The organism is Clostridium hydrogenum (genome assembly GCF_021432385.1).
GTDB classification, from domain to species: Bacteria; Bacillota; Clostridia; order Clostridiales; family Clostridiaceae; genus Clostridium_S; species Clostridium_S hydrogenum.
The window spans coordinates 115344-173014 of sequence record NZ_JAEACT010000004.1 but is presented as its reverse complement, the minus strand read 5'-3'; the positions used below and the strand labels follow the sequence as shown (position 1 = coordinate 173014).

The 57671-nt window shown below is 30.6% G+C and carries 48 protein-coding genes (2 of these 48 cut by a window edge); 42 read left to right on the top strand and 6 right to left on the bottom strand.

From position 1 onward, the window contains the following. The 4 genes in view from ribD to ribH are tightly spaced (at most 35 nt apart) and all read left to right on the top strand, a layout consistent with a single transcriptional unit that may run on beyond the window. Positions 1–370: the end of a bifunctional diaminohydroxyphosphoribosylaminopyrimidine deaminase/5-amino-6-(5-phosphoribosylamino)uracil reductase RibD gene (gene ribD / locus CUEA01_RS19140; protein WP_234124749.1), read on the top strand. It extends 713 nt beyond the left edge of the window; the window shows 370 of its 1083 coding nt (coding positions 714–1083); its start codon lies beyond the left edge, outside the window; the stop codon is at positions 368–370. Between the two features lie 4 nt (positions 371–374). Next, positions 375–1016, top strand: a complete 642-nt coding sequence (locus tag CUEA01_RS19135; RefSeq protein ID WP_234123526.1) for a riboflavin synthase — start codon at positions 375–377, stop codon at positions 1014–1016. A 35-nt stretch (positions 1017–1051) separates the two neighbouring features. Then, positions 1052–2257 (top strand): bifunctional 3,4-dihydroxy-2-butanone-4-phosphate synthase/GTP cyclohydrolase II, encoded by a 1206-nt coding sequence (locus CUEA01_RS19130; RefSeq protein WP_329604010.1) that lies wholly within the window; start codon positions 1052–1054, stop codon positions 2255–2257. Positions 2258–2277: 20 nt separating this feature from the next. Continuing rightward, positions 2278–2748, top strand: a complete 471-nt coding sequence (gene ribH, locus CUEA01_RS19125) for a 6,7-dimethyl-8-ribityllumazine synthase (RefSeq protein WP_234123525.1) — start codon at positions 2278–2280, stop codon at positions 2746–2748. A gap of 287 nt (positions 2749–3035) precedes the next feature. Here the strand turns inward: ribH and CUEA01_RS19120 are convergent, their stop codons facing one another. Next, on the bottom strand, positions 3036–5069 hold the full coding sequence (locus CUEA01_RS19120; RefSeq protein ID WP_234123524.1) for a methyl-accepting chemotaxis protein: 2034 nt from the start codon (positions 5067–5069) through the stop codon (positions 3036–3038). A gap of 572 nt (positions 5070–5641) precedes the next feature. Here CUEA01_RS19120 and CUEA01_RS19115 point away from each other — a divergent pair. From CUEA01_RS19115 to CUEA01_RS19100, 4 genes are all read left to right on the top strand, one after another. After that, entirely contained in the window at positions 5642–6244 is a 603-nt protein-coding gene (locus tag CUEA01_RS19115; protein ID WP_234123523.1) for a hypothetical protein, read from the top strand. Positions 6245–6712: 468 nt separating this feature from the next. Continuing rightward, positions 6713–7087, top strand: coding sequence for a VOC family protein (locus CUEA01_RS19110; protein ID WP_234123522.1), 375 nt, complete (start codon positions 6713–6715; stop codon positions 7085–7087). A gap of 603 nt (positions 7088–7690) precedes the next feature. Beyond that, on the top strand, positions 7691–8068 hold the full coding sequence (locus tag CUEA01_RS19105; protein WP_234123521.1) for a GntR family transcriptional regulator: 378 nt from the start codon (positions 7691–7693) through the stop codon (positions 8066–8068). A 27-nt stretch (positions 8069–8095) separates the two neighbouring features. After that, the gene (locus CUEA01_RS19100; protein ID WP_234123520.1) at positions 8096–9220 is read left to right on the top strand and encodes a DUF1648 domain-containing protein; all 1125 of its coding nucleotides are present in this window, start codon (positions 8096–8098) and stop codon (positions 9218–9220) included. Positions 9221–10049: 829 nt separating this feature from the next. Here the strand turns inward: CUEA01_RS19100 and CUEA01_RS19095 are convergent. Both CUEA01_RS19095 and CUEA01_RS19090 read right to left on the bottom strand, forming a co-directional pair. Beyond that, positions 10050–11735: an acyl-CoA dehydratase activase gene (locus tag CUEA01_RS19095; RefSeq protein ID WP_234123519.1), complete on the bottom strand. Its 1686-nt coding sequence runs from the start codon at positions 11733–11735 to the stop codon at positions 10050–10052. Then, positions 11735–13006 carry a 2-hydroxyacyl-CoA dehydratase subunit D gene (locus CUEA01_RS19090; RefSeq protein WP_234123518.1) on the bottom strand — a complete coding sequence of 424 codons (1272 nt, stop codon included), beginning with the start codon at positions 13004–13006 and terminating at the stop codon, positions 11735–11737. The genes CUEA01_RS19095 and CUEA01_RS19090 overlap by 1 nt, the downstream gene beginning before the upstream one ends. 297 nt (positions 13007–13303) lie before the next feature. Here CUEA01_RS19090 and ftsH point away from each other — a divergent pair, with 297 nt between their 5' ends. From ftsH to CUEA01_RS19065, 5 genes are all read left to right on the top strand, one after another. Next, positions 13304–15157, top strand: coding sequence for an ATP-dependent zinc metalloprotease FtsH (gene ftsH, locus CUEA01_RS19085; protein ID WP_234123517.1), 1854 nt, complete (start codon positions 13304–13306; stop codon positions 15155–15157). Then, the gene (locus tag CUEA01_RS19080) at positions 15124–17283 is read left to right on the top strand and encodes a HelD family protein (RefSeq protein WP_234123516.1); all 2160 of its coding nucleotides are present in this window, start codon (positions 15124–15126) and stop codon (positions 17281–17283) included. The genes ftsH and CUEA01_RS19080 overlap by 34 nt, the downstream gene beginning before the upstream one ends. Before the next feature lie 20 nt (positions 17284–17303). After that, positions 17304–17963, top strand: coding sequence for a GTP pyrophosphokinase (locus CUEA01_RS19075; protein WP_407929272.1), 660 nt, complete (start codon positions 17304–17306; stop codon positions 17961–17963). Between the two features lie 467 nt (positions 17964–18430). Continuing rightward, positions 18431–19429 carry a GNAT family N-acetyltransferase gene (locus CUEA01_RS19070; RefSeq protein WP_234123515.1) on the top strand — a complete coding sequence of 333 codons (999 nt, stop codon included), beginning with the start codon at positions 18431–18433 and terminating at the stop codon, positions 19427–19429. Between the two features lie 245 nt (positions 19430–19674). Beyond that, the gene (locus CUEA01_RS19065; protein ID WP_234123514.1) at positions 19675–21366 is read left to right on the top strand and encodes a methyl-accepting chemotaxis protein; all 1692 of its coding nucleotides are present in this window, start codon (positions 19675–19677) and stop codon (positions 21364–21366) included. 347 nt (positions 21367–21713) lie between these two features. Here CUEA01_RS19065 and CUEA01_RS19060 read toward each other — a convergent pair whose 3' ends face one another. Both CUEA01_RS19060 and CUEA01_RS19055 read right to left on the bottom strand, forming a co-directional pair. Continuing rightward, positions 21714–22007, bottom strand: a complete 294-nt coding sequence (locus CUEA01_RS19060; protein WP_234123513.1) for a hypothetical protein — start codon at positions 22005–22007, stop codon at positions 21714–21716. Positions 22008–22088: 81 nt separating this feature from the next. Next, on the bottom strand, positions 22089–22577 hold the full coding sequence (locus tag CUEA01_RS19055; RefSeq protein ID WP_234123512.1) for a GNAT family N-acetyltransferase: 489 nt from the start codon (positions 22575–22577) through the stop codon (positions 22089–22091). Positions 22578–22845: 268 nt separating this feature from the next. Here CUEA01_RS19055 and CUEA01_RS19050 point away from each other — a divergent pair, with 268 nt between their 5' ends. The 13 genes from CUEA01_RS19050 to CUEA01_RS18990 all read left to right on the top strand — a co-directional run bounded on the left by CUEA01_RS19050 (position 22846) and on the right by CUEA01_RS18990 (position 38474). Next, on the top strand, positions 22846–23826 hold the full coding sequence (locus tag CUEA01_RS19050; protein ID WP_234123511.1) for a metallophosphoesterase: 981 nt from the start codon (positions 22846–22848) through the stop codon (positions 23824–23826). 521 nt (positions 23827–24347) lie between these two features. Next, entirely contained in the window at positions 24348–25325 is a 978-nt protein-coding gene (locus CUEA01_RS19045; RefSeq protein ID WP_234123510.1) for a metallophosphoesterase, read from the top strand. A gap of 471 nt (positions 25326–25796) precedes the next feature. Next, on the top strand, positions 25797–26678 hold the full coding sequence (locus CUEA01_RS19040; protein ID WP_234123509.1) for a GNAT family N-acetyltransferase: 882 nt from the start codon (positions 25797–25799) through the stop codon (positions 26676–26678). Positions 26679–26690: 12 nt separating this feature from the next. Further along, positions 26691–27410, top strand: a complete 720-nt coding sequence (locus CUEA01_RS19035) for a peptidase MA family metallohydrolase (RefSeq protein ID WP_234123508.1) — start codon at positions 26691–26693, stop codon at positions 27408–27410. Between the two features lie 529 nt (positions 27411–27939). After that, a complete protein-coding gene (locus CUEA01_RS19030) occupies positions 27940–28812 on the top strand; it encodes a PhzF family phenazine biosynthesis protein (RefSeq protein ID WP_234124743.1) in 873 nt (290 codons plus the stop codon). A gap of 440 nt (positions 28813–29252) precedes the next feature. After that, entirely contained in the window at positions 29253–29459 is a 207-nt protein-coding gene (locus CUEA01_RS19025) for a hypothetical protein (protein ID WP_234123507.1), read from the top strand. 35 nt (positions 29460–29494) lie between these two features. Continuing rightward, positions 29495–29974 carry an SMI1/KNR4 family protein gene (locus CUEA01_RS19020; RefSeq protein ID WP_234123506.1) on the top strand — a complete coding sequence of 160 codons (480 nt, stop codon included), beginning with the start codon at positions 29495–29497 and terminating at the stop codon, positions 29972–29974. Positions 29975–30581: 607 nt separating this feature from the next. Further along, positions 30582–33164, top strand: a complete 2583-nt coding sequence (locus CUEA01_RS19015) for a beta-galactosidase (RefSeq protein ID WP_234123505.1) — start codon at positions 30582–30584, stop codon at positions 33162–33164. Between the two features lie 121 nt (positions 33165–33285). After that, positions 33286–34587 carry an ABC transporter substrate-binding protein gene (locus CUEA01_RS19010; RefSeq protein WP_234123504.1) on the top strand — a complete coding sequence of 434 codons (1302 nt, stop codon included), beginning with the start codon at positions 33286–33288 and terminating at the stop codon, positions 34585–34587. A 91-nt stretch (positions 34588–34678) separates the two neighbouring features. Further along, positions 34679–35608: a carbohydrate ABC transporter permease gene (locus CUEA01_RS19005; RefSeq protein ID WP_234123503.1), complete on the top strand. Its 930-nt coding sequence runs from the start codon at positions 34679–34681 to the stop codon at positions 35606–35608. After that, positions 35608–36471, top strand: a complete 864-nt coding sequence (locus tag CUEA01_RS19000; RefSeq protein WP_234123502.1) for a carbohydrate ABC transporter permease — start codon at positions 35608–35610, stop codon at positions 36469–36471. The genes CUEA01_RS19005 and CUEA01_RS19000 overlap by 1 nt, the downstream gene beginning before the upstream one ends. Positions 36472–36498: 27 nt before the next feature. Beyond that, entirely contained in the window at positions 36499–37164 is a 666-nt protein-coding gene (locus CUEA01_RS18995; protein WP_234123501.1) for a hypothetical protein, read from the top strand. A gap of 5 nt (positions 37165–37169) precedes the next feature. Then, on the top strand, positions 37170–38474 hold the full coding sequence (locus CUEA01_RS18990) for a glycoside hydrolase family 27 protein (RefSeq protein ID WP_234123500.1): 1305 nt from the start codon (positions 37170–37172) through the stop codon (positions 38472–38474). A gap of 5 nt (positions 38475–38479) precedes the next feature. Here the strand turns inward: CUEA01_RS18990 and CUEA01_RS18985 are convergent, their stop codons facing one another. Further along, entirely contained in the window at positions 38480–39382 is a 903-nt protein-coding gene (locus CUEA01_RS18985) for an ArsR/SmtB family transcription factor (protein ID WP_234123499.1), read from the bottom strand. Between the two features lie 535 nt (positions 39383–39917). On the opposite strand from CUEA01_RS18985, the gene CUEA01_RS18980 reads away from it, so the two are divergent. From CUEA01_RS18980 to CUEA01_RS18905, 16 genes are all read left to right on the top strand, one after another. Continuing rightward, positions 39918–41396: an alpha-N-arabinofuranosidase gene (locus CUEA01_RS18980; RefSeq protein WP_234123498.1), complete on the top strand. Its 1479-nt coding sequence runs from the start codon at positions 39918–39920 to the stop codon at positions 41394–41396. A gap of 19 nt (positions 41397–41415) precedes the next feature. Continuing rightward, positions 41416–41679: a DUF6171 family protein gene (locus tag CUEA01_RS18975; RefSeq protein ID WP_234123497.1), complete on the top strand. Its 264-nt coding sequence runs from the start codon at positions 41416–41418 to the stop codon at positions 41677–41679. A gap of 21 nt (positions 41680–41700) precedes the next feature. Then, positions 41701–43398, top strand: coding sequence for a heparinase II/III domain-containing protein (locus CUEA01_RS18970; protein WP_234123496.1), 1698 nt, complete (start codon positions 41701–41703; stop codon positions 43396–43398). A 31-nt stretch (positions 43399–43429) separates the two neighbouring features. Further along, positions 43430–45286, top strand: coding sequence for a DUF2264 domain-containing protein (locus CUEA01_RS18965; protein WP_234123495.1), 1857 nt, complete (start codon positions 43430–43432; stop codon positions 45284–45286). A gap of 297 nt (positions 45287–45583) precedes the next feature. Beyond that, the gene (locus tag CUEA01_RS18960; protein ID WP_234123494.1) at positions 45584–45871 is read left to right on the top strand and encodes a hypothetical protein; all 288 of its coding nucleotides are present in this window, start codon (positions 45584–45586) and stop codon (positions 45869–45871) included. 555 nt (positions 45872–46426) lie between these two features. Continuing rightward, positions 46427–46987, top strand: coding sequence for a GNAT family N-acetyltransferase (locus CUEA01_RS18955; RefSeq protein WP_234123493.1), 561 nt, complete (start codon positions 46427–46429; stop codon positions 46985–46987). 1 nt (position 46988) lies between these two features. Then, on the top strand, positions 46989–47606 hold the full coding sequence (locus CUEA01_RS18950; protein WP_234123492.1) for an HD domain-containing protein: 618 nt from the start codon (positions 46989–46991) through the stop codon (positions 47604–47606). Between the two features lie 18 nt (positions 47607–47624). Further along, a complete protein-coding gene (locus tag CUEA01_RS18945) occupies positions 47625–48371 on the top strand; it encodes a nucleotidyltransferase domain-containing protein (protein WP_234124742.1) in 747 nt (248 codons plus the stop codon). 229 nt (positions 48372–48600) lie between these two features. After that, positions 48601–49392, top strand: a complete 792-nt coding sequence (locus CUEA01_RS18940; RefSeq protein ID WP_234123491.1) for a multinuclear nonheme iron-dependent oxidase — start codon at positions 48601–48603, stop codon at positions 49390–49392. Positions 49393–49968: 576 nt separating this feature from the next. After that, complete coding sequence (locus tag CUEA01_RS18935; RefSeq protein WP_234123490.1) at positions 49969–50889, top strand: ABC transporter permease; 921 nt, start codon at positions 49969–49971, stop codon at positions 50887–50889. A 12-nt stretch (positions 50890–50901) separates the two neighbouring features. Next, on the top strand, positions 50902–51816 hold the full coding sequence (locus CUEA01_RS18930) for an ABC transporter permease (protein ID WP_234123489.1): 915 nt from the start codon (positions 50902–50904) through the stop codon (positions 51814–51816). Between the two features lie 10 nt (positions 51817–51826). Further along, a complete protein-coding gene (locus CUEA01_RS18925; RefSeq protein WP_234123488.1) occupies positions 51827–52837 on the top strand; it encodes an ABC transporter ATP-binding protein in 1011 nt (336 codons plus the stop codon). Next, complete coding sequence (locus CUEA01_RS18920; protein ID WP_234123487.1) at positions 52837–53814, top strand: ABC transporter ATP-binding protein; 978 nt, start codon at positions 52837–52839, stop codon at positions 53812–53814. The genes CUEA01_RS18925 and CUEA01_RS18920 overlap by 1 nt, the downstream gene beginning before the upstream one ends. A 34-nt stretch (positions 53815–53848) precedes the next feature. Next, positions 53849–55528 (top strand): peptide ABC transporter substrate-binding protein, encoded by a 1680-nt coding sequence (locus CUEA01_RS18915; RefSeq protein WP_234123486.1) that lies wholly within the window; start codon positions 53849–53851, stop codon positions 55526–55528. A 463-nt stretch (positions 55529–55991) separates the two neighbouring features. Continuing rightward, positions 55992–56912 (top strand): ABC transporter permease, encoded by a 921-nt coding sequence (locus tag CUEA01_RS18910; RefSeq protein ID WP_234123485.1) that lies wholly within the window; start codon positions 55992–55994, stop codon positions 56910–56912. Positions 56913–56923: 11 nt separating this feature from the next. Then, positions 56924–57671, top strand: the 5' portion of a protein-coding gene (locus CUEA01_RS18905; RefSeq protein WP_234123484.1) for an ABC transporter permease. 167 nt of this gene lie beyond the right edge of the window; the window shows 748 of its 915 coding nt (coding positions 1–748); the start codon lies at positions 56924–56926; its stop codon lies off the right edge, out of view.

Here is a 57671-nt window from a genome sequence, read left to right as displayed (position 1 = left end):
CGCTGTAACAGAGGAAGCTGATAAAAATAAAATTAAGCAATTAGAGGATATTGGAGTTTTAATAATTAAAACACCTTTAAAAGAGGAAAAGGTAGATCTTAAATATTTAATGACTAAGCTTGGTGAGCTTGGCATAGACAGTATTTTACTTGAAGGTGGAAGCACTTTAAATTTTTCATTTTTAAAAGAAAAGCTTGTGGATAAAGTTATATGTTTTATAGCACCTATTATGCTTGGTGGTGAAAAAGCGAAAACTCCTGTTGGAGGCATTGGAATAGAGAAATTAAGTGAAGCTGTTAGGCTTTCAAATATGAAATTAAGAACTATAGGACAGGATATTTTAGTAGAAGGCTATATAGAGAGGGAGTGAGAAGTTGTTCACCGGTTTAATAGAAGAAGTTGGAGAAATTAAAACAATTAAAGAATCATCTCGCTCAATAAAGTTAGGAATTAAGGCTGAAAAAGTAATGGAAAAAATAATGCTTGGAGATAGTGTTGCTATAAATGGAGTATGCCTTACTATAACGTCTATAGAAAATGGAGAATTTGATGTTATGCCTGAAACAAAAAAAGCAACTAACTTAAAAAATTTAAAAGTTGGAAGTAAGGTTAATCTTGAGAGGGCATTGGCAATGGGAGAGAGATTTGGTGGTCATATAGTGAGCGGGCATGTAGATGGGATAGGTATTGTAGAAAAAATTAGAAAAGATGATATAGCAATAGAATTTGTAATAAAAGTAGAAAACAAAATTGCAAATAATCTAATTTACAAGGGGTCGGTAGCTGTAGATGGAGTCAGCTTAACTTGTGGAGAAGTGGGAGCGGATTATTTTAAATTTTATTTAATACCGCATACTCAAGAGAAAACAACATTAACGGAGAAAAGAAAAGGTGATTTTGTAAATATTGAAGGTGATATTATAGGAAAGTATGTTCAAAAATTTATAGCTGCAAAAATGGCTCCAATAAATAGAGGCATTACAGAAGAGTTTTTAAGGCAAAATGGATTTATTTGAAAGCTAGAATAGAGGATAATGGAGGTAAATGAAAAGTGGATTTTAAATTTAATGACATAGAAGCTGCAATAGAAGATATAAAGCAAGGTAAAATGATTATAGTCGTTGATGACGAAGATAGAGAAAATGAAGGTGACCTTGTAATGGCAGGGGAAAAGGTTACTGGAGAGACTATGAATTTTATTGCTAGGTATGCTAGAGGTTTAATATGTACTCCGATGGATGGAGAAACAATGGATAGACTAGCTATTGGCCAGATGGTTGATAAAAATACAGAGTACTATGGCACAGCTTTTGGTGTAACAGTGGATGCAGTAGGGACAACAACAGGAATATCTGCCTTTGAAAGAGCTTTTACGGTTAATAAACTTGCAGATCCAAATTCAAGGCCAGAAGATTTTTTAAGACCTGGGCACATGTTTCCGCTTCGCGCCAAGAAAAATGGTGTACTAGACAGAACAGGGCATACGGAAGCTACAGTAGATTTAGTAAAGCTTGCTGGTTTTAAAACAGGTGTAGGCATATGCTGTGAAATTATGAAGGAAGATGGGCATATGGCAAGACTCCCAGAGTTGATTGAGTTTGCAAAAGAACACAACCTTAAAATTGTATCTGTAGAGAAGCTTATTGAATACAGAAAGAAAACGGAAAGTTTTGTTATGAGAGAAGCAGAGACTAAACTTCCAACTAAATATGGCGAATTTAAGATTGTTGGCTATAGAAATATTGTTAATGGAAAAGAAAATTTAGCAATAATTAAGGGGGATATTGCTGATGGCAAAGAGGTACTTGTTAGAATTCATTCAAAATGTTTAACAGGTGATGTATTTGGCTCTTTAAAATGTGATTGTGGAAATCAACTTGCGATGGCACTTAAGACTATACAAAAAGAAGGCAGGGGTATAGTCCTTTACATGGATCAAGAAGGAAGGGATATAGGACTTTTAAATAAACTTAAAGCTTATGCTCTTCAGGAAAAAGGAATGGATACCGTAGAAGCAAATATAGCACTTGGTTTTGCGCCAGATTTAAGAGATTACGGAAGTGCAGCCGAAATGCTAAAAGATCTTGGTGTAAAAAAAGTTAGGTTAATAACAAATAATCCTGAAAAAATAGAAGGATTAAAAAAATATGGAGTTAGTGTAGTGGAGAGAGTTCCAATTAATACAGAACATTTTAAGGAAAATAAATTTTATCTTAGAACTAAAAAGGAAAAGATGGGACACTTGTTAGAAATTTAATATGTAGAGGAGATAAAAAAATGAAAATATATGAAGGAAAACTTGTAAGTGAAAATTTAAAATTTGGTATAGTGGCAGGTAGATTTAATGAATTTATAGTATCAAAGCTTGTTGGAGGTGCAATTGATGCACTAAAAAGACATGGATGTCAGGAGGATAATATAGAAATGGCATGGGTTCCTGGAGCCTTTGAAATTCCATTAGTGGCGCAGAAAATGGCAGCAACGGGTGATTATGACGGAATAATATGTTTAGGCGCAGTCATAAGGGGATCAACTCCGCATTTTGAATATGTATCTTCTGAAGTATCAAAGGGAGTTGCACAAGCGTCTCTTAAAACGGAATGCCCAGTTATATTTGGAGTACTTACAACAGACAGTATAGAACAAGCAATAGAAAGAGCTGGTACAAAAGCAGGCAATAAAGGTTTTGATGCAGCTGTTACTGCAATAGAAATGGCGAATCTACTAAAAAATTTCAATGCTAAGTAACATACAGCTTCATTACATTAAAAAACTTATAAGTTGCAGTATCACAAAATTCCGTAGGCACGTAGGAATTTTTTCCTTAAACCCACGGTTTAGGTGAAGTAATAATGTTGTAGGGCAATTTAAATAAAAGTCAATAAACCTTGGAAGCTAATTGTTAAAAGCCTTAGAAGTTTCAATTTGTTTGAGCGTCGAGCGAGTTATTGAAACTTCTTAGGCTTTTAACAATTAGCTTCTTAGATTTATTAATTTTATTTAATATCCTGCAATACACTTACTTCGCATTAATTTTACAGTTTGAATTTTTCAACTATACTATTTAATTTGTTTGCATTTTTTTTATTTTGGTCAGCACATTCTGAAACTTCTTTTAGGTTTTCCATTATGGTTTGATTTTTTTCTGCTATAGATGATAAGCCGTAAGCTCCATCACTAGCAGTTTTAGCTACATTATTAATTGCAACTGAAATTCCAGAAATTGATGCATTTAACTCTTCAGAGATTGCACTAAAATCCATCATAAAGCTATTTACAGTATCAGCATCTTTATCATATTGGTTTGCTGTTTCAATAAAAGCTTCATAATTTTTAAGGACATCTTTATCAATGAAAGCAAGTATATTTTTAGAATGCTTACTTAAATTGTCAACAGAATTAATAACTACATTTATGACATTTTCAATTTGTTTTGTTGTTTCTGAAGATTGATTAGCTAAATTTTTCACTTCATTTGCTACAACTGCAAAGCCTTTTCCAGCTTCACCAGCACGAGCAGCCTCTATAGAAGCGTTTAATGCAAGCAAATTTGTTTGCTCAGTAATTTCAAGTATGGATTTGGTTAAGTCAGTAATTTCATATACTGAGGCGGAGTCTTTTATAGCTTTTTCTAGGTTTTCTTTTACATTTTTATAAAGTTCCTTTGTATCAGTGTTTGATTTAATTGATACATTCATTAGATTATTTGCTCTATGTGAAATATCATCTGCCTCAGCAGAACCATCTTGAGCTCTAGTAGATATAGAATTTACTGCTTTTTCAATTTCAGTAGCAGATGCGGAAACTTCTTGTGTAGCAGCCGCAGTTTCCTCCATTCCAGCAGAAAGAGTTTCCGTCTCAGAACTTGTTTCCTCAGAAAAACTTTTTAATTGAACAGCTAATTTTTCAACAAGGTCTGCATTGGCATTTAAATCTATAGATGATTGTTTTAAGGTTTCTATTACATCTCTTAAAGTTTGCCTCATGTTGAAGGTGGAAATAGCTATATCACCAACTTCGTCATTAAGTTTAGAAAGATAACTGTAGCTATTATCTTTGTCTAGTTCTAACCTAGAAGTTTTGTTTATTAAGTCTTTTAGTTTCAATATAGGATTAGTTATACTTTTTGATAAAATATAACCTATGATAATTGCAATTAGTGCAACAACTAATGAAATTAATAATATAATTACAATTAATTTATTTATAGAAGAAGTAACATCGCTTTTATTTACAGATAGAATTACTAGCCAATGAGTATTTGGAACTTCTTCATAGTAAGCCATTTTTAAACTTCCATTAAATTCGTAAGTTGCTGAAGCTGGCTTTATACTTTCACCTTGTTTAATTTTTGCTATTAGACCTTTTGCAATACTATTATCAACGGGTTTACCTATCTTTGATTTTGTTGGATGGTAAATTATATTACCCTTTTCATCAACTAAATAAGCATAACTTGAATTTAAATTTGGTAAAGTTACATTTTTTAAGTATTTTGAAAAATTGCTAGCTTTTAAAGCAGAACCTACAAAACCAATTGTGGTTCCATTATATTTAATAGGACTTGCAAATACTAGAATTTGAGTGCCTGTATCTTTTGAAATTAATGTTTCACTTATAGTATCATTTCCACTAAGTGCTTCTTTACAATAGGTTCTATCAGCTATACTTTTGCCAATTAACTTATTTGAACTATCAGAATAAATTACAGAATTTGAATCTACTATAAAAGTATGCTCAATATATCCTGCATTCTGAACATATTTAACCAAAGTTTTGTTGTTTTGAGTTACTAGATTATTAAATTCTTCAGATTTATCATTAGCTTGCCTTTTTATAGCTAAATCAACTATTGATTTACTTTGGGCAAGGCGTTGAACTTCTGTTTTTTCCTTGTCAATCATCATATTAATTGTAGTGTTGAGTCCATCATCTGCTAAGTCCATTTGTGATATTACTTGCTTAGTTAGCATGGAATCAGTTTCGTAATAAGTAAATGCTGCAGTGATACTTGATGATAAAAATATAAGTGATATTATGACTAAAGGAATTTTTTTCGTTAATTTCATATGACCATATCCCTCCCTTTGATTTAACGGGGCTGTCGCACTAAGATTATTTAATACGTAACTTAAAATTGTTGTAAACCATTATTCAGAGTACAGAGTACAGATGACAGAGTACAGATGACAGAGTACAGTTAAGGATACACATACTAGGGGTTTGGGTGTAAAGCCCATGTAGGTTCTTTAACTTAGTATAAGTACTTTCAATAGTAGTACAATAAAACTTTGTATATTAATAAACTTACGTTAGGTAAATCTTAAACTTATATGTTGTTCAGTTCCGCTGAACAACATTGATAATATAGCGATTGCGTAAGCAATCAAAAATAAGTTATAAGATTTTCTGTAGCAAAGCGGAAGAAAATCATCCTTCACTGTACTCTGTACTCTGAATAATGGTTCATAAAATTTGTGTATAAAATAACTTTATGTCACAGCCGCTATATCTCATATATCGTATTAAATTGAAAAAAATTAATATAATTGACACACTATTTTTAACATTCAATTAATACTGGTTTAATATTAGAGGAATAAAATAAAATTATAAAATTATAGCATAAGGAGAGGTGTACATGAAAAAATTAAATATTTGTATTGATATTGATGGTACTATAACAAATCCTTTTTTCTGGCTAGATAAAGCTGCTGAATATTTTAATAAAAGTATTAAGTATGAGGAGTTTAAGGAATATGAGTTTTATAAAGTACTTAATATAGATAAAAATGAATATGAAGAATTTTACGATAAATACAAGTTTAAATACCATTCAGAGGAAATTTTGAGGGAATGGGCAAAGAATATAATAAATGATCTTTACTTAACTAATAACGTTTATTTTGTAACAGCAAGGGAAAAATCTTTAGAAATGACTACTTTACTATATTTAAATAAACACAATATTCGTTTTGATACCTTGTTTGTTTTAGGAACTCATAATAAATTAAAAAAAGCAAAAGAATTAAATTGTGATGTTTTTTTAGAGGACAATCTTGAAAATGCAAATAATCTCGCAAAAGCTGGTTACAAAGTACTTTTAATGGATACACCGTATAATAGAAAAGCTACAAATAGTAATATAACAAGGATTTATGATTGGCTTGATGCTAATTACGAGATAAATAAAATGATAGCTAAAGCAGAAAAGGTAAACTTTGTGAATGAAAATGCTGTATGATATTAAAAGCAAAGTTAATTTTAATATAGATAAAGAAGCTGAAAAATTTAAATTACTAACACCAAATTTATCCATACAAACTGGAATTTCACCCAAAGTACAGAGTACAGTGAAGGTGGATTTACCTTTCGTTATCTTAGAACTTAATTGGTTCAGCTGCGCTGAACACTATATATTAAGCGCTTTATGCGCATTAAGTTTAAGATTTTTTGTAGTGATAGCGGAGAAAAATCATCCTTCACTGTACTCTGTACTCTGTTAACTGTACTCTTTTTCAAATTCCCATTTGTGAGGATAAACTTGGTATTTGCAATTTCAATATTCCAAGTGGTTTATCTTTAGCAAGTTTATATATGGAAATGGAGCTTTCACGCTAAGATTATTTTGTGCGAAAGCTCCATTTTATTTATTGGCTATGTTTTAAATAAGTTTTATAATCTAAGAAAGAGGTATAGGAGGGTGAGAATTATGAAGCTAAATTTTCAAATAAATTCATTATACATATGTGTGAAAGATATGGAAAGAGCAATTAAATTTTATGAAAGTTTGCTGGGGCAAGAAGTTACTGAAAGAGATGAAGTATACAGTGTTTTTAGCATTAATGGTTTTCGATATGGATTATTTGCAAACGAAAAGGTTAAACAAGCAAAAATATGTGGAAACACTTGCTTGCCAAGTTTTACGGTAAATGATATTGAATTAATACAAGAAAAACTCCAACAGTTAAATTGTCCAATTGTTTTTCCACTAACGGTTATAGGGAAAAACAAAGTACTAGAATTTACAGATAGTGAAGGTAATGATATAGAAGTTACTTGTCCAGTAGATTTGTCAAAAGAATAATTACTAAATTATGTGTACAAGATAATTGAAAAAAATATTCATTTTGCATGTTTAGCCATTTATTTAATCTTCTGAAAAACTGTTAATTCACCTTTTTTTTTAGTATGATATAATTAAGGATATACCATTGTGAAACTTAAAAATTATTTGTACCAAAATGCCGTCTTCTAGGCATTATGGTGCACATAAATTTTAATAGTTGAGCCGGTATAGCTATAGAGATAAAATGATAGAAACATTGAAATTACAAATACCAAGTTTATCCTTACAAATTACAATTTAACACAGAGTACGGAGTACAGAGTACAGAGTACAAAGAAGGATGATTTTTCTCCGTTAGCACTGCGAAAAATCTGAAAACTTATTTTTTTATTGCTGCGCAATCGCGCCATACATGGTTCTCAGCGAAGCTGACAACATTAAGTTTAAGATTTACCTAAGCAAAGCAAAAGGTAAATCATCATTCACTGTACTCTGTACTCTGTCATCTGTACTCTGCTCTACAAGTTGTAATTTAACAGTATATATTTTGTATTTATAATTTGTATTTTTCAAATTAGATATCTATAGTAATGAAATTATATTTCTAAAGAAGGTGATTTTTTGCTTATAAGTATAGATTTTGAATCAGACACGCCGATATATGAACAGCTAAAAATGCAAATAGTAAAGGGAATCGCCAAAGGTGAACTTCAAAAAGGAGAAAGTCTTCCATCAGTAAGACAAATGGCAGTTGATGTTGGTATAAATCTTCACACAGTAAATAAAGCATACAACATTTTGAAACAAGAAGGTTATTTAAATATAGATAGAAGAATAGGTGCAGTTGTAAGTGAAAGCATGCCAAATAATACTGATGAATTTAAAGAAGAATTGAATGAAGAACTTGAATACATAATAGCTGATAGCAGTTGTAGAGGTATGAATAAAGATGAATTTTTAAATTTATGCAGTAGAATTTTTGATAAATACAACATATAAATTTATTTTTTATTTTGAGGTGATATTATGAATGAGAATTTATATAATAGCTGCTTATCTGCTTTTATAATGTTAATTTTAATTATAAGCCAGATTATTTACTTGAATGTATCTAGGAGTGACATATTTTTAGGTGTGCGAATACCAGAAAGTGAAAGAAGAAGTTATGAAATTAGAGATATAGGGAAAAAGTACATATGCGCAAATTTATTTATTGGCATACCAGTTATGATTGTATTTTCCATAATTATATATAATTCTAAAAATCCATATATAATTGATTATGTATTATTTCCTTTTATGGCAATGGATTTCTTGATTTTTTATGTGCATAAAAGAATGGTTTCAAGACTAAAAAAGGAAAAGGGCTGGTTAAAAACTAAAAAACAAATAGTTGTTGTTGATACCAACTTTAGTAAGGAAAAGGCTAAAAAATATATGCCTTCTTCAATGTGGTTTATACCATCTATTTTACTTATTGTAATTTGCATAATAATGAATTTTTATGCATTAGACAAGCTTCCAAACAGATATCCCTCCCATTGGAATGCGGCTGGAAGAGTTGATGGTTATTCAAATAAATCCTATTTGTCTGTTCTTATGATGCCTATATTTCAGCTTATTATGTTAATAGCAATGTTTTTTTCATTTAAAATTATAGGTTGGAGTAGACAAGAGATAAGCGCAAGTGATCCAGAAGGTTCAAAAAAACGAAATATTAAGTTTAGAAAAATATGGGCAACATATATTATAATATCTAATTACATTACTCAATTTATATTTATAACATTAGATTTAACAATTATGAAAATAATAAAATTTAATAATAATGATTTTCTTGCTTTTTACTTAGTAATATATTTTATAATAACAATTGTATCAATAACTTTATCTATAAAAGTTGGACAAGGCGGAAGCAGACTTAAAATAGAAGGTTGTAAAGCGGAACATGAGATACCTGTTCGAGATGATGATAAGTTTTGGAAGTTGGGCATGATATATTATAATAAAAACGATCCTGCTATTTTTGTTGAAAAGAGAGTTGGCATTGGTTGGACTATTAATGCAGGGTCAAAGGTAGGAATTTCAATATATATATTTATTATTATTGTTGTAATTTGCAGTCTCATACCAGCAATATTGAAATTATAATTTAGGCTATGTTTTAAAAATAGCCAAACTTACTAAAGGAAGCTATGTTTTAAATAAGTGTAAAAATCAACACCTATTTAAAACATAGCCATAATTTAAAATGCGTAGAAATCATATGATTTCTACGCATTATTGTCTAGAACTTAAAGTCATCTTATTACGACTTGTAAACATAGTTACACACCTAGATAAACCTTTTATTTTTTATTTAAGCATCTCATTACATTTATAAATCTTCATTCGACTTATTAACGTACCTTAAAAACTATATAAATATTTCAATTAATATAACCTTTAGTATTAACGGGATTAAGCCGTATAATACCTTCGGCACGTTAATAAATCTTCGCTTGACTATTATAAATATCTTAGAACCATATACAGTTTAATCTATATAAAGCTTTATGGACACTTGTAATAATCGTCCATTAACATGCATAAAACCTCACATAAGCTAATTATTACTAAAAAGTAGTAATTGAATTTGATTTTAATCTTATACATATCGCAGGTCGAATAATTTCGAGCTTAAATAAATTAAACCCTAATTACTCTTCGCTCAACAACTTTAAATCCTTTGACACTATATATGATAACCATATTATTTTTTTATATGCACAAAATAAAAAAAAATTCACAATTCACGATGCACAATTCACAATGAATGTAGATTTTCTGTAGCAAAGCTACAGAAAATCTTAAAACTTATTTTTTTATTGCTTACGCAATAGCACCATTTATGGTGCTAAGCGAAGCTTATAATTTAAGATTTACCTGACGGAAGGAAGGCAAATCTTCCTTCATTGTGAACTGTGAATTGTGCATTGTTTTACAGTGTTTCTAAGGCGATAAGTGCAGCTCCGATTGCTCCAACTATTTGAGGTTCTTCAGGTATAAATATTTTATTTTCAAGCTTTTCTTCAAGGCATTTTACAACTCCAACATTTTTAGCAACTCCACCTGTCATCATAAAATCGCCATTTTTACCAACTCTATTTACAAGAGCGGCAGTTTTACCTGCAACAGCTTTGTTTAAACCGTGAATTATATCTGGAATTTCTTTGTTTTGAGCAATTAGTGAAACTACTTCTGACTCCGCAAAAACAGAACACATACTTGTTATACTTATATCCTCATGCCAATTTAAAGATTTTTCACCCATCTCGGAAAGAGGAACTTCAAGAGAGCGGCTCATGAGTTCAAGAAATCTTCCTGTTCCAGCAGCGCACTTATCATTCATAGCAAAGTCAATTACATTTCCCTTGTCATCAAGTTTTATAGCTTTACTATCTTGTCCGCCTATATCTATTATTGTTCTAACTGAGTGATTTAGAAAATAAGCAGCTTTTCCGTGACAAGTGATTTCAGTAACTTCTTCATCTGCAAAAGGTATACTTACACGACCATAACCAGTTGAAATTATTTTGGTAAGCTCTTCTCTAGTTATGTTTAGTTTATCTAAAGCTTCCTTCATTGCATTTTCTGCACCATTTTGGCTCTTGGCACCAGTTCTTACTACAGAAGAAGCGAGTATTTCCTTAGCTTTATTCATGATTACAACATTTGTAGATGTAGAACCACTGTCTATACCAGCAACTAAAATATCTTTATCTGAAGAAGAAATTTTTTCATTAGTTTTAACTTCAGTATCGTTAGTATTTTCTTTTTTTGTTTTAATTGTTTCAATAAAGGCTTCTATTCTAGTTTTCATTTGACCATTACCTTCCTCTGCATAATCAGTTTCTACCTTTAATATAGGTAGAGAAATTGAATCTTTTAGCTTTGCATATTCATAGGAATATGAATCACAAAATTTAGTTGTATGATATATTATTCCATCCAAATTACCTAGGTTTTCATTTAAAATTTTAATTCTATCATGATTATCAACCATTCTCATGCATGGAAAAGCATTTAGCAAAAATGAAGAATAGGCTAAAAGAAAATCTTCATTTTTATTAAGCGTTGTTGATTTTGAAGTATCTCCAGTACAAGTGTAATTGTAATTTAGAGCAACTCCCTCATTTTCAAGCTGAGTTATAAAGGTATCTTTTACCCTTGAACCCATAAGTGCTATATTTATTTTTGATGATGTACTTGTTTCTGGTTTAGCACTTGAATTAACTAAGTTTATAAATTTATCTTCGTCAAATTTTTTACCTGTATAAGCTTCCATAGCATTTATGAATTTTAATATTTCACTTTTCATCATAAGGTCAGAAGCTTTATTTCTTTTTCTTGGAACATCTATCAAATAAACAAATTTAAAATGTTCATCACTTTTTAATACATCATATAATCTTTTTATACTGTCACAGCAGTTTACAAGTACTATGTTGTAAATATTTGAATTAATACATTCCTCAAGAACTGCTTTTGCATAGGTGCATATATTAGGATGCATAAGAGTTTCAGCTTTATCAAAACCTCTAACTGAAGGGTTTATTCTTACTGCCTCTTCATTAAAACTTTTTATAATGTGAGAAGGGGTATATTTACAAACGTATCCTATCATTATAATGTTTCCTCCTTGCTGTCTATGATTTCCATAAATGCTTCTAATCTCGTTTTGATTTGACCTTCATGGGCATTTCTTCTATCTACACCATCGCCATCAATAGATAAATAAGGAATATTTTTTGATTTTAGAGCATCTTTTAAAAGCATAGTACCTCCACTGCATTGTTTGCAGCCAAAGGAACATAAATTTACAACTCCATCTGCATTAAAATCTTTAGTCATTTTTAAAATGTTTCCTATTTTATTGCTAAAAGGACCATTCATTTTATTTTGAATGAGTTTTTTTGCAATAGCAGCATAAGGATTGTTATAATCCATTTCAGCTGTGTTATCGAAATTATAATCACAAGCTAAAAGTTGATAGTCTTGATTTAGGTTAAAATATGTTCTTAAGGTTTCACTATAAAAAGGGATAAGGTGGCTCCAAAGTATCCTTTTTCCTGTTGGTTCACCGTAAGCTTCTATATCTTTTGCTTGCATTTCATAAAACTTTAAAGTTTCTTTTTTGCCCATGCCCATGTGGGAAGTAAATAACTTATACATTTCAAAAGTAAGTGTATTAGGAAAATACTTGGTTTTTAAGCTTTCATAAAATTTTCGCATATACAATTTTGAATCATTTTCTGTTTTTACTACTTCTCTAAGCTTTTCATCATCAAAATTAAGGTGCATTGTGTCCTCTAAAAATTCTACAATTTCGTGAAGTTGATCTACAACGTATTTTTCAGTATCGTCACTATATTCATAAGGAATATCTAAAAAGTAGTAGGGGATATTGTGCTTTTCAGAAATATGCCTAAATGTATTTAGATTGCCATCACAAATCATGGAAGAAGTTAAAGCAAATTTTGCCTTTGGAACAACGTTAGAATCCATAGCACCTACGAAAGCTTTATGATAACTGCAAAGTGTATCAGAAATTCCAAGTTTTTCTGCATAATCTATAAATACGTCTTCACATTGAATACCTGAAAGAAATGAAGAAAAACCTTCTATTAAAAATGGATGTATATTCATTGCATGTAAAAGTTCAGTTGGGGCAAATATGGTTACAAAGCCTGAATTTGATGGGTTTTTAAGGGGGTTAAGTATGAATTTAAGACATAACTTATTTAGATAATTAAGTGAATCTGGTAAGTCTTTGTCTTTAAAAGCTGAAACTCTAAATTTTTCAAATGAAAATCCGGTTTTTAAAAGATTTAAAACTTTATTTGGGTTATTGATGTTTTTCTTTATGTAATCACTGTAGGATTTTATTAAGTCCATTTTTTTATACCTCGCAAACTAATTATTAAACTAACATGTAATAATTATACACCTAAAAATAGTGATATTGTCAAATTTGTGCCAATAAATGGAAAGGATATTAGAACGTTTAGACATAGCAATGTGAGTAAAAATATTCTATAATATAAATTGTAAAGGCTATGTTTAAAATTTATTAATAATTTTAAATATGAAACTATGGTATTATAAATGTACTACTTAGATACTAAAAGTTATTTTTTGGACATAATTACATATAAGGTAGTTATGTTAATATACAACAAAGGAGTGAGAGCAATGTTTGATAATAAAGATTTTAAAGATAAAAAGTTTAAATATGCAGCGGTTTATTCTATAGGTGTCATAATATTTGTATTATTACTTAATTATGCATCTTCTGCTATAAGAACGCAGCAAATATCATATAATAAGTTTCTAGATTTGTTAGATCAAAAAAAGGTCACACAGGTTCAGGTTTCTAGTGATAAGATAGTAATTATACCAAAAGAATCAGCAGGATTTGATAAGAAGATATTATATACAGGAAGAATATATGATCCTGATTTAAAAAATGAACTTAGAAAATCAGGGACGGAAATAATACCACAGATTGCAAATGATGATCCTATTAAGAGCTTTTTGGTTACTTGGGTATTGCCTATGGCATTCTTACTTATAATAGGTAAGTTTATTTTTGGAATGGTAGATAAAAGACTTGGAAATGGTGTAATGTCTTTTGGAAAAAATAATGCTAAATTGTATGCTGAAAATGAAACAGGAAAGACCTTTGACGATGTAGCAGGACAGGAAGAGGCAAAAGAATCACTTGTTGAAATAGTTGATTTTTTGCACAACCCAGATAAATATACGGAAATAGGTGCAAAACTTCCTAAGGGTGCACTTTTAGTTGGACCTCCAGGAACGGGAAAAACTCTTCTTGCAAAAGCAGTTGCAGGAGAGGCTAAGGTACCATTTTTCTCTATGTCCGGTTCAGATTTTGTAGAGATGTTTGTTGGTATGGGAGCTTCTAGGGTTAGAGATTTATTCCAGCAGGCACAAGAGAAAGCACCTTGCATAGTATTTATAGATGAAATAGATGCAATAGGAAAAAGCAGGGAAAATGGTATGGGCGGCTCTAATGATGAGAGAGAACAAACGCTTAATCAGCTTTTATCTGAAATGGATGGTTTTGATTCATCAAAGGGAGTTGTTATTTTAGCTGCAACCAATAGACCAGAGGTACTTGATAAGGCCCTTTTAAGACCTGGAAGATTTGATAGAAGAGTTATTGTAGATAGACCGGATTTAAAAGGCAGAGAGGCAATTTTAAAGGTTCATGCAAAAGAGGTTAAAATGTCAGAAAGTATATCTCTTGAGGATATAGCAAAAGCGACTCCAGGTGCGGTGGGGGCAGATCTTGCAAATATGGTAAATGAAGCAGCACTCAATGCTGTAAAGCAAGGAAGAAAAGAAGTTGAACAAAATGATTTAGAAGAGGCAGTTGAGGTTATAATCGCTGGTAAAGAGAAAAAAGATAGAATTTTATCAGGGCAGGAAAAGAAAACTGTATCTTACCATGAGGTTGGCCATGCACTTGTGGCAGCACTTTTAAAGCACACAGACCCTGTGCATAAAATTACAATTGTGCCAAGAACTATGGGGGCACTAGGATATACAATGCAGCTTCCAGAAGAAGAAAAATATCTTGTTACTAAGGAAGAGATGCTTGATCAAATAGCAGTAATGTTTGGTGGAAGAGCAGCAGAGGAAGAGGTATTTGGAACAATATCAACAGGTGCATCTAATGATATAGAAAGAGCAACACAAACGGCAAGAAATATGGTTACCGTATATGGTATGACAGATAAATTTGATATGATGGCACTTGAATCTGTTAACAGTAGGTATCTTGATGGAAGACCTGTTCAAAATTGCAGTGATACAACTGCAGCTGAAGCTGATAATGAAGTGCTAAAAATTATTAAAGAAGCACATAATAAAGCTAAGAATATTTTAAAGGAGAATAGAGAACTATTAAATAAAATTGCAGATATTCTTCTTGAAAAGGAAACAATTACTGGAGAAGAATTTATGAGTGTTGTAAAGGAGAGCTTGGGATGGAACGACAATCAGGAGAAATTGGGAAATTAATTGAAGACAAGGCTAAAGAACAAGAATTTAGTGAAGAAGCAGATAAACTCAAAGGTGTTATTGAAATCATAAATAGAGAAATTTTAAATTATATAGAAAAAAGAAAAGCAATAACTAAATATATAGTTGATTCTAGAAAGAAAAACATAAGTGATTTTGAAGATGATGAAGATAGAATAATAGAGTATTTTGATCATGAAAGGTATGTAAAAGAAGAAAGCTATAGGGTAATAGATAAGAGATTGAAAGAACTTACTACGCTTTCGTCTTCACCTTATTTTGGAAGAGTAGATTTTAATGACAGTGAATATGGTGAGGATAGCATTTATGTTGGAAGGTTTGGTGTAACACTTGAAGGGAGTTATGAGCCTTTAGTAGTTGATTGGAGAGCTCCTATTGCTTCATTATTTTATACAGCATCTCTTGGTGAAACAAAATATAAGTCACCAGATGGAGATATTGATATAGAGATTTTAAAAAAGAGGCAATACATAATTAAAAAGGCTGTGCTAAAAGGACTTTTTGATTCAGAAGTGGATGTCAAAGATGATATACTTCAGATGGTTTTAAGTGAGAATTCTGGAAGTAAGCTTCGTGATATTGTAATGACAATACAAGCAGAGCAGGATAATATAATAAGACAGCCTAGAAATAAAGCGGTAATAGTTAATGGTACAGCCGGAAGTGGTAAAACAACCATAGCACTTCATAGGGTAGCCTATCTCTTATATAATTATAGAAATGTACTTCAAGACAAAGTGTTAATTTTGGGACCTAATCAGATTTTTATTGAATATATAAGAGAGGTTTTGCCAACACTTGGTGAGGAAGGCGTAAACCAAGAAACCTTTAAAGATTTTGCACTAAATATGGTTGAACTTGATACCCATGATATTATGAGCACTAAGAATTACATGGAGCATATATTAAGTGGAGATGAAAAGTTTATAGAAGAAATTAAATATAAGCTATCGGACGATTATATAAATGAACTTGATAAGCTTGTAAAAATTGAAAATTCTTCTTATGAAAATAATTTAAAACCAGTAATTTATTATGAAAAAGAAGTTGTATCCAAAAAGGAATTAACAGAGCTTTTTGATAAGTACTATATAGATATGCCTCTCTTTAGAAGAAACAAAAAAATAAAGAGAATAATATTTGGAAAAATTAAAGACGCTAGAGATGCAAAGGTAAGGCAAATTGAAAAAGAATACAAGGAAGCAGTTAAAAATGCTTCAGAAGATGAGCTTAAATTAAACGGAAATGAAATGGCATATAAGAGGAAGCTTAGAATAAGAGAAGCCGTTGAAATGGTTATAAAGGCTAAAAAGGAGCTTACTTGGCTTTTGCCAAAGAATGTGCTTGATATTTACAAAACTATTAATGGAGAAAAAATGTACACTATTGATGATTTAGCTCCACTAATATATCTTAGAATTAAACTTGAAGGAATTAAACTTAATAAAGAAATAAAACATGTTGTAATTGATGAGGCGCAGGATTACAGTAAACTTCAATTTATTGTAATAAAAGAACTTACAAATTGCCTGGGAATGACAATTGTTGGTGATTCTAATCAAAGACTTATACCAGTAGCAGCTTCTAATAATATTCCTATGGAAAGTCTTTCTGAAGTTCTTGTAGATATGGATAATGAAACGTTTAAACTTAACAAAAGCTATAGGTCTACAGCTGAAATAATGCAGTATGCAAATAAATTCTTAAAGAATAATAACATAGTTCCGCTTGTTAGAAATGGAGAAAAGGTAGAGGAAATCCATGTAAAGTGCGATGAAGAATTTATTGAAAAAGCAGATGCTGCTTTAGTAGAGATGAAAGCCAAGGGATTTGAAACTGTAGGTATTATATGCAGAAACATGGAGGAAACAAAATATTTTGGAAAATTATTAAAGAATAATGATTACATAAAAATAGTAGATAGAGAAAATATAATTTATTCCGGTGGTCAAGTAGTAATTCCTTCATATCTTGCAAAAGGTCTTGAATTTGATGGCGTAATCATGGTTGATACAGATAAGAGTGATAACAAGAACAAAGTATCTTATGTTATGGCAACTAGAGCACTTCATAAATTATATGATATTCATGTGGATTATAGATAAACTGTAAGTGGGGGATAATTGTGAAGAAATCAAAGGAAGAAGAAAAGCTATTTTTTAGTGGGGAGTACATAGAGGAGCATAGGGAAGAAATGCAGGAATTTTTGATGCAATATAGAGCGGCAATAAAAGAAGTAAGTACAAAACTTGATATTTTGGATTATGAATTTAAGGTTAAGAGAAAGAGAAACCCAATAGAGTATATGAAATCAAGGGTTAAATTGCCAGACAGCATAATTGGTAAGCTTAGACGCAAAGGGTTAGAAGAAAGTATAGATTCAGCTAGAAAAAATTTAAATGATATAGCGGGAATAAGGGTGGTCTGTTCCTTTGTTGGTGATATATATGAAATTGCCGATATGCTAAAGAACCAAGATGATATTACTTTAATTCAGGAAAAAGATTATATTAAAAATCCAAAACCAAATGGATACAGGAGTCTTCATATGGTTTTGGAGGTTCCAATATTTTTTTCAGATCACGTGGAGCCTGTGAGAATTGAAGTTCAAATAAGAACAATTGCTATGGATTTTTGGGCAAGCCTAGAACATAAATTATATTATAAAACAGGTGAAGGAAAGTCTATGCATATAAAAGATGAATTAAAGGAATGCGCGAGCATTATAACAGAAACCGATATGAGAATGCAGAATATTCAAAGGGAAGTAGAAAGATTAAATTAATAAAATAACTAAAAAATCATTCTAGCCAATTTGGCATAGGGTGATTTTTTTTGTTGAAGGAGATAAAGATAAACCACTTGGAACTTGAAAATTGCAGATGCCAAATTTACCCTTGCAGCAATGTTTTTTCAATTCACAGTTCACGATGCACAATTCACAATGAATGATGATTAACCTTTCGATTCTCTTAGGTAAATCTTAAATTTAAATGTTGTTAGCTTCGCTAAGCACCATATATGGCGCAATTGCGTAAGCAATAAAAAAGTTTCTAGATTTTTCTACGCTCGCGTAGAAAAATCATCCTTCATTGTACTTTATACTCTGTACTTTGTACTTTGGTTTTTTCTCAACAAATAGTAGTAAAAATATTCCTATATTGTATATATTAATATAAGGGATATAGTATAATGGAAAATATCTTGGCAAAGTATTGTTAAGATAAAATTATATTAATGGAGGATTAAATAATGATAATACGTGAATTAAAAAACGAAGAATTAAGAATGGCAGTAGAATTAAATGCTGAATGCTGGAATGATGATTTTGCTGGAATTGTTCCGCATGATTCAATAAATGTGGATGAATACACCACTTTTATTTCAAATTGGGTAAATGACAAGAAATGTGATGATGTTAGGCGTATGTGTGGAGCTTTTGCGGGAAATAATTTTTTAGGATTTGTAGGTGCAAGTTTTACTGAAAAGGAAGACGCAGAACATGGTGTGGAGTTAAATTACCTATTTGTGAAAAGGCAGTATCGTGGAAAATCAGTGGGCTTAAAGCTTATAAGAACTATTTTAGTTGAATTTGTTGAGTATGGAGTGGATAAGCTAATTGTTTATAATTGGCATGATAGTGAGTCAAATAAGTTTTATAGGCACATTAATGGTAAAGTGATTAAACAGGTTATTCAAACGCAAGATGGTAAAGATGCTTTAGTTGATGTATTTGGTTGGGACATTAATTCAATTATAAAACTGCTTACTTCTAAACTTCATGTGCGGAGTACAGAAGAGGGTGGCTTTGCATGCACAAAATGCTTAGCTAAAAATATTGTAATGACTACTGAGTATAATGAAGAAGATAATAATATAGTTTGTAATGGACTTTTTCAACACAATGTGAAAAATACAAGAGGCGTAATAACAAGGCTTGGATTGCATATAAACCTATATTTAAAGGATAATGGCAAAACCATTGGTGCGATATTATGTGATGCTTTTAATTTATGTATTTATGTCGATGTAATGTGGATAGACGAAGCATATCGAGGAATGGGACTAGGCAAATCGCTTATTTTACAAGCGGAGAAAATGGCTAAGGAAAATGGCTGTATATTTTCTCATACTTGCACATTCAGTTATCAATCACCAGAGTTTTATAAAGCCTGTGGATATGCAGTTTTTGCAGAACTTGATGATTATCCAAATGGCATAGTACAGTACTTTTTAAAGAAGAAATTATAGAGTATATATAAAAATGCCCCATAAATTTACTTTTAGTATTTGAATAAGGCATCTTAAAAAATATCAATTCTAACTCCCGTCTATTTTTAGGCTATGTTTTAAATAAGTGTTGATTTTCACACTTATTTAAAACATAGCCTTTTTTTAAGATGCCTAAAACTACCAGAATAAAAGTTGTTATAATTAGTAAATATTTAAAATAAAATGACGAAAAATATTATAACGCTAATTTTGGAGGAAGAATTATGAGTAGATTTGGGGCTAAAATATTAAAAATGATGATGACGATTTTGGGGATTGTAGCAATAATTCTCATTTTGGTAAACGTTGTCATGTTTAGAAATTTTACGAATGAACTTAAAGCTACAACAAATAAGTGTGTTTTAGAGCTTATGAAATCGATTGATGTTGATAAACTTGATAAGCTTGTAGAAGAAAAATCAAAGGATAGTAAGGAATATAAGGAAATAACAAATTCAATGAGCTTGGCAAAATCAAAATCTGTTGCAAGGAATTTTTATGTCTTTATAAAAGCAGATGAAACTAATGCTGAGTTTTTGTTGGATGTTTCGGTAGAACCGTCAGAGTTTTTAGAAAAGTATAAGCTTGACAGTGATATAAAGAAAGCATTTAATGGAGAAATTGCAGTAACAAGTGGGTCAGAAGTAGATGAGTATGGAACTTTTATATCAGCTTTTGCACCAATTAAAAATCATGAAGGAAAAGTTATAGCTGTTGCAGGAGTAGATGTAGATTCTAGTATGCTTGAGAGTATTAAAAGTACTTTGTTTAAAACAACCATTTGCACAGTTATTATTTTAGGAATCTTAGCGTTTATCATGATTTATTTATATTCTAAAAGGTTAGGAAAAAACATTAAAAAAATACAATGTGCTTTAAATGAAATTGGTGCTGGAAATTTAACTGAAAACATAAGCATAAAAACAAAAGATGAGATTGAAGATATAGCTTTAGCTATTAATAATGTTCAGAGCTCGTTAAAGGAATTAATAGGTGATGTAGCAACGGTATCACATGATATGGATGATGTTATCGAAAAAGTAAATGATAAAGTTAAATGTTTAAATGATAATACAAATAAGGTTTCCTCAGTAACGGAAGAAATTTCGTCAACAATAGAAGAAACATCGGTATCGGCAGAAGAAATGGCAGCAATTTCAAAAGATATAGAAGCGACATTTAATTCTATAACGAGAAAATCTCAAGATTTAGAAGAAAAATCAATATTAATAAGTACAAAGGCAAAAGATGTAATGATTCTTTCAGAAAAAAGCCAAGTGGAAGCTAATAGTATATTTAGGGAAACGGCTGGTAAATTAAAAGTTTCTATTGAAAAATCAAGGGCTGTGGAACAAATAAATGTTTTAGCTGATTCTATTCTTGAAATAACCTCTCAAACCAATTTACTTGCACTTAATGCATCTATAGAAGCTGCAAGGGCTGGCGAAGCAGGTAAAGGATTTAGTGTAGTAGCAGAAGAAATAAGAAAATTAGCGGAACAATCCAATGATGCCATAAACAAGATTCGAAATACAACTGGAATTATATTGGATTCAGTTGAAGAATTAAAGGATAATTCAAATTGCATGATTAGTTTTATAGAAAATAAAGTATTAAAGGATTATGAAATTCTACTTAAGACAGGTAAACAGTACAATGATGATGCTGTATATTATAAAAAATTTTCTTCAGATTTAAGAGCAAATTCAGATGAAATTTTATTATCGATGAACAATATGTTAAAAACTATAGAGGAAGTAGCAGTTGCATCAACAGAAGGTGCAGAAGGGGTTTTAGATATAGCAAATGATATTGTAAAAGTAAATAATGAATCAAATAATGTATTGAAAGAAACATTTAAAGCCAAGGAGAGTTCAGAAAAGTTAAAATCACAAATTATAAAATTCAAAATTTAGAAGATACGTATTATAGATAAGCAATTTGAAAAATTAAAATTGCGTATACTAAATTCATCCTGTTAAATTACAATTTATCGAGCAGAGTACAGATGACAGAGTACGGAGTACAGTGAATGATGATTTACCTTTCGCTTTGCTTAGGCAAATCTTAAACTTAAATGGTGTCAGCTTCGCTGAGCGCCATATATGGCACAATTGCGCAGCAATAAAGAAAATAAGTTTTCAGATTTTTCATAGTGTTAACGGAGAAAAATCGTCCTTCGTTGTACTCTGTACTTTGTACTCTGAGTTAAATTGTAATTTGTCAGCTTAAATATAATTTTTAGATGCTTTTTATAATAAATTTATTTTAAAAGGTTAGATATAAATACAATTAAAATGCCTAGAATAATACCAATATCTAAAGAGATACTTTTGTCTCCTTTATTTTTTTTTAATAATGCGAGGAGTTTTCCAGATATAACAAAGCCCAATGCTGTGCTTATAGACGTTTTACTAAAGGATGAACTAAAGGGAACATCTGTAACAAGGATTATGGATATTGGAATTAAGACGATTAATAAAGCAATTACGTATAATATTAAATTTAAATTGCCAGTTTTTAGATATAATAACAAATCAAGTTTATTAAAATTCATTTCTACCTACTCCTTTTAAGAAAAATTCTTTTGTAAAAAATTTTTCTAACGATGGCATGCTTTCAAGTTAATTTAAGCTTGCTACTCTACTTCAAGCTTAAACTCCAATCTTCTGTTTCTGGTTTTCATTCCCATTGATTCATAAAATTTAATTGCATCTTTATTAAATTCCCATACGGTTAACTGAAGTGATGCTGCAGATATTGATTTTGAATATTCTACAATATGATTAAATAGTAATTTTCCAATTCCATTTTTTCTATATTTTGAGTTAACGGAAAAATCATCTATGTAAACAAACTTTTGGGGAACTAGAATTGGGATGCTTTGAGTACTCATAGCTTTTAATATGCTGTAGGCTGCCAATTCTTTATTGACAGTATTTTCAGCTACAAATATTTTTGTATTAATATCACTAAGTAAATTATCAAAATATTCTTTCGCCAGTGGATTGCTAACATCTAAATAAACATCGAGCCTATTTTTTAGATGCAAACTGTGTACTTCAAGCGTAAGTTTAGAGATATTTAGATAATCATCGCTTACAGCCTCTCTTATAGATAACTTCATTAAAATTCACTCCCAATTATTTTGTATTTTATTAATTATTATAATGTAAAAAAGATATTATTAAAATATAAGTGTGAAAATAATTTCGTAGATTTGTAACAAAAACACCAATATTTCATATATCAATATAAGGCGTGATTAGAATAATAAATGCAGAAAAGGATGGTGCACTAATAACTATTTAATATGTAGATATTAAAGATTACGATTGAATATTCTTTAGTGTGATAACTCCATTCTTTAGAATTGGTGTATGAGGGTGGTTTAAATGGCCAAATTAAATTCGGAAAGTAAAAATGAGTTAAAGACAAGAAGGGCAACCGCAGCACTTAGAAAACCATCAGTGTTTAGTATTATATTTCTTGGAGATGCACATGTAGGGATGGACCAAAGGCTAAATCCTACGTGTAAATATAGAATTAAAAACTATAAAGCTATTTTAAAATCAATAAACAGTAATGATAATACCCTTATATCTGTTTTTCATGGAGGCGATGAAGGCGATAAGGGGGTATATGTACAGAACTTTGTATCAATTACTAAAAAGTTAATGAATAGAAAGCATTATAGAATACCATATTTTGCAGGAGTAGGTAATCACGAATATCAAGGAGACCCATCACTTAGTGAATACAAAAAATATATATCCTCAAGTGATAATGATGTTATAAGATTGTATGGCAGTAATTATGGACCTAAGGTCGCAGTTATTATGCTAAATACAGGAGGTCCATCTGATAGTGGATGTAAAAATGGAAGTGGAACCATTATAGCAAGCTCTATATCAGAAATTAAAAATAGTGCAGCTTATAAGGCCGTTATAAAGGATAAAACTGTTAAGATAATAATAGATATGCATATTCCTCCACGTATGCCTGTATTTAGAGGAAATCCACCGACCCACCATCGTTTATGTTCTAATGCTGAGACACATTTTAAGAATTTTGTTAATGGCATTGGAACAAATAGAATCCTATTTATTGTAACTCATCATAAGCATGGGTATATTCAGCCTAAAATTAATAGTAGATATTTATATCTTGATAAAATTCCAGTATTTTTAACTGCTCAAGGTGGAAATTGTGACAAAGTGTTGTCGTCAGATAAACGTTCAAAGTATAGTTATTATAAAATTGAGATGTCGACTAATACAGCAAGTTCTAGGGATAACTACAAGTTAAAAAATGCCTATAGATTAGATGTTGATGTGAATACTTCAAAGGTAGTAAAGGCAATTACGATTTATTAAATATATGATTTTGCAAAAATATGCAAAGTTTTAAAGTTGTCGCACTAAGCTTATTTGATACGTAATTTAAAATTATTGCGAAGTAAGAGCATTCTGGAACATTAAATTGCATCAATAAATCTAAGAGGAATATTTTTAAAAGCCTAAGAACTTTCAATAACTCACTACCGTTCAGACAATTGAAAGTTATAAGTCTTTTGAAAATATTCCTCTTAGATTTATAAGATGCCATTTAAATCGTTCCAAAACGCTCTTACTTCGCAATTACAGTGGTTTAAGGAAAAAATTCCTCCGTGCCTACGGAATTTTTGAATAAAAGCAAAACTATTGCAATTGTATAAACAATAAAAATAAGTTTTAAGATTTTCTGTAGCAAAGCGGAAGAAAATCATCCTTCATTGTGAATTGTGCATCGTGAATTGTGAATTGATTTAATTCGCAATATTTTAAATTTGTGTATAGAATAATTTTGTACGACAACCCAAAGTTTTATTGTGAATTGGTGTATAAGGGTGATTTACATGGCGAAATTAAATGATGCAAGTAAACAGCAATTAAAGCATAGAATATCAGATATATATCTTAGAAAACCAACAGAGTTTAGTATTATATTTCTTGCTGATGAACATGTGGGAATGAATGAAAGACCAGATGTTATATGTAAATATGAGATTAAAAGTTATAAGGCTATTTTAAAATCAATAAATAGTAGAGATAATACACTTATGGCTATTTTTAGTGGTGGTGATGAAGGAGATAGAGGCAGACATCTAGAGCAGTTTGTAGCAATAACCAATAATTTTATGAATAATAAATCTTATAGAATACCGTATTTTGCGGGTATAGGAAATCATGAATATAAGGAAGATACTTCTCTTAGTCAGTATAAAAAATATGTATCTTTAAAGTTAAATGAGGTTATAAAGCTTTATGACAGTAGTTTTGGACCTAAGGTTGCAGTTATCATGCTTAATACAGGTGGACCAGCTAATGATGGTTGCTTAAATGGAAAAGGTGCTATTCTGAAAAATTCTATATTGGAAATTAAAAATAGTGCAGCGTATAAGGCAGTTGTAAAGGATGAAGCCGTTAAAATAATAATAGATATGCATATGCCTCCACGTATGAATAAATTTAAAGGAAATCCGCCGTCACATGTTTTATGTCCTAATGCTGAGGCACTTTTTAAAAATTTTGTTAATGATATAGGAAAAAATAGAATTTTATTTATTGTTACTCATCATAATCATATATTTATTCAAACTAAAATTGATAACAAATGTTTTTATCTTAATAAGATTCCTGTATTTTTAACTGCTCAAGGTGGAAATTGTGACAAAGTATATTCATCAGATAAACGTTCAAAGTATAGTTATTATAAAATTGAGATGTCGACTAATACAGCAAGTTCTAGGGATAACTACAAGTTAAAAAATGCCTATAGATTAGATGTTGATGTAAATACTTCAAAGGTAGTAAAGAGAATTACAATATACTAATTTTAGTACAATAGTCAATTGACAATATAAGCATAATATAGTAAGATGCAGTTAATAAGTTTTTAGGAGGACAAATAAATGGGTGAACCAATTCCGAACGTTGAAAGGTAATATAATTTAATACCAATCTTTAAGAGGGTTTTCTGCTCGTTTGCGTGCAGGTTTATTGAGGTTACATTCTTTTAGATAAACAATGTTAAGGAATAGTTTTGCATTTATACCTTTTGTAAATTTATGATATTAAAAGAATTGAGAGGTTCTTTTAATGTGAATGATTTTATATTTGTTATGCTATTAAATGCCATACTTAACGTATGGTTTTTTTATGCAGTAAATTAGTCTTGCTGTGTATATGGTATATCTTTAGTAAGGTTGCAAGTGAAATATATTTCGCTGCAACCTATTTTTATTTTTTTGAAAGGGAAAGATTATCAATTAGAATTTTTGATTGAATAGAGGAGATAGTTAAATATGAGTAATTATAAAATTATAAGTAATTATATGGAAAATGAAAAATATAGAAGTAGCTTTAATGAATTGGCTAAGAATACATTTGACATTGATTTTGAGAGATGGTATAAAAATAAATTGTTTTTTAATAGATATGTAAATTATTCTGAGGTTTATGGAGATAAGGTTATTGCAAATGTATCAATAAATAAGATGGAACTCATAATAGATGGCCAAAAGAAAAAAGCACTACAGCTTGGCACTGTAATGACACAGCCAGAATATAGAAAAAAGGGATTATCAAGAGAGCTTATTAGCCATATTATAGAAGAATACAAAGATGAGTATGATTTGATTTATCTTTTGGCTAACGATAGCGTTTTAAATTTCTATCCTAAGTTTGGTTTTAAAAAGGTTGATGAAACTTCTTATAAATTAGTTGCAAAAGATGTAGAGAAAAAGGAAAGCGCAATAAGAAAGCTAAATACGGAGGATGAAGAAGATAAAAAAATTATTAAGAGACTTGTAAATTTAAGACAACCTATAAGTAAAGCTTTTGGAGTGTGTAACGACATTTGGCCTTTATTAGTTTATTGCTTTTATGAATTTAAGGATGACTTATATTACTTGGAGGATGAAGATACTATAGTAATATTACAAAGAGAAAATGAAATTGTAAATATATATGATATAGTAAGCTTAAAAGCTATTGATTTAGAGAGCATTATTGAAAAAGTTGTAATGCTGGAGGATAAAACGATAGAACTTAATTTTGTACCAGAACTATGTAAATACAAGGCAGCTAAAGGAACAAAGAAAAGAGAAGATACGACACTGTTTGTAATAGATAAAGATGATTTACTAAAAGAAGAAATACAATTTCCAATAACTTCACATACGTAGAGGAGGAGAAATATGAATTTTACAAAAATATTAGAAGAAAATACTAATCCAATTTATAAAAAAGAAACTGAGCATTTTATAATCAGTTACAGCGAAATGGATAAGTCTTGCATAGAAAAAGTTTCAGATGTTCTTGAGGATAATTATAATAAGGTTACTAATAATTTAAACCAACAGCTTAAAGAAAAGCTAAATATTGAAATTCATTCAGACCGTAAAAAAATGCATAGAGCGTTAGGAATTGAAAATGCAGGAGATTGGATAAGGGGAGGACTAGGCAAGGGAAAAGTTATTATTGCATCTCCCTTAAATCCTCCTCCAGGATCTGATTTTAATAATGTTGTAAATACGGCAGTTCATGAATTTGTACACATTGTAGTAAAGAAAATAAATGATAGTATTCCGAGATGGTTAGACGAAGGAATTGCTTCTTATGAGGCAAAAGACAATAACATGAGTTGGATAAGGAATACGGTTAGGGAAGGAATTAAAAACAATATAGTACCTTCCTTTAGGGATTTGGACACTGGAGCAGATTTTCAAAAATTCTTTGAAAAGGGTGGATATCAGTATTCATATACTATAGTTGAAGCAATAGTTAATATATTTGGATATGAGAAGTTGTATGATTTTATAAAGTCGCCTAGAAACTTTGAAGAAATATTTGGTATGACGGAAATAGAATTGCAAAATAAATGGAATGAGTATATTAGAAAATATTATTATATATAGTTTGTCAATAGCTTTGTAATAGATTAAAAGTGGGGGCACTAATATTATTTGATACGTAAAATATAATTATTGCGAACTAAAAATCAGAGTACAGAGTACAGTTAAGGTTGATTTACCCTTCTTACGTCAGGTAAATCTTAAACTTAAATGTTGTTCAGCTTCGCTGAACAACATTGATAATATACCGATTGCGTAAGCAATCAAAAATAAGTTGTAAGATTTTCTGTAGCAAAGCGGAAGAAAATCATCCTTCACTGTACTCTGTACTCTGTCATCTGTACTCTGAATAAAAGGTTCGTATTTTTTAAGATTTGTGTAAAAACTAATTTTTTGCAACAGCCTTTATTACGCACTTTAATTTGAGTATTTACATGTAGTTGACTTCATCAATTGCTGAATTTTTCATTGAAAGATTATTACATATAGATAATATTAGTAAACTCGACAGTTAATAATAAATGGTGTAATATAACATTATAAGTAAAAAATTAACAAATTAAAGGCGGTTGAAATGAATAATGAGGAGGCTGTGAATATGCAAATTTATACATTAAATGCATTTGCAAAAACAGAATATGGTGGGAATCCAGCGGGAGTTGTTTTAGAGGCAGACTTTTTAACAGCAACTGATATGCAAAAAATTGCAAATCATATTGGTTTTTCAGAAACAGCTTTTGTAAAAAAGTCAAACAAAGCTGATTTTAAAGTTGAATTTTATACACCTAATGCAGAAGTTGACTTATGTGGACATGCAACTATAGCAACATTTACGTTATTAGCGTATAAAGGCATTATAAAAGAAGGTTTGTATAGTCAAGAAACGAAGTCTGGAATTTTAGGTATAGAATGCGGTGATGAAAATGTAATTTATATGGAACAGAAAAATCCAGAATTTTATGAAACACTTGATAAAAAAGAAATAGCAGGATCGTTAAATATTAAAGAAGATGAGATTAACGATGGGCTACCTATTCAAATCGTATCTACAGGATTAAAGGACATTTTAATTCCAATCAAATCGCTTAGCAATTTGCATGACATAAAACCTGATTTTTATAAAATTTCAACTGTCACTAAAAAATATGGGGTTGTTGGTTACCATCTGTTCTCTTTGGAAACAAAAAATAATTCAACTGCACATTGCAGAAATTTTGCGCCTTTATATGATATTCCGGAAGAAGCTGCAACAGGTACGTCAAATGGAGCGTTGAGTTGTTACTTATACAAACATGGAATAATTCATGAAAAGAAAGCAAAAAATTTAGTTTTTGAACAGGGATACTCCATGGGAAAACCCTCAGAAATTTTATCCAGCTTAGAAATTATAAACAATGAAATTAAAAGGGTAAAGGTTGGAGGAACTGCATTAAATATTGAGGAAAAAGAAATGGCTATTTTTTAAAAGAATGTTGATATGAGCTTATGACATTAATGGACTCTAGGGATTGCTCGTTTATAATTTGCTACCCATTTAGATGCATCGTCCTGATGCCTAAATGGCTTTGACCGTCCTAGTCAAAATTACGCAAATTATAAACGAGCAATCCTAAGAGTTCATAAAAGTCAACGCATCACATCAACATTCTTTTAAAAATATCCTAAAATACTAAAGGAAGCTATGTTTTAAATAAGTGTGAAAATCAACACTTATTTAAAACATAGCCAAAAAAAACAAATTCTAATATTGTTTGGAATATAGTAAAGACAGCAATAAAGAATGAACCTATAAGATTTCCAGCAAATGAATACAGAGGAATCACATATGTACATGAATTAGTAAAAAACTTTGATAAAATTTTAAATCTGACAAGTGGGATATATAATACTGGAAGTGAAAATAATTTGAGTACCTATGAAGTTGCAGAAGAGGTAATTAAAGCATTGCGATTAGAAAATAGAAGTGAAGAAATTTTAATAAAAGATACGGAAAGGTACAAAGAAAAAAATAGGGACTTAAGAATATCAAATAATAAGCTTAAAAATTGTGGAGTGCTTTTTAGCAGCACCGAGGAAGCAGTTAGAACTTGTATAAACGATTTTTTATTTTGAGATGCTAAAATTAAAATATAAAAGAGGGTTTAATGATGGATGTTAATGATTTTGTAAAAGAATTAGAAAAAATTTTATTGCCTAATAGGATTAAGCTTTTTCCTGGGGCTACAAGTAAGGAAATTGAAAAAGCTCAAAGTAAACTGAATATAAAATTTCCGAAAGAATTAGTGGATGTATTAATGTTTTCAAATGGAGTAGATGAATTGATGTATATACCTAATGAAGATAAAACTATAGTTATTGACGATGTTTATTGGTCAGTTAAATCAATTCTAAATGGCACTTTTGAACATGATAAATATCTTGAAATGATTGAGTCAAAACATAAAATAAAGTATTTATGCTTTGCTGATAATGGATGTGGTGAACATTTTGGATATAAAATTATAGATGGAAAATGTGATGATACAACAATTTATGTTTATTATCCTATAGAAGATAAATATAATAAAGTTGCTACAAACTTTGAAGAGTGGGCAATAGGATGGTATTTAGGTAAGATAGTTACTTAAGTGGTAGGAGGAAGGTAAATGGATATTGGTAGATATAATGAAAATTATAGGTATTGTTAAATGATGGAATATTTTCATATGGATTTAGATATAAATAAACTAATAAAGGTTTTTTTAAAATTTACAGGTATAAGCTAAAAATTCTTATATAAAATTTAAACTTTATTTGGAAAATTTCCAATTGACAAATATTGAACTTATTTTGAAAAACTTTATAAAAGCAGGCTTGTGCTGATTTTGTTAAGTAAAATAATTTCCTGTTAAATTCAAAGGTTTTTGTTTTTATTTTAAATTTATCAAAAACTATTGAAAACATGTTAAAATTTTGATATTATAACATTAAAGAATAGAAAAGGATTTCTAATCAAATAATACATTATTTATATATATAAAGAAATATATAATAAAAATACTAATTTGAGTAGAATTTAAAAGAAAAAAATTCTGTTTCTTTAGAAAAATTAAGTAAAAACTAAAAAAGTGTTACCCCAATATTAGAAATGTAATAACTTCTAATATTATACTATGCAATCGACAGAAAAGGATTTCACAAATGAAAAATTTTGCTTTGATTACTTATTAAATTAATAATGTAGGGAGGAGTAAAATGGAAAAAGTAATAATACAAAATAATAAATTAATAATTGATGGAAAACCGCGGTCTTTACTCTGCTCTTCACTTTTTTATTTTAGGATACCAAGGGAATTGTGGGAAGATCGTATGTTAAAGATAAAGGAAATGGGATATAACACTTTAGATGTCTATTTTCCATGGAATTATCATGAACGTGAAGAAAACAAATGGGAATTTACTGAGAATAGGGATGTGTATTCTTTTTTAGAGTTGGCTAGAAAACATAATATGTATGTTATAGCCAGACCTGGACCATATATTTGCTCTGAATGGGATATGGGAGGATTACCAGCTTACTTGTTATCAAAGAATCTTCCTCTTAGACAAAATGATTTGTCCTATTTAAAGTATGTTAGCAAATGGTATAACAAGATTTTACCCATTTTGTTTAAGTATCAACTTTCTAAGGAAGGAACAATTATAGCAATACAAATCGAAAATGAATTGGACTTTTACAATTGCAATGATGTAAGTGGATATATGAAAAAGTTAAGTGAAATGGTGAAAAGTTTTAATTTTGATATCCCAGTTATCGCTTGTGCAGGACAAGGAGATATATGTGGAGCAACAGGATATATAGAAGACGTTATTCCAGCATTAAATGTATATTATGGACGTTATAATCGTAATTTTGCATATGGCATAGAACATGTAAAAAAATTATGTGATAAGTTAAATGCACCACTTCTTGTAACGGAAACAGAGCGTAATATAACAATGATTAGGATGCTTTTTGGAATAGGGGCTAGTTTAATTGCACCATATAATCAAGTTGGTGGCAGTGACTATTACTACTACAATGGATTATCTAATTGGGGAAAGCCAAATGCATTTATGACATCTGATTATGATTTTGCGTCATTAGTTACTCCTGATGGTGAATATGGGGAACAGGAAAAAGAGGCAATAGTATTTAAAGGAATTTATAAATTGTTTGAGCCAATTGTTTCTGAGGGAAATGTAGTTGTTGATAAAAATAATATAAATAACGAAGTACACTATATTGCAAATAAAGATAATACTAAATTGCACACATTTTTAAATCCGGAAGAAGATAATATTACAGTTAATATAAGTGGCATAGAATTACAATTATTGCCACAGCATGTTCATTACGTAATTGAAAACCTTTTACTAGCACCATATATGGATGCTGAAATATTATTATCAACGGCAGAAATAACTAATATTGATAAGGTAAATGAAAAGGTTATTATAGATGTTTTTACGCGCACTAATAGTTTTATTTCTTTACAATTTAATTCTAAAAATAAAATCGTAGTAAATGGAGACAATATAGCATTTGGCAGGGTAGATTTATCATTTAGTGATGCAAAAGAAAGCATTTCAATAATTTGCGATGAAAAAGAAATTTTAATAAAAAATTACGGCTTAGCAGATATTGAAAAAAAGGCAAAAAAATCTTTTGAGTCAATTAGAACGGTTGAAATTGGGGAGATAACTAAGATAAATAGGACAACGGTTGAAAGGCAAAATGCTAATGGTGAGGATAGCTTCCTTGAGGATTACGGTATTTTTTACGGAGTTGGAGAATATCAATTTAGCTTACCAAATAATACAATGAACTCTTATAATATGTTACTTTTGGAGAATCCGGGTGATATTGTAAACGTATATCAAGATGGGGAGTATGTTGAAACAATAGCTAATGGAGGCTTCAACAAATTTGTTCAAATAAGGGATGGAAAAAGAAAGCAATTTAGAATAAGAGCTGAAATATGGGGACATAGCAATTTTGATGATAATGTAACTCCTAATACACTTTTAGCTTCAAAAAGGGGTATCAGAAAAATTATAGCTGTCACTAGTTATGACAATATAAGCGAGTTGTGGTTTCTTACTGATTTAGATGGAAGAAAAAAATATGATTGGTTGCAAAAGTTAGGCAGCGGGTTATATGTTTCAGATTCGTTTAAAGCAATTTATAAAAAAACTGTAAAATTAAAAGAAGGAAATGCACTGTATTTATATTTTAATGAATCAGAAGCTGATTATTATGTTACCGTTAACAATAAGTTTCTTAGCAAGGTGTCTAAAAGTGGATTTTTAGATATTAGCGAATTTAATTCTCTACCTTCAATTGAATTAGAAGTTTTAGTAGAAAAAACACATCATAGTTGTGCTGCAAGTGAATTGTTTTTAATACAAGGAAAATTAATTGAAAATTGTGATGTAAAAAGAGTTGAAGTTGAGAAGTTAGAAAATACAGAATTAAAGCAAGTTTCGCTGCCAAATATAGTATTATCACAGGGACTAGAATATTTGGTTAGCATTAATATAAAAGAGGCACATTTAAAAAGGGGAATTGACTTAAAAATTAAGGGGAAAGACATATTGATAAAGGCAATTGCAAATAAGAAGATGTATTCACGAATATTTTTATCAGAAAATGAAAATCAAAGTAAAGTTTCTGGTGGAAATCCTAATAAAATGTTTTTACCAAATGAAATTTTGGAAAATGGCTTAATCCATCTTTACGTTTATGCAATTAATCAGAATAGTAGCCTAGAGTCCATAGAATATAAAATATTATAATAGGGTTTAATTTGTTTATTCTCATCCATGCAAATTGTTATTTTGGTATAACTTTTGAATTGGAGAAAATATAAAACAAAACTGTAAACGTTTATCTAAATTAATCAAGGGGGAATATGATATGTTTAAGAAAAAAAGATTTGCAATGATAGCTACTTTAGTAAGCCTTTCTTTAGGTTTAACTCTAATGAGTGGTTGTGGAACTGGAACAAATACTGCGTCTAATGGTAAGGTTACAATTACATTTTCACACTGGGGTGGTGACGATACCTATACTAATGTATACAAGGAGCGTATAGCGGCATTTCAAAAGAAAAATCCTAATATTTCAGTTAAAGTCATTACAGTAGCAGATAACTATGAAACTAAACTTCAAACTATGATGGCAGGTGGAAAAGCTCCTGATGTTATGGAAGTTGCAGAAAATGGAATGCAATTTGCTTCTAAAAATAGATTCATGGATTTAACGGATAAAATTAAAAAAGCAAATATTGATACAGAGAAAACTTGGGGTAAAGAATCTATTTCACAGTACACATATAAGGATAAGATTTTTGGACTTCCAGATCGTAGCGGTCCAATAATCATGTACTATAACAAAGATTTATTTGACAAGGCTGGAGTTAAGTATCCAACAAGTGATTGGACAATTGATGATTATGAAAATGCACTTCAAAAGTTAACTGTTAAGAAAGATGGAAAAACAGTTCAATGGGGTGGCGCTTCATTAGACTGGATGCCATGCTGGGGTGTTTTCATAAAAGCAAATGGTGGAGATATTATAAAAGATGGCAAAGTAGCTATAAATTCTTCTGAAAACTTAGAAACTCTTAAAAAGTACAATGATGATTATAAAAAAGGAGATATATTGGATTATAAAACATTAGAAACTGTAAAGAATTCAAATGGTGATTCTTATTTCTCACAAGGTAAGGTTGCAATGTTAGAGACAGGTTTTTGGGACGTTGATAGTTTCTCAAAAGTATCTGGCTTAAATTGGGATATTGCTCCTGTTCAAACTGGTACAGAAAAAGCTTCATGGCCTTTTGGAAGTGCATTAACTATTTCTAAAGATTCAAAGAATCAAGATGCTGCATGGAAGTTTGTACAATATATGACAGGTACAGATGCACAACAAATATTAGCAAAATCACTTGGTGACTGCCCTGCTAACTTAGATGTAATAAATTCACAAGACTTTATCAATGAAAAAGTTAATGGTAAAAAGTATAATCTTGCAGCAATTGGAACTTCAATAGAAAGAGTAAAAGTTGATGGAGCGTTTAAAGGACCTTATTACTCAGAAATAGCAACAGAAGGTGGAAATCAAATAAAAGAAATGTTACTTGGAAGATTAACGCCTCAAGATGCTTTAAAGAAGATGGAAACAAACATGAACAAGATTTTGGATAATTATAAGTAAGAATTTATAAAAAAATAAATTATGAGAAGCTATTGTGAAAATACTTAGACAATATCCTTCAATAGCTTCTCACAAAAGGGTGTGATTTATTTTGGTAGAAGTAGCTAATAGTGCAAAATTGGCAAAAGAGATGAATAGAAAAAGGGTAAGAAATCAAAGAAATTGGTTCTTTGTTTTTATTTCACCATGGTTAATTGGATTTTTAATATTTACATTTTTTCCGATACTGTTTTCTTTTATAATAAGTTTTACTGATTGGGATATGTTTTCTAGTTTGCATTTTATTGGCATAAGCAACTATGCAAAATTATTTGCTAAAGATGATGTGTTTGTTATTAGTTTAAGGAATACCTTTGTTTATACATTTATGATGGTTCCAATTAATATGGTACTATCACTAGCAATGGCATATTTATTAAGTTTTCATTTAAAGGGAATGAAATTGTTTAGGACTTTGTATTACCTTCCAGCGGTAGTTCCTGGCGTTGCAAGTTCGTTACTATTTGCTAGAATACTTTCAACTAATGGTTTATTAAATAAAGCTTTAGCTATTTTTGGAATACAGGGACCTTCATGGTTACTTAGTAAAACCTACGTACTTCCTGGTTTTGTTTTCTTAGCTTTATGGGGAGTTGGAGGTACGATGATATTGTTACTTGCATCTATTAATAGTGTTGGAGAAGAAATGTACGAATCAGCATTACTTGATGGAGCTAGTAGACTTAGAATGTTTTGGAGCATTACAATACCACAAATTACTCCAGTTATATTTTTTAATTTAGTTACTGGAATTATAGGAACAATGCAAACCTTTACTCAAGTCTACATGATGACTTCAGGTGGACCTGATAACGCAAGTTCAATGATTGTACCTTATCTATATAAAACTGCGTTTACTGATTTTAGAATGGGGTATGCTTCTTCAATGGCATGGGTTTTATTTGCTATTATAATGGTATTTTCATTATTAATTTTAAAGAGTTCAAGTTTGTGGGTATTCTATGAAGAGGAGGTTAGATAATGTTAGATAAAAATTTGTCGAAGCTTTCAAAGATAATTATTTATTTAGTTCTTATTTTTTTCTCAGTTATTTTAGTTTCGCCATTCATATATATGATTTCAATGGCATTGGCCTCACCTGAATCGAATATTAAGCAAACATTTACTGTAATACCTAAAGAATTTTATTGGTCTAACTTTGTAAACTTATTTACAGGAAATGCTGATAAACCTGTAGGCCATTGGCTTATGAATTCACTATTTATTATTGTCTTAAGTATAATTGGACAAATTTTCTCTAGTACAATTGTTGCTTATGGATTTGCAAAAATGAGATATAAACACAAAAATAAGTTATTTTTCTTACTTTTATCCACAATGATGTTACCAGGACAAATAACACTTATTCCTGTATTTGTTATATTTAAAGATCTTGGATTGTACAATAGCCTTTGGCCATTAATTATTCCTCAGTTCTTTGGATCAGCCTATAATATATTTTTTACAAGGCAGTTTATGACATCAATTCCATCATCACTTTACGAAGCAGCAGAAATAGATGGGTTGGGTTACTTTGGAATATATAGAAAGATAGTATTCCCATTATTAAAACCAGCTGTATGTGCTATTGCAATTTTCACATTTAATGCTCAATGGGGAGATATCATGGGACCATTAATTTATACATCAGATGTAAATAAAATGACAATGGCTTTAGGAGCACAAGTTTTATCAGCTTCTTCTAACCCTACAGGACAGCTTAATATGTCAATTTTGATGTGTATGTCAGTTGTTTTAACTATTCCACAAGTTTTAATTTATTTCTTTGGACAAAAATATCTATTCCAAATAAATATTAGCGTTGGAAATAGTGGAACAAAATAATTAATTATATTATGAGAGGGTGTAAAAATGGGAAAGAAACGTGATGTTTATGAATTACTTGATAAGTATAGATTTCTAAATTATGTATGGTGGCTGTTAGAAGGCAATATTTTATTTTGGCTTACAAGTTTTCCATTTTTACTTACTCTTTTAATTTTTAACTTTAAATTTAACAATTTATTATCAGTGATTACTAGCATATTTATAGGACCTAGTTTATTTGCTTTAATTTATGCAATAATCAGAGCAGGCGAAGATGGCGGAATTTTAAAAAATTATTTTATTTCATATAAGAAATATTTTATTAGTGTATTAAAAGTTTGGATTCCAGTCATGGTAATATTTTTTCTAATAATATTTAATATTAACTTTTTAAGTCAATTTAAAACATTATTGCTGTTAAAATTATTAAACATTTTTTTAATGTGTATATTGTTAACTGCAACTTTAAATATTTTAATAGTAAAAGCAAAATATGAATTTGAAAATAAAAAGTGTATTGATTATTGTTTTAAACTTGCATTTATTAAATCAATAAGATATAACATGAATTTTTTAATTATGATTTCTACCTATATTTTGTTGTCACTTGTTCCTGTATATTTGTATTCATATGGTGTTGCAATAGCTTGTCTTTTATCAGTAAAAAATTTCGTGCCTGTATTTCAATTTATTGATGAGAATAGGGAGTGATAAATATGTTTTTAAAAAAGTCATTTGTAAAAACTCCACCTATGGGTTGGAATAGTTATGATTATTACGATACTACTGTAAATGAAGCTGAGGTGCGAGCCAATGCAGAATATATGGCAAAGTATTTAAAGCCACATGGATATGAATATGTAGTTGTTGATATTCAGTGGTCAGATCCTAATGCTGGCACAGATAGGGAGGATTATCAATATATTAATTTTAGCCACTTTAATATTGATGAATATTCAAGACAAATACCAGCAGAAAATCGTTTTCCATCTGCAAAAAATGGCGCTGGCTTTCGTCCATTAGCAGATTATATACACAGTTTAGGATTAAAGTTTGGAATACATATTATGAGGGGAATTCCAAGATATGCTGCACATCTGCATTTGAAAATTAAAGGGACTAATGTAACAGCCGATAAAATTGCAAATCCATATTCTGTTTGTAAATGGAATCCAGATATGTATGGTGTAGATTATTGTAAAGCAGGAGCTCAAGAATACTACAATTCAATTTTTGAATTATATGCTGAATGGGGGGTTGACTTCGTAAAAGTGGACGATATATGCAATACTAATTTCTATAAGGATAATCCATATTCTGCAGAAAAGGAAATTGAAATGATTCATAAAGCTATTGTAAACTCTAAAAGAAATATTGTGTTGAGTCTCTCACCTGGACCTGCTGTTATAGAAAAGGCATGGCATCTTGAGAAATATGCGAATATGTGGCGTATCACAGATGATTTTTGGGATGATTGGAATTTGCTCAAAAACATGTTTGAACGCTGTGAAGTTTGGCAAAAACATGTATCTGAAGGTTGTTATCCAGATTGTGATATGCTTGCCCTTGGCACACTTGGTAAAGGTTTTGGTAAGGAACGTTATACAAACTTTACATTAGATGAGCAAATTACAATGATGACACTTTGGTGTATATTCCGTTCACCTTTGATGATTGGAGCAGAATTAACAAAGTTAGATGAAAGTACTTTGTCTCTTTTAACTAATGACGAAGTACTTCATTTAGTAACTTGTTCACATGGAGCAGTTCAAATAGAGCGAGATAATAAACATGCTATATGGCTTAGTGAGGACAATAGTGACGGCAGTAGTTATTTAGCAATGTTTAATTTATCTGATGAAACACAAATTTTGTATATTACTTTTGAAGAACTTTCAATTAAATATAAAGTTTCAGTACGTGATTTATGGAAACAGGCTAAAGTATCAAGTGATCAAACTGGAATTCAAACTAGTATTTCGGCACATGGAGCAATGTTGTACAAATTAGAAAGGCATTAAATAATTTAGTTGTAGTATAATTTAAAAATTAAGTCTTGGTTGTAATTGCCAAAGCCTTTTCCAAATAGAGTTAGTCCACCTACATGAACAGCATCTTCTAAAACAGCAATTTTGAAGGATAGCTGTTTCCTTTTTATATCAATATCTTTTAAGGAAGTATTGGATAATTTTTCACCATCAATAAAGGTGCCATTATTTGTAACGTGGAGTTGCTTTAACATACCATATTGGTTGATATTTTTGTCCCACCATTTTGGTGTAAATATACCTTTCTTTTCACCAAAATCTCCAGGGCTGGTCCAGGTGCCTAACTTTATGTCATTTATAAAAAACGATATATCAGAAGGCCAATTTTGATTGTAGCCAGGTGCTTCTGAGCTAATTTCCATTGATATTTCCAGTTCCTCTGGATTTTGATTTGCAAGCAGAAAGTTTGAAATTTTATATTCTATGAAACCTTTGCCAAGCCATAGTATACCGGCATCAACTCTTTTAGGGTCTAGGAAATATCTTGGGTCATCGAAATAACCTATTATTTTTTCAGTAGTAGCAATGCCGCAGGTTGGGGCTATATCACAATCTGTAAAAAGACCTATAGGTAAGACAAATTCATGAGATTTTCTTTCAATATTTTTGCTTATTGGAAAATCAATTTGTATAGTGTCTAAGGCAAGCGTACATAGCTTTTGGATGCCGCCTTTACTTTTAGTCCTTTTTGATTTTATAATGCCAGCTTTTTCTAGCTTATTAATATGCATTGTAATTATAGCACTGCTTAATTCAAGCTTTTGAGCAAGTTCCTTAACATTCATAGGCTGATTAGATAGTAAGTTTATTATTTTTAAACGAACAGTACTTGCTAATGCTTCATAAACTGGAAGCCACTGTTCTTGTGTATTTATTTTCATATATATTAACCTCTTTACTTTATATATATAGATAAACCAGCTCAACTATTAAAATTCACAATGGTATATCTTTAGAAGTGGGTATCTTTAATTAATATAATTATAAATAAGTTAACTATAAATGTAAATGGGGCTGTCGTAAAATTATTTTATAAGCAAATTTTAAATATTGCGAACCATTATTCAGAGTACAGTTGACAGAGTACAGAGTACAGTTAAGGATGATTTTCTTCCGCTTTGCTACAGAAAATCTTAAAACTTAGTTTTTGATTATTTACGCAATCGCTATATTATCAATGTTGTTCAGCGAAGCTGACAACATTTAAGTTTAAGATTTACCTGACGTAAGGAAATGTAAATCATCCTTAACTGTACTCTGAATAAAGGTTCGCAATAATTTTAAGTTACTTATTAAATAATATTAGTGATATAGCCTCATAATTTTTTTTATTATGTATTGAATGTAAATGTTACCAGTGGTATTATTAATATATATATTAATATATTAATGTTTATGTTAATTGGAGGGTTAAAAATGGTTAAAGTAGTTCTTAATACAGATATTAAAAAAGGGAAAATTAATAAAAATATTTACGGAAACTTTGCAGAACATTTAGGAAGATGCATCTATGGAGGTTTTTGGGTAGGAAAAGATTCAGAAATACCAAATGTAGATGGAATTCGTAAGGATGTAATAGATGCTTTAAAAGAATTAAAAATTCCGGTTCTAAGATGGCCAGGTGGATGTTTTGCAGATGAATATCATTGGCAGGATGGTATAGGACCTTATGAAACACGACCTAGAATGGTAAATGTACATTGGGGTGGAACAGTAGAAAATAATCATTTTGGTACTCATGAGTTTTTTAAACTTTGTGAGCTTCTAGAAACTGAGCCATATATATGCGGCAATGTTGGAAGTGGAACAGTCATGGAAATGAGACAATGGATAGAGTATATGACTTTTGACGGTGAGTCACCAATGGCAAATCTAAGAGCTGAAAATGGTAGAAAAGAACCTTGGAAGCTAACTTATTTTGGAGTAGGAAATGAAAATTGGGGCTGCGGTGGAAATATGCGTCCAGAATATTATGCAGATTTATATAGAAGATACTCAAGCTATGTAAGAAACTTTAATGGTAATTCTATATTTAAAATAGCATGTGGTCCAAATAATGATGATTACAATTGGACAGAAGTGCTGATGAAGCAAGCAGGAAGATTTATAGATGGACTTAGCCTGCATTACTATACTGTCCCAGGAAATACATGGGAGAATAAGGGATCAGCTACCGAATTTACAGAAAAAGAATGGTTTGATACTATGAAGAAGACTTTAAGAATGAATGAACTTCTTACAAGGCATTCGGATATTATGGATAGATATGATCCTCTTAAGAGAGTAGCATTAATTGTAGATGAGTGGGGAACTTGGTTTGATGTTGAGCCTGGTACAAATCCTGGTTTTCTTTATCAACAAAACACAATGAGAGATGCTGTTGTTGCAGCTGTTAATTTTAATATATTTCATGAGCATTGCGATAGAGTTCGTATGGCTAATATAGCTCAAGCAATCAATGTGCTTCAGGCTGTTATACTTACAGAAGGGTCAAAGATGATACTTACACCAACTTATCATGTATTTAATATGTACAAGGTTCATCAAGATGCAGAATTATTAAGCTTAAATGTAGAAACACCAGAGTATAATTATGAAAATGAAAGTATACCGCAAGTAACAGCAACAGCTTCAGTAGATAATGAAGGTAAAATACACATTTCATTATGTAATTTAAGTCCTTTAAAAGCTGCAGAGATTAAGTGTGATATAAGAGGTTCTAAAAAGACAACGGTCAAAGGAACTATATTAACGGCAGATGAAATGAATGCACACAATACTTTTGATGAAGCAGAAAATGTTACATTAAAAGCATTTGATGGAGCAGTTATATCTGAGGATGAACTTACAGCTTCACTTCCACCTATGTCTGTAGTTACCTTGGAACTTATTTAACTAGATTTGGAGGTAGCTTATGCCAGATAATGAAAAGTGTAAAGCCTGTAGTGCATCTGTGAGACTTGTTTCTGAAGATATTGAAAGAATGATTAATGCAATAAAAAAAAATAAAGGTTTTAAATTGGTATCGGAAGACATATACAATAGAAGGCTTGAAAAGTGCAGTAGTTGTAAATATCTTGAGTATAATACAACCTGCAATCAATGCGGATGTATTGTTCAAGTTAGGGCTTTATTAAAAAATAAAAATTGCCCTAGCCCTGGAAAAAGTGAATGGTAACAATAAAGTGGAGGCTTAATAATGAGATTAAGGAAAAATAATGTCAATATGCCACTTATTGAAGAAATACTAGTTCAAAAGAAAAGAATTTTAGCCATGAAATCTATACCAAGTATAGATTTCATGGGATATCAAGCATACTTAAAAGATGGAAATCGAAGTGTTTTTGAAAAGCAATATTTTGAACGAAGAAGATTGCTTACAACAATGGGCTTGGCTCTACTTATTGAAAAAAATAAGAAAAATATCGAGTGTCTTGAAAATATAATATGGCAGGTATGTTCCGAATATACTTGGGCACTTCCTGCACATTTAACAATAAATAATAATACTTTTGATGAAAAAGCTAGATATTGTATAGACTTATTTGCAGCTGAAACGGCTCAAACTTTAGCTGAATTCTATGAATTGTATAAGGAATATTTCTCAACACAAATAAAAAATAGAATTACATATGAGATTAATGATAGAATATTTGAACCTCTTTTGAGTAAGAAGTGGGATTGGGAAGACAAAGAAAATAATTGGAGTTCAGTAATTGGTTCTTCTTTGGGAATGGCAGCTATAAGTATTTTAAAAGATGATGTTTTACGTCAGAAGAAGATTTTTGAAAAGGTAGATAAGAGTTTAAATAGCTATTTAAGAAGCTTTAAAGAAGATGGAGCTTGCACGGAAGGTGTTTCATATTGGGCATATGGGTTTGGTTATTATTGTTATTTTGCAGAAAAATATAAGGAAGAATTTAATGATGATAAATATTTAAGAAACCCTTTGCTTAAGAATATAGCTAATTTTCCAGTTGAAGTCGAAATTGCAAAAGGTAAATCTGTACCATTTTCAGATGCTGCAGAAGATCAACTTCCAACCGGAATATTGTGCTACTGTAAAAAACAATTTTCAGCAGCTATTCCTTATAGTAAAGGTGTTAGCTTATTAGAGCATAGCGAATGTTTTAGATGGGCTGAGTTTTCAAGAAATTTATTATGGACAGATGATAGTTTAAATACAGATAACCTTAACTATAAAATAAAATACTTTGAAGATGAGGAATGGCTAATAATAAATGAGAAGAATGGTTTTTCATTTGCTGCAAAAGCAGGAAAAAATAATGATTCTCATAATCATAATGATGTTGGCAATTTTATCATAGGTTCTAATAATGAGCTTTTCTTAACTGACTTTGGTTCAGGAAAGTATACAAAAGATTATTTTAATGATGAAAAGAGGTATCATATTTTAAATAATCGTTCAAGCGGGCATTCGGTGCCAATAATTAATGATTGCGAGGAAGTTTTTGGAGACTATAAAGCTCATAATGTACATGCAAGTTTATTAAAGGAAAAAGTTCAGTTTTCTATGGATATTGAAAATGTATATCCTAAGGAGTCTGGACTTCAAAAGTTTAATAGATTATTTAAGATTAATTATACTAAAAAGTTATTAGAGATAGAGGATTATATGCTATTCACTAATGATAATAATAGGGTTTATGAAAATTTTGTAAGTAAATTAAAACCCTTAGTTGAAAATGGGATAATTAAATGGAATAGTCCAAATGGTAGTTTAAAATTACTAAATAAATTTGATAACAATGAAATTGAAATTATAGAAGAAAAAATATTTAATCATTCAGGAGAAGAGGAGACGGTGTATAGAACATTAATCAAAAATGTAATTACTTCAAAAAAATACAATAGTAATCTGCTTTTTTTAATATGATTTATATGAGGGGAAGTCGAAGGGATTAATTATGGAAGAGGAAAAAATTTATAATGAAAACCTTAAAAATAATAAGCTTAAAACTAAGGAAGATGTAAGAAAAGCATTATTAGATATATGTAATCCTCTTGTAAGGATAATGAAATATCAAAAGCAAGGACATTTATTTTTAGGAACTAGTGGCTCATGCTATAACAAGAATGCAAGAGAGGCTGAAGCTTTTCTAAGACCGCTATGGGGGATAGGGCCTCTAGCTGTTTCAAAAAATAAGGAAGACGTAGATTTGGCAGGGCATTTTGTAAAAGGTTTAATAGAAGGAACTGACCCGTATAGTGTTTCTTATTGGGGAAAGGTTAATGATTATGATCAATTGTTAGTTGAAATGGCATCTATTTCCTTAAGCCTAATTTTGAATAAGGATATTTTCTGGGACGCTTTGAACCTTAGAGAACAGGATAATCTTTACAACTGGTTGATTCAAATAAATGAGCATGTAGTTCCAAATACAAATTGGCTATTTTTCAGAGTTTTAGTAAATGTTGCTTTAAAAAAGTGTGGAAGAGAATACTCAGAAGAATTACTTTTAGATGCATTAAACAAAGTAGATTCTTTTTACCTAAGCGATGGCTGGTATTTTGATGGTTATGAAAATCAAATTGATTATTATATACCATTTGGAATGCATTTTTATGGTTTAATTTATGCAAAGGCCATGGAAAAGGATGATCCTGAAAGATCTAGCTTATATAAAGAACGTGCAAAGGTTTTTGCCAAGGATTATAAAGAATGGTTTTCAAAAGATGGAGCTTCTATACCTTTTGGAAGAAGTTTAACTTATAGATTTGCTCAATCAGCTTTTTGGTCTGCTTTAGCTTTTGCAGATATAGACGCCTTGCCCTGGGGAGTTATAAAAGGCATCGTACTTAGAAATTTAAGATATTGGTTTAGTAAAGATATTTTTTCGACGGATGGCTTATTAACTATAGGATATGGCTATCAAAATTTGAATATGGCAGAAGGCTACAATGCACCAGGTTCTCCGTATTGGGCACTAAAAACATTTTTAATTTTAGCACTTCCTGATACTCATCCATTTTGGACAGCTGACGAAGAAGATTTAGTATTTACTGAAAAGAGTGTACAAAAAAGTCCAAGAATGATAGTTTGTCATGATAAATCTGGAAAAGAAGTCCAAGCTTTCACTTCTGGTCAACATTCTCATGAACATGCCCATGCTGATGCTAAATATGAAAAATTCGTATATTCAACAACTTTTGGTTTTAGTGTGCCTAAAGGTAATTTAATGTTAAAGCAAGGAGCTTTTGATAGTTGTTTAGCTTTAGCGGAAGGTGACAATCATTATAGGACGAGGTATGGCTGTGAAAGTTATAGTATAGAAGAAAATTATATTGAATCTTTATGGAAACCTTGGAGAGACGTTGAAATAAAAACTTTTATAGTTCCTCTAACCCCATGGCACGTAAGAATACATGTTATTAAAACTAATCGTGAACTAGATACTGCAGAGGGAGGCTTTTCTGCACCATGTTCTAACGGTAAGGAATATTTATTTGATGGTAGTGGCTTCTACGAATTTGATGAAGGTGTTTCTGGTATAGTAGATTATACTGGAAACAGAAAGGTCGAATTTATTGGAGCGGAACCAAATACAAATCTTATATATGAGAGAACGGTTATACCTACTTTAACATCAAAAATTAATGCTGGAGAGCATATTCTTGTTTCAGCAGTTTTGGGTGAAGTAGGAGATAAAGAATATTTTAAAATGCATAAAAGACCAAATATAAAAATTGATTCAGATAATATTAAAATATCATTTGAAGGAAAAGAAATTTTAATAAAAGGCTATGTTTTAAAAGAAAATTGATATGAGCTTATGACATTAATGGACTCTAAGAATTGCTCGTTTATAATTTGCTACTCATTTAGATGCATCGTCCTGATGCCTAAATGGCTTTGACCGTCCTAGTCAAAATTACGCAAATTATAAACGAGCAATCCTAAGAGTCCATAAAAAGCCAACACATCACATCAACATTCTTTTAAAAATAGCTAAACTTACTAAAGGAAGCTATGTTTTAAATAAGTGTGAAAATCAACACTTATTTAAAACATAGCCAAAATAATAAGTGATAGATATGAAACTGGGACACAAGTAGAGCAAATGGGATATAATAAGTTATTTGGCAATGAGAGAATACAAGAAAAATTTGATTTGTATTTTCATTGGTTTAATATTGTCCATGAAATAGGGCATATCATTGTAGACATAGCCCAAATTAATATTGATACATCTGTAGTTAAGGCATATAGTGAAGATATTAATTCAGAAAATGCTAATAAAGTATTAAATCAATGTATAAAAAATTTGGATATTATAGGAGTGAAAATTACTGATGTTAATATTGAATTGGTAGACAACCCTGAAATTCAGTGTTGTCTACCAGTATAACAAATGAATTTTAATAGTTGAACTGGTTTATCTATATATTGCGAAATAAAGATGTATTTGCCTTTACACTACACTTTATTTCGCAATTTTTTTAATGTGCAAAAACTTATAGATGTACGATTTGGAACATTGAAATTACAATTTAACACAGAGTACGGAGTACAGAGTACAGAGTACAGTGAAGGATGATTTTTCTACGCGAGCGTAGAAAAATCTAAAAACTTATTTTTTTATTGCTGCGCAATGGCGCCATAAATGGTGTTCAGCGAAGCTGACACCATTTAAGTTTAAGATTTACCTGAGAGAAGCGAAAGGTAAATCATCCTTCACTGTACTCTGTACTCCGTAATCTGTACTCTGCTCTACAAATTGTAATTTAGCAGTATGAATTTGGTATTAGCAATTTCAATGTTCCATATAGTATATCTATGGTTACTAAATAATTACACTTATTTGGTTAAATAGTTTCTTTAGATTTAAAATATTATATGTTAAAATATAGATTAATAACAAGATAAAGTATTTACATAACAGTTAAAAATGAGAGTGGGAAATATGATGTTATTTTGTAAGAGAGGGAAATTAAGTATTAGAGGTTTAGAAAATGATGATAAAAAGCTTATAGTTAAATGGCTTTCGGATAACAGGGTTCTTCAATATTATGAAGGAAGAGATAATCCATTTGATGAGCAGATGGTTAAAGAAAAATTTTATGATGGGGATAGTGATGTAACAAGATGTATAATTGAATACTATAATATACCTATAGGATATATACAATTTTATCTTATTGATGAAGAAGAACGCAGTGAATATGGTTATGCGGATTTTGGTGGAAATGTATTTGGCACAGACCAATTTATTGGTGAACCACAATACTTTGGACAAGGCATAGGAACAGAATTAATGAAAGCAATGATTGATTTTTTAATAGAAGAAAAAGATGCACAAAAAATAGTGCTAGATCCTCAAGTTTTGAATAAAAGAGCAATCAAATGCTATGAAAAAAGTGGGTTTGTAAAAGTGAAGAAACTTTTAAAGCATGAGGTTCATGAAGGAAAGTTAAGAGATTGCTGGCTCATGGAACACGATAAAAATCCAAAAGGGGATAAGTAAAATGGAAAGAGGAATACCGAGTTTAGAAGAAGCAAATTTATTGTTGGAGGAGGCTAGAAGTTTAAATCCTACTCCATGGGTAGAGCATGTAAAATATGTAGCTATGAGCGCAAAATTAATAGCAGAACAAACCTCAGATATGAATCCAGAAACTGCATATATATTAGGATTATTACATGATATAGGAAGAAGGACAGGTACAACAAGTGGTATGAGACACAGCATTGATGGATACGATTATTTAATTGAAAAAGGATATGATTTAGCGGCTCAAGTTTGTTTGAGTCATGTTGCTTTTAAAAAAAATAATGAGGTAATAGTGGTTGGAAAATGGAATGGAACACAAGAACAGCATGACTTTATAGTAGAATATCTGTCAAGAATCGAAGATACAGACTATGATAAGTTAATAAAATTATGTGATTACATAGCATTACCAAGTGGATTCTGCCTAATGGAAAAAAGGCTTGTTGATATGGCAATAAGAGGAGGAGTGAATGAAAATACTCTGCCAAGATGGAAATCAACTATGGAAATACAAAAATATTTTGAAGGAAAAATCGGTAAATCCATTTATAGTTTGTTGCCAGGAGTTGTGGAAAATACATTTAAACTATAGAGGAGGATAAAAGTGAGTATGGTTTTAGAAGAAAAAATTGAAAAATACATCCAATATATGAAAGGTAAGTATGGAATTTATGGTGCTATGATTGCTGGTTCATATGTAACAGGTAAAATGGACGAACATTCAGATATAGATATATTTTTTATATGGCACGATGATGAAAAAGGAATGAGAGGAAGAGAGTTCTTTTTAGATACAGAGTTTGAATATTTCATATCACCTGAGTGGAAGTATTTTGATAGGCTAGAGAAAGACTTGACATCTATGGAAATCTATTCAGTTGCAAAAATAGTGTATGATGAAGGTGAAAAACTAAAGAAAATTCAAGAAAAAGCAATAGAAAAAGTAAAGAATTATAAGGTTAAAATAGATGATTCCGGAAAAATGGATTTGAAGTTTTTTATTGAAACAATTTTTAATGATGGAATAGATATGTATGATAAAAAAGATTATAATAACTTTTTGTTTTTTACAAATTCTTATTTGCAAAGTTTATGCAATTTAATATGCAAATTAAACAATAAACTGCCTGTTTATAATAAATACGGTGTGTCTGAAATTAAAGAAGTTGATTCAAAGTTTGCATTAATTTTAGAAGAATTTCTTGTAACGGACTATCTAAACGCCGATAAAAAAAGGTTGTGGGCAGAAATGTGCAATTACATACAAGAAAAGCTTGGAAAATATGATATTAGGGAGTATAAAAGCGTGGAAACATTTAGAAGCAGAGTACAAAGTACAGAGTACAGAGTACAATGAAGGAGGATTTACCTTTCCTTACGTTAGGTAAATCTTAAACTTATATGTTGTCAGCTCTGCTGAACAACATTAGGACTGTGATTGCGTAAGCAACCAAAAAATAAGTTATAAGATTTTCCGTAGCAAAGCGGAAGAAAATCATCCTTCACTGTACTTTGTACTCTGTACTCCGTACTCTGAATAAAGTGTGTGAAATCCAAGTGATTAAAAAATAGTAGGGGGTTATAAAATGTATATAGGCTGCAACTGGTCAAAAGAGTTAAAAATGCTTTTGGAAAAAGATGCTGTTAAAGTTGACTATGTTAAATCAGGGGCGTTTGGAAACTTTGATAATGAATTTGAAACTATGCGCTCAATGCGTCCAGTTTTACTTCATGGATTGGGCTATTTTGAGAATGTAGGGATGAAAAATATAGAAATTATAGATTTTAACCGTGCAAATGAACTTATCAAAAAATGTAATTCTCCTCATTACGGAGTTCATCTTGCAATTAGAAATTCAGATATGCATGATGGAATGACAGATAATGATATATATGAGCAGATATCAAAAAATATTAAGGCTTTTAAGAATAATTTAAATGTACCAATTCTTATAGAAAATTCGCCAGATACCGCTATAGAACGTAAAGAATATGATTTTTATCCATATTTTACGCCAGAAAGGATTTCTGAAATTGTTATGAATAATAATATTTATTTTTTGCTTGATATAGCGCATGCAAAAATTACGGCACAAGATCATGGATGGGATATTTATGAATATATTAAGTCGCTCCCACTTGAAAGGATTAAAGAGATACATTTAGCAGGTTCGGGGCGTAACAAGGAAGGCTTTCCAATGGATACTCACCAGTCTATGGCAGATGAAGATTATAAGTTATTAGCTTGGGTGCTTGAGAAATCAAATCCGGATATAGTTACGTTAGAATATAATGGTGTAAAGGGAGAAAATGAAGAAGTAGTTATAAAAAATTTAGAGGAACAATTAGGCATGTTAAAAAAAATAGCTATGTTTTAAATAAGTGCGAAAATCAACACTTATTTAAAACATAGCCAAAAAATAAATGAAATATGTAGTTAAACTGTGCATTAATTAAAGATAAACCACTGCGAAACTTAAAATTTATTTGTACCAAAATGCCGTATTCTTGGCATTATGGTGCACATGAATTTTAATAGTTGAGTTGGTATATCTATAGCACAGTTTTTTTGTTGTTTTTTAACTTGATCAATATTGAAGAAATTTATAAAAAATCATAAATTGTAATATAAAAATATAAAAGTATATTAATAAATTAAAAGTAAAAAACTTGAAAAGAGTATACAATAGTGGTATTATATATACAATTAACAAAATGTTAAATAAATTAACAAAACGGTAATAAATCATTAAAAATAATAATAATTTATTAGTATGATTACAACAAATAGCTGTATTAATAATAGCTTTTTATATGGTTAAACCAAAAAAAATAAAATTAAGTGTATATATACATCAATTGTTCGAAATTTTGGTAGTTGAACCGGTATATCTATAGCTTTTACAAATGGTTATCCATATTAGAAAATAATAAATATTATAAGGGGGGATAAAATGCTTAAATACATTTTAAAAAGATTAGTTTCAAGTATTATTACAATTTGGTTTGTAGTAACAGTAACGTTTTTTTTAATGCATGCTATTCCAGGAGGACCATTTACTTCTGATAGAAAGCTGCCAGTAGGAATAGAGCAAAATTTAAAAGCAAAATATGGTTTAGATAAACCTTTAGGAGTGCAATATGAAATGTATTTGGTTGGCTTAATTCATGGGGACTTAGGACCTTCAATGACTACAGAAGGACTTACAGTTAATCAGGTTATATCAAATTCATTTCCTGCATCCCTTAAAGTTGGAATTTGTGCTATTTTGTTTGCACTTTTAAGCGGATTAATTCTTGGGATTGCGGCAGCACTTAGGCAGGGCAAGCTTTTAGATAATATATGTATGATTATATCAACTTTTGGTGTTGCTGTTCCAAGTATGATATTAGCACCTGTCTTTATATATGTATTTGCAGTAAAACTTGGGGTTTTGCCAGCGGTAGGAATAGATACTCCTTCTGGTTATGTGATGCCGGCAATAGCTCTTGGATTATACTATATGGCGTTTATTGCAAGGCTAATACGTTCAAGCTTAGTCGAGGTTTTAAGAACTGATTATGTTAGAGTTGCAAGAGCAAAGGGAATCGGAAAAACTAAAATTATACTAAAGCATGTACTTAGAAATTCCTTGATTCCTGTGGTTACATATCTTGGACCGATTACGGCAGGTGTGCTTACAGGAAGTTTCGTAATTGAAAGTATATTTGGAATTCCTGGAATAGGAAGAGAGTTTGTTCAAAGTATATCAGCTAGAGATTATACTACAATCTTAGGAGTAACTGTATTTTTTTGTACCTTCTTAATAGTTGCAAATTTAGTAGTTGACTTATTGTATGTGGTTATTGATCCAAGAATCAAACTGGATGATTAAGGGGTGATACAAATGGAAGTTTCTAAAGATATGTTTGAAGGTGTACCTAAAGAACAAAAAAATTCTAATAAGGTTGTAAGACCAAGTTTAAGTTATTGGCAAGATGTTAGAAGAAGAATTAGTAAGGACAAATTGGCAATGGTCGGTCTTGGCTTTATTGTATTAATAACTTTAGCAGCAATATTTGGACCGATGCTTTCAAAATATGATTACAGGGCTCAAGATTTTAATTCTACAAACCTTGGACCAAGCTTATCACATTGGTTTGGTACAGATAAGCTTGGAAGAGATTTGTTTGTAAGAGTACTTGAGGGGGCTAGAATTTCTCTTACAATAGGCTTAGTTGCAAGTGTATTAAGCATTTTTATCGGAGTAATTTATGGTGGAATATCAGGATATTTTGGTGGAACTGTTGATAATATTATGATGAGAATTGTTGAAGCTATATATGCTATACCAATGACAATATACGTAATACTCATAATGATCGTTTTAGGTCAGGGCTTAAAAAGTATAATAATAGCTCTTACAATTTCCTTTTGGGTTACTATGGCGAGGATTGTTAGAGGACAAATTATGTCATTAAAGCAGCAAGAATTTGTTCTTGCAGCAAGGACTATAGGAGCCTCTAGTATGAGAATAATTTTAAAGCACCTTATTCCGAACTGTATGGGTCAAATAATTGTTACGCTCACACTTTCAGTACCAGATGCAATATTTCAAGAGGCATTTTTAAGTTTTATTGGACTTGGAATCGCACCACCACTTGCATCTTGGGGAAGTTTAGCATCTGATGCGTTAGGGGGCTACCAGCTGTATCCATATCAGTTGATATTTCCAGCTTTAGCAATAAGTTTAACGATGCTTGCATTTAATTTGTTAGGTGATGGATTGACATACGCATTAGATCCAAAAATGAGAAAGTAGGTAGAGTATTATGGAGAAGCTGCTTCAAATTAAAAATATACACACATCCTTCCATACACATTTGGGTGAAGTGCAATCTGTAAGAGGCGTTACCATTGATTTATATAAAGGTGAGGCAATAGGAATTGTTGGTGAATCTGGAAGTGGAAAAAGTATTACAATGATGACGCTTATGCGTCTTTTGGATAATAATGGTGAAATAAAAGAGGGGGAAATTTTATTTGAAGGAAAAGATTTAACCAAGCTGTCAGAAAGTGATATGGAAAAGATTAGGGGAAATGATATAGGAATGATATTTCAAGATCCTATGACATCATTAAATCCAGTACTTACAATTGGAGACCAATTAAGTGAACCACTAATTAAGCATAAAAAATTGAATAAAAGAGAAGCAAAGAAAAAGGTTATGGAAATGCTTGATTTAGTTGGTATACCTAGCCCTGAAAAAAGAATAAAGCAGTATCCTCATGAATTTTCTGGTGGAATGAGACAAAGAGTAATGATAGCTATGGCACTTATTTGTGGACCTAAGCTGTTAATTGCTGATGAACCAACTACAGCACTTGATGTTACAATTCAAGCTCAAATATTAGAGCTTATGAAAGATCTTAAAGAAAAATTAAATATGTCAATTATACTTATAACTCATGATTTAGGAGTAGTTGCAGATGTATGCAGCAGAATAAATGTTATGTATGGTGGAGTTGTTGTTGAAAGTGGAAGTGCAAGAGATATTTTCTATAACGCTAATCATCCATATACTTGGGGGCTTTTAAGAAGTATCCCTAATCCTAAATTGGCAACAAAGGAAAGACTTAAACCAATTGAAGGGACACCGCCAGATTTGCTTGCACCTCCAGTAGGATGCCCATTTGCTGATAGGTGCGATTATGCTATGAAAATATGTTTTAAGAGTAGACCTGAAAAATATAAAATCAATGAAGAGCATTATTCTAGCTGTTGGCTTAATCATCCGTATGCACCAAAAGTAAAACATAATTTTAAAAGGGGTGAAGACTGATGGAAAAAGATAATACTTTTATTGAAATAAAAAATCTTTCTAAATTTTTTAATATAAATAAAGGGATTTTTTCTACTAAAAAAAGTTATGTAAAAGCTGTAGATGATGTTTCCTTTAATATAGGAAGGGGTGAAACTTTAGGACTTGTTGGTGAGTCAGGATGTGGAAAAACAACAACGGGAAGAACTATTTTAAAGTTATATGAACCAACAAGTGGACAAATTATTTATGACGGTAAAGATATAGCAAAACTAGGAAACAAGGAAATGCTTCCATATAGAAGGAAGTTGCAAATGATATTTCAAGATCCATATGCATCTTTAAATTCAAGAATGACAGTTGGGGATATAATAGGTGAACCAATAGAAATTCACAAATTAATGGGGAAGAATGAAAAACGTGAAAGGGTTCAATATTTATTAAATAGAGTTGGATTAAATCCAGATCATGCAAATAGATATCCTCATGAATTTTCAGGTGGACAAAGGCAGAGAATTGGTATAGCAAGGGCACTTGCAGTTGAACCAGAATTTATTGTTTGTGATGAACCAATTTCTGCACTTGACGTATCAATACAAGCTCAAGTTGTAAATATGCTTGAGGACTTGCAAAATGACTTGGGACTTACTTATCTATTTATCGCACATGATTTGTCTATGGTAAAGCATATATCAAGTAGAATAGGTGTTATGTATTTAGGAAAATTGGTTGAAATAGCAGAAAGTAATGAGCTTTATAAAAATCCGTTACACCCATATACTAAGGCTCTTCTTTCAGCGATACCAGTTCCAGACCCAGACATGGCAGAAAAAAACAAAAGAATAATTTTGGAAGGAGAAATACCATCTCCTATAGATCCACCACAAGGCTGCAGGTTTAGAGGAAGATGTAGATATGTGAAGCAAGAATGTATGGAAAGTGATTTGCAGCTTAAAGACGTTGGAGGGGGACACAAAGTCGCATGTAATCTATATTAGTAGATAGGTACAAAAAATAAAAGGGGGAAATTCTATGTTAAAAACAAAAAAATCAAAGATTGTTGCTATTATTATGTCTACTTTACTAACAGTTTCACTTTTAAGTGGATGTGGAAGTAAATCAACAACTAATACATCACAGGCTGTAACTTATAATTTAGGAGCAAATCCTAAAACAATAGACCCGGGCTTGAATAGTTCCGTTGAAGGAGGAATTGTAATAGCAAATGCTTTTGAAGGACTTACAGAAGTTGATGCAAATAATAAGCCAAGTGCAGGAATTGCAAAAAGTTGGGATGTATCCGATGGTGGCAAGCATTATGTATTTCATTTAAGAAAAGATGCAAAGTGGTCAGATGGTAAAGCTGTAACTGCACATGATTTTGAATATGCATGGAAAAGAGCCTTAGCTCCAGAAACAGCATCTGATTATGCATATCAGCTTTATTATTTAAAAAATGCTCAAGGATATAATGAAAGTGCGCTGCCTGCAGCTCAAAAGACTCCTGGTGTTCCAGCAGCTACAGCTGATCAAGTAGGAGTAAAAGCAACAGACGATTATACTCTTGATGTAGAGCTTGAAAATCCAACACCATATTTCTTAGGTTTATTAGCATTTCAAACTTATATGCCATTAAGAAAAGATATTATAACTGCTCATCCAAAAGATTGGGCATTAAACGGTTCAACTTATGTTTCTGATGGAGCATTTAAAATGAAGGATTGGAAGCAAAAAGATAAATTAGAGTTTGTAAAGAACCCATATTATTGGAATAAATCTGTTGTCAAACTTGACAAGTTAACATATACAGTTTTAGATGATGCAACAAGTTATATGTCCGCATATCAATCAGGACAAATTGATATAATTGATACACCACCAGAAGAACAAACTCCTACACTTTTGAAGCAGGGAAAAGCAAAAACTTATCCAGATATAGGAACATATTATTATGGATTTAATTTAGATCCAAAGGCTAAGCTTGATCCAGTAGTTGCTAAAGCAATGAACAACGTTGATTTTAGAAAAGCAATTTCACTAGCTATAGACAGAGAAGCTTTGGTTAAAGATGTAGTAAAGGGTGGTCAAACCCCATCAACAAGTTTTGTACCTGCTGGTATGCTTGGCCCTGATGGAAAAGACTTTAAGCAAAAAGAATATTTCCCAGCAAAGGGTGATGTAGCACAAGCTAAACAATTGTTGTCCAAAGCAGGTTATCCAGATGGTAAGGGTTTACCTGCAATAGAATTGATGTACAATTCTTCAGATGAAAATAAGAGTATTGCAGAAGCTGTTCAAGCAATGCTTAAGAAAAATTTAAATATAAATGTAACTCTTACAGCTGTTGAAAGAAAAGTTCAACTTGATGAAACAAGTAAGCATACGTATAATGGTATATCAAGAAATGCATGGACTGCAGATTACGCTGACCCAATGACATTTATGGATATGTGGGTAACTAATGGTGGAAATAACGTTACAGGCTACAGTAATGAAGCATATGATAAGCTTATTAAAGAAGCTAAAGCTGAAACAAATGCTACAAAGAGATTTGATGAAATGCATCAAGCAGAAGATATCTTAATGAAGGATATGCCGGTGATACCACTGTATGAATATAATATTGTTTGCTGCATGAAGAGCTATGTAAAAGGCACATACAGAACTCCAATGGACGTATTATATTTCACAAAAGCGTATGTACAAAAATAGGCCTTTAGAGTAAAAAGATAACTGAAAGAGGATGTGGCACTAAATTATTTGTGTATAAATAATTTTGTGCCACATCCTCTTTTTTTTGCCTTAATTTATAGCTAACAGGGGGTAGTTGTTAGTTAATAATTGGAATGAATGTAAGATAAGAATAAAAATGCAACTAAAATAATAAGAACAGGCGACAAAATCGTGTCGAATTATGTTGAAATGAAAATAAATATGTAGTATTATAAATATGCAATTGATAAAAGGCTAATTAAATCAACTTTTTATTGAATTATTAATAAGAAAAATATGGATTAGTTGATAACATTTAAATCTATAGCTTTAATACCAATGCACCCATTGCTGGAAAATGATTATAAAAATGAAAAAATATATAATTATGGATATACCAGTTCAACTATTAAAATGGTATATCTTTAATTACATCAAATAATAAGTCTTTGAGGGGGTAAAAATGTTTAAGTATATTTTAAAAAGATTAGTTTCAAGTATTATTACAATTTGGTTTGTAGTGACAGTGACATTTTTCTTAATGCATGCTATTCCAGGAGGTCCGTTTACTTCAGATAGAAAGTTACCGCCAGCTGTAGAGCAGAATTTAAATATGAAATATGGATTGGATAAACCTTTAGGAGTTCAATATGAAAAATATTTAATTGATTTGTTACATGGGGACTTAGGACCATCTATGACTACAGAAGGACTTACAGTTAATCAAGTTATATCAAATTCATTTCCAGCATCACTAAAAGTTGGAACCTGTGCTATTTTATTTGCACTTTCAATGGGATTAGTTCTTGGAATAATTGCAGCGCTTAGACAGGGAAAAATAGTGGACAATATATGTATGATGATATCTACTTTAGGGGTTGCCGTTCCAAGTATGATATTAGCACCTATACTTATATATTTCTTTGCAGTTAAGCTTGCTATTTTGCCAGCAGTAGGTTTAGATCAGCCTTCAAATTATATAATGCCTGCAGTTGCTCTTGGTTTATATTACATGGCATTTATTGCGAGATTAATACGTTCTAGCTTAGTTGAAATTTTAAGAATGGACTACGTTAGAGTTGCAAAAGCTAAGGGACTTGCAAAAAGTAAAATTGTTTTAAAACATGTGCTTAGAAATTCTTTAATTCCTCTAGTAACATATCTTGGACCGATTACAGCAGGATTACTTACTGGTAGCTTTGTTGTTGAAAGCGTATTTGGAATTCCGGGAATTGGAAGAGAATTTGTACAAAGTATATCAAATAGAGATTATACAACGACCTTGGGTGTAACTGTATTTTTCTGTACGTTTTTGATAGCTGCAAATTTAATAGTAGATTTATTATATGTTGTTATTGACCCAAGAATAAAACTAGGTGATTAGGAGGTATGCACATGGAATTTTCTAAAGATATGTTTGAAGTTGTACCTAAAGAACAAAAGAATTCTGAGAAGGTTGTGAGACCAAGTTTAAGCTACTGGCAGGATGTAGTTAGAAGAATTAGAAAAGATAAATTAGCAATGCTTGGATTAAGTTTTATAGTGCTTATAACATTGGCAGCAATATTTGGACCAATGCTTTCAAAATATAATTATACAGCTCAAGATTTAGGTTCTGCTGATCTTGGACCAAGTTTATCACATTGGTTTGGTACCGATAAATTTGGAAGAGATTTGTTTGTAAGAGTGCTTGAAGGAGCTAGAGTATCACTTACTATAGGATTAGTCGCAAGTGTACTTAGTATCTTTATTGGAGTAATATATGGTGGAATATCAGGATATTTTGGCGGTGTTGTAGACAATATAATGATGAGAATTGTTGAAGCCATTTACGCAATACCAATGACAATATACGTTATACTCATAATGGTTGTTTTAAAACCGGGCTTAGAAAGTATAATAATAGCCCTTACAATTTCCTTTTGGGTTACAATGGCGAGAATTGTTAGGGGTCAGGTTATGACATTAAAACAGCAAGAATTTGTTCTTGCAGCAAAGACAATAGGTGCTTCTAATATGAGAATAATTTTGAAACACCTTATACCAAATTGTTTAGGACAAATTATTGTAACATTAACACTTTCAATCCCAGATGCAATATTCCAAGAAGCGTTTTTAAGCTTTATTGGTCTAGGAATTGCAC

What these genes read in the sequence shown, in the direction of transcription:
- ribH (WP_234123525.1), top strand. Translation starts at nt 2,278, where the DNA reads ATGAAAATATATGAAGGAAAACTTGTAAGTGAAAATTTAAAATTTGGT.
- CUEA01_RS19120 (WP_234123524.1), bottom strand. Translation starts at nt 5,069, where the DNA reads ATGAAATTAACGAAAAAAATTCCTTTAGTCATAATATCACTTATATTT.
- CUEA01_RS19115 (WP_234123523.1), top strand. Translation starts at nt 5,642, where the DNA reads ATGAAAAAATTAAATATTTGTATTGATATTGATGGTACTATAACAAAT.
- CUEA01_RS19110 (WP_234123522.1), top strand. Translation starts at nt 6,713, where the DNA reads ATGAAGCTAAATTTTCAAATAAATTCATTATACATATGTGTGAAAGAT.
- CUEA01_RS19100 (WP_234123520.1), top strand. Translation starts at nt 8,096, where the DNA reads ATGAATGAGAATTTATATAATAGCTGCTTATCTGCTTTTATAATGTTA.
- CUEA01_RS19095 (WP_234123519.1), bottom strand. Translation starts at nt 11,735, where the DNA reads ATGATAGGATACGTTTGTAAATATACCCCTTCTCACATTATAAAAAGT.
- CUEA01_RS19090 (WP_234123518.1), bottom strand. Translation starts at nt 13,006, where the DNA reads ATGGACTTAATAAAATCCTACAGTGATTACATAAAGAAAAACATCAAT.
- ftsH (WP_234123517.1), top strand. Translation starts at nt 13,304, where the DNA reads ATGTTTGATAATAAAGATTTTAAAGATAAAAAGTTTAAATATGCAGCG.
- CUEA01_RS19080 (WP_234123516.1), top strand. Translation starts at nt 15,124, where the DNA reads ATGGAACGACAATCAGGAGAAATTGGGAAATTAATTGAAGACAAGGCT.
- CUEA01_RS19070 (WP_234123515.1), top strand. Translation starts at nt 18,431, where the DNA reads ATGATAATACGTGAATTAAAAAACGAAGAATTAAGAATGGCAGTAGAA.
- CUEA01_RS19065 (WP_234123514.1), top strand. Translation starts at nt 19,675, where the DNA reads ATGAGTAGATTTGGGGCTAAAATATTAAAAATGATGATGACGATTTTG.
- CUEA01_RS19060 (WP_234123513.1), bottom strand. Translation starts at nt 22,007, where the DNA reads ATGAATTTTAATAAACTTGATTTGTTATTATATCTAAAAACTGGCAAT.
- CUEA01_RS19055 (WP_234123512.1), bottom strand. Translation starts at nt 22,577, where the DNA reads ATGAAGTTATCTATAAGAGAGGCTGTAAGCGATGATTATCTAAATATC.
- CUEA01_RS19050 (WP_234123511.1), top strand. Translation starts at nt 22,846, where the DNA reads ATGGCCAAATTAAATTCGGAAAGTAAAAATGAGTTAAAGACAAGAAGG.
- CUEA01_RS19045 (WP_234123510.1), top strand. Translation starts at nt 24,348, where the DNA reads ATGGCGAAATTAAATGATGCAAGTAAACAGCAATTAAAGCATAGAATA.
- CUEA01_RS19040 (WP_234123509.1), top strand. Translation starts at nt 25,797, where the DNA reads ATGAGTAATTATAAAATTATAAGTAATTATATGGAAAATGAAAAATAT.
- CUEA01_RS19035 (WP_234123508.1), top strand. Translation starts at nt 26,691, where the DNA reads ATGAATTTTACAAAAATATTAGAAGAAAATACTAATCCAATTTATAAA.
- CUEA01_RS19020 (WP_234123506.1), top strand. Translation starts at nt 29,495, where the DNA reads ATGGATGTTAATGATTTTGTAAAAGAATTAGAAAAAATTTTATTGCCT.
- CUEA01_RS19015 (WP_234123505.1), top strand. Translation starts at nt 30,582, where the DNA reads ATGGAAAAAGTAATAATACAAAATAATAAATTAATAATTGATGGAAAA.
- CUEA01_RS19010 (WP_234123504.1), top strand. Translation starts at nt 33,286, where the DNA reads ATGTTTAAGAAAAAAAGATTTGCAATGATAGCTACTTTAGTAAGCCTT.
- CUEA01_RS19000 (WP_234123502.1), top strand. Translation starts at nt 35,608, where the DNA reads ATGTTAGATAAAAATTTGTCGAAGCTTTCAAAGATAATTATTTATTTA.
- CUEA01_RS18995 (WP_234123501.1), top strand. Translation starts at nt 36,499, where the DNA reads ATGGGAAAGAAACGTGATGTTTATGAATTACTTGATAAGTATAGATTT.
- CUEA01_RS18990 (WP_234123500.1), top strand. Translation starts at nt 37,170, where the DNA reads ATGTTTTTAAAAAAGTCATTTGTAAAAACTCCACCTATGGGTTGGAAT.
- CUEA01_RS18985 (WP_234123499.1), bottom strand. Translation starts at nt 39,382, where the DNA reads ATGAAAATAAATACACAAGAACAGTGGCTTCCAGTTTATGAAGCATTA.
- CUEA01_RS18980 (WP_234123498.1), top strand. Translation starts at nt 39,918, where the DNA reads ATGGTTAAAGTAGTTCTTAATACAGATATTAAAAAAGGGAAAATTAAT.
- CUEA01_RS18975 (WP_234123497.1), top strand. Translation starts at nt 41,416, where the DNA reads ATGCCAGATAATGAAAAGTGTAAAGCCTGTAGTGCATCTGTGAGACTT.
- CUEA01_RS18970 (WP_234123496.1), top strand. Translation starts at nt 41,701, where the DNA reads ATGAGATTAAGGAAAAATAATGTCAATATGCCACTTATTGAAGAAATA.
- CUEA01_RS18965 (WP_234123495.1), top strand. Translation starts at nt 43,430, where the DNA reads ATGGAAGAGGAAAAAATTTATAATGAAAACCTTAAAAATAATAAGCTT.
- CUEA01_RS18960 (WP_234123494.1), top strand. Translation starts at nt 45,584, where the DNA reads ATGGGATATAATAAGTTATTTGGCAATGAGAGAATACAAGAAAAATTT.
- CUEA01_RS18955 (WP_234123493.1), top strand. Translation starts at nt 46,427, where the DNA reads ATGATGTTATTTTGTAAGAGAGGGAAATTAAGTATTAGAGGTTTAGAA.
- CUEA01_RS18950 (WP_234123492.1), top strand. Translation starts at nt 46,989, where the DNA reads ATGGAAAGAGGAATACCGAGTTTAGAAGAAGCAAATTTATTGTTGGAG.
- CUEA01_RS18945 (WP_234124742.1), top strand. Translation starts at nt 47,625, where the DNA reads ATGGTTTTAGAAGAAAAAATTGAAAAATACATCCAATATATGAAAGGT.
- CUEA01_RS18940 (WP_234123491.1), top strand. Translation starts at nt 48,601, where the DNA reads ATGTATATAGGCTGCAACTGGTCAAAAGAGTTAAAAATGCTTTTGGAA.
- CUEA01_RS18935 (WP_234123490.1), top strand. Translation starts at nt 49,969, where the DNA reads ATGCTTAAATACATTTTAAAAAGATTAGTTTCAAGTATTATTACAATT.
- CUEA01_RS18930 (WP_234123489.1), top strand. Translation starts at nt 50,902, where the DNA reads ATGGAAGTTTCTAAAGATATGTTTGAAGGTGTACCTAAAGAACAAAAA.
- CUEA01_RS18925 (WP_234123488.1), top strand. Translation starts at nt 51,827, where the DNA reads ATGGAGAAGCTGCTTCAAATTAAAAATATACACACATCCTTCCATACA.
- CUEA01_RS18920 (WP_234123487.1), top strand. Translation starts at nt 52,837, where the DNA reads ATGGAAAAAGATAATACTTTTATTGAAATAAAAAATCTTTCTAAATTT.
- CUEA01_RS18915 (WP_234123486.1), top strand. Translation starts at nt 53,849, where the DNA reads ATGTTAAAAACAAAAAAATCAAAGATTGTTGCTATTATTATGTCTACT.
- CUEA01_RS18910 (WP_234123485.1), top strand. Translation starts at nt 55,992, where the DNA reads ATGTTTAAGTATATTTTAAAAAGATTAGTTTCAAGTATTATTACAATT.